The organism is Robertmurraya sp. FSL W8-0741, assembly GCF_038004005.1.
Classification (GTDB): Bacteria; Bacillota; Bacilli; order Bacillales; family Cytobacillaceae; genus Robertmurraya; species Robertmurraya siralis.
Genome location: NZ_JBBOQG010000001.1, coordinates 3,533,546 through 3,591,216 on the forward strand (window position 1 = coordinate 3,533,546; position 57,671 = coordinate 3,591,216).

The following is a 57,671-nucleotide window of genomic DNA, read 5'->3' on the forward strand; positions in this document are numbered from 1 at the left end:
ACTCTTCGTCGAATACATGGAGAATAGCGTATTTCCTTTTAAAGCACTCGTTTGGAATACTTCATAATACTCCCATTCTCTCTCCCTGTAACAGCTGTCAATGTATGGATGCAAATAAGAATTCCCGCCCAGTGCGATACTTAAATAAATATGTAGAATATTTTCGTCAAGCTCAAGATCTTGCGCTTGAAATAACACAACAAGTAACCTCCTTCTAATTTTATTTGTGTTGAACCATTCATCACGAATCAGAAAGATTCTAATGGATCTTTACAGATGCGACTATGATTTTTGTTATATTTCATTATGTTTTATTGAATTTTATAGAAAAAATCAATGAAACAGACACAATTTTGTCACAATTTTCTTTCGCAAAAAGAAACAGGAACGAGCGAAAATCGTTCCTGTTTCTAAAATTAGTTCCTTTCTAACAAGTTTCATAATCTTGATATCATTCTTTTTCATTACGTCTGTTTCCATAAATCTTCAGGATGTTCACCAAATGAATGTTCATTTCATCTGCTGTTTCTTGAAAATCACGACGGTACCACTCAATAACTAATCCTATTATGGCATTGGCTGAAAAGGAATATAAATAATCGCTAGGCTCTCCAAAATAGACAACATTTCTATCTTCAATGCAAATAGCTCTAATTTCGTCAAAAAACATGTAATAATACGCTGTCGAGACTTCTTTAGAAAAAATAATTCTATAAAAATCTTCATATTTTTTGATGTGATGAAAGATACGAACCGTTTTTGGATCTAACTTTTCCACCTCAAGAAACTCTGTATGACGATAGGGTTCGTGATAAGATTCCCTCAAATCGAACATAACTTCTTCAAACAATTCCTTAAATACATCCCCTATTTCTCGGTAATGAAAATAAAATGTACCTCGATTGATATTTGCTTCTCTACAGAGTTCAGTAACTTTTATTTGTGCTAAAGGTTTTTTCTTCAATAGATTCGTTAATACTAGATGTACGTTATGCTTTGTTTTTAAGATGCGCAAATCATGTTTATTCAAATAACCATCTCCCCGTTTTCGAACATATTTTATAATTTTGTTCAATATTGGTCAGTTTGTCTCTTATTGTATATTGAAATTGATTCCCATTTAATACTATGATTTTATTGAACAAATGTACAATAATTGATTACGGGGAGTTGTTGTACATTTCATTAATGTCAAGGGGGATTTTGATTATGAGATTGAAAGACAAAGTAGCTATTATTACAGGTGCAGCTTCAGGGATGGGCAAAGCAATTGCTGAATTGTATGCAAAAGAAGGTGCCAAAGTCGTTGTTTCAGACTATAATTTTGAAGGGGCTCAGGCAGTAGCAGAAGCCATTAACAATGACGGGGGCGTTGCCATTGCAAATCGCACTAATGTTGCAGAATTAGCCGATCTTGAAAATCTATTCATTGAAACAAAAGAAGCATTTGGGAAGCTTGACATCTTAGTGAATAATGCAGGCATTATGGATGGAATGGAGCCGGTCGGAGAGGTTACGGATGAGAAATGGGAGCGCGTCTTTGCGGTGAACACAACTGGTGTCATGCGAGCAATGCGAATTGCAACAAACATCTTTTTAGAGCAAGGTCATGGCGTCATCGTCAATAATATTTCAGCAGGCGGACTCCGCGGTGCTCGTGCCGGTGCAGCCTATACTGCATCCAAACATGCTGTAACCGGATTAACCAAAAACACTGCCTACATGTATGCGCAATCTGGCATCCGCTGTAACGGCATCGCTCCTGGCGGGGTCGAAACGAACATCGGTTCAACAATGACCAACATTTCAGAGTTTGGCATGGGACGCCAAATGACCGGTAGTGGAACAATGCCACGTGTTGGACAACCAATGGAGATTGCGCAGCTTGCCCTCTTCCTAGGCTCAGACGAATCAAGCTTCGTAAACGGACAAGTTATTGCCGCTGACGCAGGCTGGACAGCATACTAATGATGAACAATCCACCCCTGAAAATGACTTCAAGGGTGGATTTATAATACGCAATATACCCATACTATTAATAAATTAATTAATTGCTGATATATCTTTCAAAGTTTCTTCCACTCATCCTCATCAATAAAGCTCTGCATTTCGCAGAAATCCTTTCGATCAGTAGTGCCCTCCTCCGTTTTGACGCATGGCTCTAGTTTTTTAACATTTCTAGGTGAAAATATGCTTTTTATAAACAGAATAATGCTCTTTTCAAATTTTTTTCATTAGAAACAAGTAAACGATTGAATTTGCTGTAAACTTATTCCGAAGTAAACCCAGTTAAATCCAGTCCAACGCCAACCTGCGACAGAGTTTCGACCAACAAAGATTGGGAAAAACCAAAATTGCTGAAAACCTCTTAGCCATACGTAAGTAAACCTAAATAAACAACCCCTTATGCCACCCGGATCAACAGCAAATGCTTCTATTTGTTGTGTTTGTGCAGGAACAAATGATGGCGGTGGTGATGTTGGTGGTCCTCCTGCTTGACTTTGACCAGGAGAGCTAAATGGTGGTTGGAATCCAGGTGGTCCAGAAGGTATCCCTATTGAAGGAAATAATTGGCCAAACAGTCTTTCATTAACGTCTTCGTTATAATAGTAAGGATTCTGGTGATGATGTGAAGATAAATCAGCTTCCCCATTATAAGGAGGATGATACATATTTACTTGACTTGGATACATAAAATACACTCCTAACTTTAGTTAGTTCACACCATCCTATTCTTTGGTCATTAACCTAGTTACTTGTTTTCTAGGAAATGTGTCTTTACCCAAAAAAATAGCTTGTCTCGGATTAACTTTACAAAAATTGAGACAATAAACCACTTTGTCCTTCAAAGTTCTGCTGAACAGTAATCTCATCTCTAATGCAAATCCCTACTACCCAATCCTTTTTTCGAACTTCACTTTAAATTAATTGGAGACAATCAATAAAAATCCCCGAAACAGCTAGTATAAAAACGAATATCTGTACAAATGTTATTACTGTAATCAAATTCATATTTAAAGGAGTTTTTATTTATGAAAATCATTCAACGCATCGCACTGACATTAATTATTATCGGAGCGATTAACTGGGGCCTCATTGGATTTTTTCAATTTGACCTAGTAGCAGCTATATTTGGTGGTCAAGAAGCATTTTTGTCCAGATTAATTTACGGTCTTGTTGGATTGAGTGGATTAATTTGCTTAAGTCTTTTATTTTCGCCGATGAATGAAGAAGTTGAGCGAAACGATGATAGACGACAAACAAATAGAAATCCTAATTATGCAACTGAGTTTGGCGAAGATGCAGATTTATCGAAATTGAAGGATGATGAATAAACTGCTCTAAATGAGGTGAGTGGACAATTGCCCATTCTTTTACACTTTTTATCATAATATTGAATGATAATTATTAGAATTACGGTAATAATATAAATCGGTGTTAATACACCAAGTTAACTTCGATGTGGAGGGGTTTTATTTTGAATATTCGTGAAGGTATGATCCCAACTGTATTAGGTGCCGCAGTTACTGCTACTGGTTACGCTTTAAAACAAAAACGCGGTTCTAATAAAATGATCGCAAATACCGTATTCGGTTTTGGTTTAGCCCACATTGTACTAGGAACAATCGACCTGGTTGAACATCGTCGTTAGCAAGGAGGAGAGCATGTAACGTGCTCTCCTTTCTCATTATTAAATTTTATTGGGAAACCGTATAAAGTAGATTACATCATTTCCATATATCCCCTATCGTGCGGTGTTGGATTTTTTTACCACACACCCCTGTTTCTTCATCCTTTATACTCCGAAAAACGCCATCATTTCAATGAAAAAGCGTACACAGCCTTTTAGTCAGCAGGAGGCTTGAAATGATCTAAAAGTTTCCTCCCCTTCACAGTTTCATTGTTTAAAAAAAGAAACAGATCTTCTTTTGATAATGGATAACTGATGAAATATCCTTGTACTTCATCGGAATTCATTTTTATAATTGCTGCTAACTCTTCCTTTGTCTCAATTCCTTCACAAACTACCTTGATGTTTAAATCATGTGCGAGATTGATCATTGCAGCCGTAATTGCCGCATTCTCCTTTGCACCCGGTAAACCTGTTATAAATGAACGGTCAATTTTAAGTACATCAACTGATAATCTTTTCAAATAGGAGATTGACGAATTGCCTGTGCCAAAGTCATCAATTGATAAACATACGCCTTGGGCACGTAAACTTTTTAAAACATTTGATATTTCTTGGTCATCATTTATAAGCATACTCTCAGTCACTTCAAGTTCCAAAGAACTAGGAGGCAACTGATATTGTTGGAGCATGGAACTTATCGTTTGGTCAAAGTGTGAATGGTATAATTGCCTCACTGAAACATTGACAGAGACTTTTAAATGTTTCATCCCAGACAAATGAAGATGTTTCAAAGTTCGCAAAGACTCCGAAAGTACCCACTCTCCCAAAGGGACGATGTCCCCAGTTTCCTCTGCTATCTTGATAAATTCGCTTGGATTCACTAAACCTAATTCGGGGTTATCCCATCTTATTAAAGATTCAAATGTAGAAGTTCTCCCTGTTTGAACATCCATTCTAGGTTGATACATCAGATAAAAGGCTTTATTCTTAAGAGAACTTTCTAAGCTAGTCTGCAAAATAAACTTTCTTTTTTCTTTTTCGCTTAAATTTGACTCAAAAATTTTAAAATGATCCTTACCACTTGATTTTACAAAATACATTGCTTTATCCGCTTTGCTAATCAGATCATTTATTTCCGTGCCGTGAGTAGGAAATGCACTAATTCCGATGCTCGCTGTCGTACGAAACAATTTATTACCAATGATAAAACCTGCTTTAAAGGAATCCATAATCCCTTTTGCAATTTTTGTAGTAATTTCTAGATCTGGGATATTAGGGATGATGACAACAAACTCATCTCCCCCCACTCGAGCAAGGGTATCTTCAGCTCGAATGCTAGTAAGTATCCGTTTCCCCGCTTCTATAATTAGTTCATCTCCATAAACATGACCTAAATTATCATTAACAAATTTCAAACGATCGAGGTCAATATATAAAATACCCATCATAAGAGAATTATTTTTCGCTTCTTCAAGATGTAATGTCATTAGCTCCAAAAGTCTTCTTCGATTTGGTAATCCTGTTAAATGATCCTGATAAGCTAACTTTTCAATAGTTTTGACATGTTCTTTTTGTTCCGTTACATCTTTAGCGATGCAAAAGACACCTTCTACTTCCGACTTCACAGTGATTGGCATGACGGTTATATCTAAATCAACAAAGTGTCCTTGCTTATGAATGACTTGGAGTTGAACCCTTTTAGGTTCTCCCAGCAATACTTGCACAAATAAACGCTTTGCTGCTTCCGTGTACTCTGGTGAAACGACGTTGATGGCATTTTGGTGTACAATCTCTTCTTTGGTGTAACCAAATGTGCTTAAACCCATCTCATTAATTGATAAAACATTGCCCTCCAGATCAAGTAAAACAACCGTGTCTAAATTATTTTCAAAAAGGGATTTATATTGAATTTCTGAACGTTCTAATCGATCTTCCTCATTGAGTCTTTTTGTCATGTCTTGCATCGTTCCAACAACCATGGTGGCTTGACCTTTATCATCTAGCATGGATTGTGATACGGTATATACCGTGCTTATTGTACCGTCTTTTCTAAGAACCCGGAACACATTCGTAATAGAGCGCCCCTTTAGTTCCTGTTCCTTACTAATTAACAGTACCTCCCGGTCATCGGGATGAACTTTTGATAGCAATAATTCAAAACTTGCTTCCTCATGCTCTGGAATTTCAAGCAGTTCGTAAATGGGGGTGCTCCAAATAAGCTCATCACGAAGAATATCGTATTCCCAATAAAAAATTCCGGCCGTTTTCTGCGCCTGAGTTAGAGCCTTTTCACGTTTCTCCAATTCAATTAGCATAAAATGTTTCTCAGTTCTATTTATTACATTTCCAATAATAACATTTATACCATTAAACACTTCTAGTGAAGGATACAACTCTAAATATAGCTCAGTCCCATCTTTTCTTCGAGCCTTTATTTGGTAATTGGCTACAACATCTTTTCCTTTAAGTCTATCTTTCATGTTTTTAGAAACTATATCGTGAAATTCAACTTCTATGAGATCATTTAGAGCAATTTTCCCTTCATAAAATTCTTCTCTGGAATAGCCAAATAACTCTGCAAAGGCAGGACTAATATACAAGAACCCTTTATCACTTATAATATAAGCAGCTATAGTAGATTTTTCCAAGGTCAGTTTATATTTCTGTATTTCCATTTGGGAAGCAATGTATTTCTGACGTTCTTTCCTTATGTAATTCAAAAATAATAATAATAGTGGTATCAATAAAATCAATAGGATTCCATTAAGGATAAAAGAGGGAACTTGAAGGGGATCGAAAAATCTGTGAATAATAAGTTGGTCTAAAAGAATAAATAATACAACCAATAAGACAAAAAAAGTTACTAACCCTAATGAATAAAATACGGTATATCTCACCTGCCAACCTCCACATTTTTACGAAATAAATCGATCCAAAAAACTCTCGTTTCAAGTAATTATTCATTTATTATTACCAGCATATCGATTCCTTATGAGTTTCTCAAAACCTGTTTCTTTGGATATCATGAAACATCGAGTGATTACATTAAAATAAACAGCCAATCATAAATGATCTCTTGAAGGGATGAATTACAAAGAAAATCACTTTGAAAACAGGCAATATATACTAAAGTTAAAATAATCAGAAATCAGGATATACATGTTGGAAAGTATGCGAAAGCTGACTTCAGTTTCTTTTTCATATATTGACATTGTTAATATAACGATTTCTGGCTCATTTCGTATGAAACCTTAATTTCACACGAAATGAGCCAAAAATCAACACCGAAACATAACGAAGAAAAAGCTGAGATCAAAAAGTCATTTTAAACAACTTTTTGACACAGCTTTCATCTCACCACTTCTACCAACTTAATTTCGAATTAAGTAATCAAAGGCACCTAATGCTGCCGTTGCACCGGAACCCATTGAAATAATGATTTGTTTATAGGCACTGTCGGTACAGTCTCCTGCTGCAAAGACGCCAGGTACCGTCGTTGAACCGCGCTTGTCGACGATAATTTCACCGAGACGATTGCGCTCAATGATGCCGTCCAACCATTCTGTATTCGGTACAAGACCGATTTGAACGAAGACTCCTTCTAATTCAATATGGTGAATTTCTTCTGTTGCCCGATCCTTATACGAAATCCCATTTACTTTGTCAGTACCTGTAATTTCTGTCGTTTGAGCGTTCTTGATCACCGTTACGTTTGCTAAACTGGTTAATCGCTCTTGAAGGACGGAGTCCGCCTTTAGTTCTGGAGCAAATTCAATCACTGTGACATGCTTCACAATACCGGCCAAATCAATGGCAGCTTCAATTCCAGAATTACCGCCACCGATAACGGCTACACGTTTTCCTTCGAATAATGGACCGTCACAGTGAGGGCAGTAGGCTACCCCTTTATTTTTGAACTCTAACTCGCCCGGAACGCCAACATTGCGCCAACGCGCACCTGTTGAAAGTATGACCGTTTTACTCTTTAACACGGCCCCATTTTCAAGTTCAACCTCAACTAGATCCTTTTTCTCTAAACGCTTTGCACGCTGGAGGTTCATAACATCAATATTTTCATACTGTTTTACATGCTCCTCAAGGCTTGCTGCAAGCTTAGGACCCTCTGTGTACTTAACGCTAATGAAGTTTTCAATTCCGAGTGTATCCATAATTTGACCGCCGAAACGCTCCGCGACAATCCCCGTACGAATCCCTTTACGTGCTGCATATACAGCGGCACTAGCACCAGCAGGTCCCCCTCCAACGACAAGGACATCATAGGGTTCCTTGTCAGTAAGTTCTGAAGCATCTGGATCACTGCCTATTTTCGCCAAAATTTCCTCCAGGGTCATACGCCCGCTGCCAAACGGTTCACCATTAAGGAAAACCGTAGGAACAGCCATAATGTCTTTTTTCTCCACTTCTTCCTTAAAAGCAGCACCATCAATCATGGTGTGACTGATTCCAGGATGAAGAATGCTCATCACGTTCAGAGCCTGAACAACATCAGGACAGTTATGGCAAGTCAAGCTTATATAGGATTCAAAGTGAAACTCACCTTCAATCTTCTTCACTTGCTCGATGACTTTCGGATCCACTTTTGGAGCACGTCCACTTACTTGAAGAAGAGCGAGAACGAGTGAAGTGAATTCATGTCCAAGGGGAACTCCGGCAAATGTAATGCCTGTATCCTCCCCGATGCGATTCACACTGAAGCTAGGTGTTCGCTCTAAAGTTGTCTTCTCTACTTTAATGTGGGAAGACATTGATGATATTTCATCTACTAAAGCAAGCATATCGTGGGATACTTGGTCATCTCCAGCACTCACTTTAAGAAGAATGTCACCCTCCATCATCTGAAGATATTGAGCTAACTGTGCTTTAATATCTGCTTCTAATAACATGATATTACTCCTTAAATTTTCCCTACAAGATCAAGACTTGGCTTCAGTGTTTCTCCGCCTTCTTGCCATTTTGCCGGGCAAACTTCGCCTGGATTGTTGCGTACATATTGTGCCGCTTTAATTTTGTTTACCAATGTGCTTGCATCACGTCCGATGCCGTCAGCGTTGATCTCAACAGCTTGAACAATGCCATCTGGATCAATGATGAAAGTGCCGCGTTGAGCAAGTCCTGCTTCTTCATCCAAAACTTCAAAGTTACGAGTGAGTTTTTGTGAAGGGTCACCAATCATAATATACTCAATTTTGCTAATTGCTTCTGAATGATCATGCCAAGCTTTATGTGTGAAATGAGTATCTGTAGAAACGGAGTATACTTCAACTCCAAGTTCCTTTAATGTAGCATATTCATTTTGCAGATCTTCAAGCTCAGTTGGGCAAACAAATGTGAAATCCGCAGGGTAAAAACAAACGACACTCCATTTCCCTTTGAAATTTTCATCACTTACAGTGATAAAATCTCCATTGTGATACGCTTGTGCTGTGAATGGTAATACTTCTTTTCCGATTAAAGACATTTTAAAAATTCCTCCCAAAAATTTATGTAATAAAATTTTATAAAATTTTATTTATAATAAATATTATATAATAGTTATTACATGTCAAGATCACGTGTGTTATTTCACAATATCGTCACAAATATTACACTTTTTTACGTTGAAAGTAAAGTAGATAGTTCCCCTTAAAGTAAGGTTCCGCTCCCTTAGAATTGTTGCACAATTTTCTCAAATATATTCAAGCACCAAATTCCATATTGGTCTCCACACTTGAAAAGTCCCCCCCATCTTTTTTCCTCCAACGATTCTCCCGCCATCAGTTGATTTTCTTCCCATTTGTGATAGTCCGCAAAAGCTATTGGGCCAATTAATTTAAAAAACGATTCTTAGACCTAATATTCAATAATATGATAATATTAATTTTAAGAAAATTTAAAAAGGCGAGGGAGAGGAATTCATGACAAAAGAAGTAAGTCATTCTTATTATAAAGAATTAATAGATTTACAAGATGTAAAAGAGGTAGAAGCTCAAATTCAAAGCTTACTTGACATCCCCATTACATCTGTTACTGACCTAGAAAAGTGGTTAAAAGAAGAACGAAAGTTCATGATAAAAATCGAAGAGGCGATGACAGGTCACCAAGTCGATTTTTATAGGAATACAGAGGATGAGAGCATTAAGTCAATCTATCTGCACGATCAGCAGGTCGTCCAACCACTCTTAATGAAATATGAAGCTAAACTAAATGAAAAATTATGTGAGTCGCCCTATTTTCATCAATTAGATGAAACTCGTTATGGTCTCATGCGACGTGTTCGTGAGTCTAAAATTAAACTGTTCAGAGAAGAAAATATTCCATTAAAAGTGAAAGAACAAGAGCTTTCTACCAAGTACAGTGAAATTATGGGAGGATTAACAGTTGAATGGGAAGGAGAGGAAAAACCTTTTCCATTTATCCAAGCCCAGCTTGATCATCTAGATCGAGCCGTGCGAGAAAAAGCTTATAAAAAGATGGGAACTGCCTTTCGTCAAATTAAGCCTGAAATGGACGCCCTCATGGATGAACTCATTCAATTACGCCATCAAATCGCTTTAAATTCTGGCTTTGAAAATTATCGAGATTATATGTTTGTCGCTAAAAATCGGGAGTATAGTGTCCAAGATTGTTATGAATTTCATGAAAATGTAGAGAAACATATTATCCCAGCTTGGAATCGACTCGCAGCTATTTTTAAATCCAAGCTCGGTGTCGATACATATCGCCCATGGGACAATTCGGCTAAATTGATGAAGAAGCCACCGTATTCCGAAGTGTCTGCGCTTATGGATGGTGTCACGGAAATGTTAGGAAAAACTGACCCCTATTTTGCAGACCGATTCAATCACATGAGAGAGAACGGGTTGCTAGATCTTGGAGAGCGGAAAGGAAAAAGCCCAGGCGGTTTCTGCACCTTCTTACCCGTTTCAGGGGATACCTTTGTTTTTGCGAACTTCAGTCCTTCCTTTTTCTCTTTGATCGCATTAATTCATGAAATGGGCCATGCGGTAAATGGCTACCTTGAGTTTTCTGAACACGGTCCTATTGAACGCTACCAACTCCGCTCGGAAGTTGCTGAATTGTATTCTCATGGAATGGAGTTATTGTTACTGGATAAGCTGGATCGTTTTTATCCAGATGAGGAAGATTTCAAAAGTGCGCAGCGGGAAGAGCTGAGAAGGGCATTTACGATGTTATTCGGCCCATTGTCAGGGGATCTTTTCCAGCATTGGATGTATACAAATCCTAACCACACTGCCAAGGAGCGGGATGAAAAATACTACGAAATCTCGAAACGCTATGGTTTAAATCCTGTTGATACTTCTGGACTTGAGGAAGAAGTTGGGATGAGCTGGGCAGGAACCATTCATTATTTCCAATACCCTTTCTATAATATTGAATACTCCATGTCAATGCTTGGTGCACTCCAATTACTTGAAAATTATCGGAGCAATCCAGAGCGGACTGTTGAAGCTTTTAAAAAAGGGGCAGGTGCTGATTATAATCAATCCATCGCAGCAATTTATGAAGAAACAGGCGTCAGTTTTGATTTTTCTGAACCAGCCGTTAAACGGATGGGTGAATTCTTAGAAAAAATTATCCAAGATATTGATTAATAGAGGTTAAGCACAGGAAGCCGACAAAGGCACAACTAGTTGATATTATCTAGTTGTGCTGTGTTGCTTTACTTGGCAAAATATTTGTCTGTTTACATTCTACTCTCTGTTCAACTAATGTAAAGTTACTTCGATAAATTCCACAAGCGCAGTCACAATTCGTTTTACGGATTAACGGGTGCTTAAATCTTTCAATGCAAATACAAACTATTCAATTAAGTCATTTATTCCAATAAGCTTTAGCTTCATCTTCAAGTACCTTTAATCTTTTGTAATAATCAGGGAACTCATTAAGATGTGCCAAAGCAATTTTTCCAGTAATAATTGGATCATCGCCTGTAACATTGGTCTGGCTCGATATTTTCCCATGTTCTAGCTCTGTATTTACTCCCATCCAAAACTCATCTAAATCAAACTTGCTTTTATTAAAATCAATACCTAAAAGTACAGCGATTGCTGCTGCTTCATCTTTGGAAAATGATTTTACCCGAGTTGTATAGCGATTATTTCTATAACAGTTTGGACTTGCAGTGGTTGGATATAGATATGGCATAGCATAGTGGTAACGGTTAATGAAGCGGTTCAAATTCGGACTATTATAGTTGTACAAAACATATCTCTCCTAATAAAGATAGTTATCAACAATATACGTTAGTTCCCTTTTTTTGAGCATGTCTAGCTGTGTAAAGTACATTTTTTGAAAAGCTCTCTTATCTATAAGGTATTTTACTAACGGGGACGACAACCTAACTCTCTTATTAACATAACTTTTTGAATAACTTTGAAAATATTAGACTACAATCTATTATTTACTACATTTTAGAGCATGATTACTTTTCTGTTGTATTATTTATGATGTACATTGAAAGCAAAGTAAAATTTTAATTTGCCAAAAGAAACGAATTTTGTTTTAGGAGCAGTTATCGTAGCTATGGTTAATCTTTCGTGAAATTTTATTATCAGATTTATAGAGATTATGAAAGAACCAGGGTAAATGCAATTTCTCGAATATAAAGAAAAAAAAAGCACTTACCGAAAAGTGTTCAACACTCGTTTATAGGGTCTTATATTGCTCCATTGTTTCTCAAATTTGAAATTATTTGCGGATTGTCATTTTCAACTTTCTACTTAATTCAACAAAAAGAGATGGTTTCCTTCAATATAAACATTTATGAGTTTTTACTCTCGTGCCAGGCATTCCAACATAATCATATTCGTATTGAAATTTTGAAATGGGTTAGCAAATCCAAAATTTCGTCTCAATGTGCGTACCAGGATGAAAAACAAAAAAAGGCTGAAACCCTTGATATATCAAGAATTCCAGCCTTTTGATTATGATGACCTGTGAGGGACTTGAACCCCCGACCCCCACCCTGTCAAGGTGATGCTCTCCCAGCTGAGCTAACAGATCATTTGATGAAGTATAGATATTATTATACTTGTCTAAAATAATTTGTCAATATGGTTTATTTCAACAAAAAGAGAACACACATTCTCCTTCCCCTTGCATAAAGAACATAAGTTCGCATATAATAAAAACATAAAGTCGCATTTAGCACTTAAACAGAAAGTGGTGTTTCTCCATGAGTAAGTTACTAACAAAATCTCTAGAAGAGCAAATTCCTGTTGAAATGATTTATATTTCCTCTTCGAATCAAATTACGCAGCGGAAAATAATTGTGAAAGAAATCAACGGTTCGATGGTTCGAGCATATTGCTTTATGCGTAGGCAAACAAGGTTATTTAAAATTGAGCAGATTTTATCATTAATGCCAGTTAGAACCTTTCATAAAGAAATCAGTTAAGACAAAAAAGGAAGCTCTCCCATGAGAACTTCCTTTTTGGTTTATTCGCTAACTGTTTCTGGTTTTGCAGTACCTTTGCCTTTAAAAAAATTGTAAGGCAGCAAGAATAAGGAAGATGACAAGTCCAATCATATCTGTCATGCCCTCTGGATAAATCAGCAAAATTCTACCGGCAATGACGTGACTAAGTCATTTAAAAATGTATTTCTAAATCTCCTATGGTACAATCTTCTGTAAATACGATGTAACTCACCAATTAGCCTAAAACATAAATGCAAGGAGGGATTAGCAATGGAATTTTCAAAAGGGCGCATTACGGAATTTTCGTTTGCAAGCAAGGAATTAACTGAAACCATTCCCATACTGGTTTATTTGCCAGCTTCATTCTCCCCTTTGTATAAGTACACATTAGTCATTGCTCAAGATGGAAGAGATTATTTTCAACTCGGTCGAATCGGAAGAACTACCGATCAATTGATTAATGCTGGAGAGATTGAGAATATCATAATTGTCGGAATCCCATACAAAGACGTGAAGGATCGCCGAGCAAAATATCATCCGCAAGGAACCCAACATCAAGCATACATACGCTTTCTTGCTAAAGAGCTTGTTCCCTTTCTCGATCAGCAATTTCCAACTTATCAAATGGGCTTAGGAAGAGCTATAATTGGAGATTCGTTAGCAGCTACTGTTTCATTAAAAGCAGCATTGCAATTTCCTCATACCTTCGGCAAAGTGATTTTGCAATCACCTTTTGTAAGTGAAGAAGTAATCGATGATGTTGCAGCGTTTGAACAGCCCCATTTGCTTTCAATCTACCATGTAATTGGAAAGCAGGAAACAGAGGTAAAAACAACGGCTGACAAAATTGAAGATTTCCTTACACCCAACCGGGAGCTAAATGTTGTAATTGACAGTAAAGCATTTCCCTATTTTTATGAAGAATTCGACGGAAATCATACATGGACATTTTGGCAGCCTGATCTTAGACGTGCCTTAAAAAAGATGTTTCCGAAATAGAATCACGCTTCATTTTACTTTTCAAAATGATCAAATAGAGAAATGAAATCCATTATTTGCTATAATAGAAATACAAGCGTTTACAAAAATTGGACACAAACCTTTATTTATTTGTTCCTTTCATATGCAGAAATAAAAATTTAAACATTTTGGAGGTTATACAATGAAATACGGAATTGTTATTTTTCCATCCAAAGCCTTACAAGACAAAGCAAATTCATTTCGAAAAAGATATGACCCACACTATGCCCTAATTCCCCCACATATCACATTAAAGAGTACTTTTGAAGTGAATGATGTGGATATTAAGGATATCGCTGACCAATTGCATCAAACTGCTCAACGATTTGCACCTTTTCAGATTAAAGTAACGAAGTTTAGTTCCTTCCAACCTGTTAATAATGTCATTTATATGAAGATTATTCCTGAGCCGGAAATCGTCGATTTACATGAAGCTGTAAATGCAGTTATTGCCGATAGCCCATCTGAATATTCATTTGTCCCCCACATCACAGTTGGACAAGACCTGTCAAATGATGAGCATTCAGATGTTTATAGTTCACTAAGACTCCAAGAGATCAATCATGAAGAAACAATTGATCGATTCCACTTGCTTTACCAGCTTGACAATGGTTCTTGGACCGTATATGAAACATTTCGTTTAAGAAAGGAATAGAGAAACTTGAATTTGATAACCGTTACTACTAATGAACAACTAGAAGAAGTCTATCGCGTTCGAAAAATTGTGTTTGTTGATGAACAGCATGTACCTTTAGAAGAAGAAATCGATAATCTTGAAGCAGTGTCGACACATTTTCTTTTACAAGACGAAGGTCAGTCGGTCGGTGCAGGACGTTTTCGCGTTGTTGACGACTATGGCAAAGTTGAAAGAATTTGTGTCTTAAAGCATAAGCGTAAAAGTGGTGCAGGACGAGCAATTATGGAGGGCATCGAAGCGTTCGCCAAAAAAGAAGGCATTAGGAAGCTAAAGTTGAATGCTCAAACCCATGCTATTCCTTTTTATGAAGGCTTAGGCTATGAAGTTGCTTCAGAGGAATTTCTCGATGCTGGAATTCCTCACAAAACAATGGTTAAGCAGTTATAAAGGAGCAATTTTAAAAAACGAGACTCTACTCAACGTGCGGCCTGGTGGACCCAAACGGATTACTTCATAAAGCAGAGTGAAAAAATTGCTGTTGTTTGTTATGGGAGGGCTAGAGCTTAGAAACATGAGAAAAGTGGCTCTTTCCCAGCTTAGCACCCGTCAAAAAAGGGAGTTCCATGAAGCTGAAATAAATACCATTTTATTTGGCCTTATTAACCGATAGGCTTTGTTTTGTCACAGAAAATGCTGACTAGATAATTATGATTTCCCGCTTGCTTTAACCATTCTTAAAAAGATATGTTCTTATTCAAGAAGAAACGGGCACGTCTCTTGGTGCCCTTGCCACAATGAAAGTTTTTACAAAGCTATTTTTAAAGTAAGAACAAATATTTAACCGCCCCATTCCCCATACTAAGAAATAATTACTACTGGGGAATGGGGGTTAATGATGGACGGTTATTTGCAAATTCTGATTGAATTGATTTTTGGATATATAGCTTTATTTGCTTTAACAAAGATTATGGGGAAAACACAAATTACACAGATTACACCGTTCGATTTTATCTCCGCCTTAATTTTAGGGGAATTAGTTGGAAATGCTATTTATGATAATGACATTAAATTTCAAAAAGTCATCTATGCTGTTGTCATTTGGGGCATTCTTATTTTTATAACTGAAATCTTAACACAAAAAAAGAAAGGGCTGCGCAAGCTTTTAGAAGGGAAACCATCAATTGTTATTCGCAAAGGGAAAATTGATTACGGTATGCTGAAAAAAGCACATTTGGATATTAACCAGCTTCAGCACCTCCTTCGATCAAGAGGAATCTTTTCGGTTCGAGAATGTGAGTATGCCATTTTAGAAACAGACGGTTCCATTAGCGTTTTAAGAAAATCTAGCTATGAACCAGTAACGATACGTGATCTTAACCTTCCTCGTTCACCTGTTAAGCTGCCGGTTACCTTAATACTGGATGGAGAAATTGAAGCCGATAATCTACTGTTTATTAAATGGAATGAAGAGATGCTTTTTAATGAAATGAAAAAATTCGGCATCGATTCTGAAAAGGATGTTCTCTATGCTGAATGGAGAGAAGGGGAAGAATTATTTATTCAAACGTATTAGCTTCTCCTAAACGACTTCATTAAAATAACGGCCCTTTCCCGTAATTTCACTATAGATCTCTTCAATCCTATATTCTCGCGTCAGCTCCTGAACTGGGGAGCTTTTTTTATTGAATTTTCGCTCATCCTGCGGCAATTTCGCCAATCTTCCTCCATCTGTCATGCCTGCAGCCCGCCTTGTCCTTTCGACTGGGAAAATTTGAAACGGTTCATACCTGTTTTTTAACTCTCTATCGCCGTAATGATGATATTGATTGTTTGTTGTCGGAGGAATATAGCCCATGCTAACCACCTCTTTTAAAAATTTTAAATGAACAAAAACTCTTTAGAATATATATACGATTTGGTATGATAAATCTTGTCTGTATTTATAAAGAAACATCCATTTTACATTAGACAAGAGAGCAGTTAAGGGGAACATGATGAAAACAGCCGTATTAGAAAACCATGTACTCAACATAGAGCAACTAAATAGAGAACATTTTCAATCGATTCATGATGAAGGAAGAAAAGGGAAGCTTTTTTGTTCGGTTTGTGGAGAGCCTGTTCGCTTCTACATAGGCATTGAACAGCAGCCTCACTTTTTTCATATGACAAAAAAGGCTAATTGTCAGGAGCTTGAATTTGACGTGGAGCAGTCCTCTAAGGAAGACGTAGAATACTTGGAACGAAACGGCTTCAAGATCCCAGTTTCGCGTACCATTACAACAGTGAAACATCGCACTGAATTCAAACCTCCACAATCAGTGAAACAAGCACCACCATTTATAAGTACAAACAAGTTGGAGACGACGGCTTACAGTCCCTATATACAAGCCTTGAAAGAATCCGGTTTTTCCTTAGATGCGAATCAATTGGAAGCTGTCACTCAGACTGAAGGTCCTTTGCTCGTCCTAGCGGGAGCAGGCAGTGGAAAAACGCGGGTGCTGACGGCACGGACGGCTTATATGATTCAAGAGAAAAACGTCGATCCCCGCTCCATTATGCTCGTCACCTTTACAGCTAAAGCAGCTCAAGAAATGAAAGAGCGATTACATCAATATCCTGAGATGAAACAGCAGCATATTCAACAGTTATTAGCCGGTACTTTTCATAGTATTTTTTACCGAATTTTATCCTTCCATGAGCGGAATAAATGGAATTCTGAAAAATTATTAAAAAAAGAGTGGCAAAAAGAACAAATTATCAAATTAGGTGGCAAAGAGTTAGATTTGGATGAGAAGGAGTTTGCCTATGATTTGGCACTGCAACAAATTGGCTTATGGAAAAATTCATTGATCCTGCCTTCTCAAATTAAGCCTGAAACTCCTTGGGAGGAAAAGGTTGCTTATCTCTTTCAATATTATGAAAAAGCAAAGCAAGAAAAAGGGTTATTTGACTTTGATGACATGCTCCTTGGCTGCTACCAGCTTTTTCAAGAGAACCCTTCCCTACTTGAAAATTACCAAAAGCGATTCCGCTATTTTCTTATTGATGAGTTTCAAGATATCAATAAAGTTCAGTACGAATTGATTCGTATGCTGTCAGCTTCAAGTCATATTTGCGCAGTCGGGGATGATGATCAATCTATATATTCATTTCGAGGTAGTGACCCACAATACCTGCTGGAATTTGAAAAAGATTTTCCAAATACAAAATTAGTTATTTTAAATGAAAATTATCGTTCGAGCCATGAAATTGTGACGACCGCTAATACAATTATTAAAAAGAATCAGGAGCGTAGAACAAAGGAAATGCACGCACAATTTTCTACTGGACTCCCGCCCATACTGTTCTTCCCCTATGATGAAGAAGAGGAAGCAACCATGATCGTTCAAGATATACAGGAGAAACTTGAAAAAGGCTATGAACCTTCTGACTTTGCAATTTTATTTCGGACAAATACAAGCAGTAGAGCCATTTTTGAGCGGTTAGCCAATTCCAGTCTCCCTTTTAAAATTGATCAAGATGTTGAACCCTTTTATGAACGCTTTATCGTTAAAGGCATGCTTTCATTTCTAAGACTTTCGTTGAATGAAGAGGATCAAGAAGCCATACGCTCGATCCTTCCCGTACTATTTGTGAAAAATAACGTCCTACAGGATTTAAAGGCTGACAGTATTCTTAATGATCGTTCATTACTTGAATGTGTCAGTCAATTTAAAACCGGCTTTGCTTTTCAAGAGAAAAAGCTAAAAAAGTTAGTTCCTGTCATTCGTTCATTGCACCGGCTCTCACCAGTAACAGCGATGGATATTCTAGAAAAAGAATTAGGGTACGGAGACTTTATAAAGAAAAGAGGAAACGAGGGCAACAAGCTTGATAAAGGCTCTGACGATATTCGAGATTTAAAAGTGGCAGCGCGAGGTTTCAAAACGATTCTTGAATTTTTAGATCATGTTAGTCATATGACGGCGATGAATAAAGAAATAAAAAAGCTTAGTAAAACGCTTGATCATGCTTTAACATTAAGTACCATTCACCGTTCAAAAGGATTGGAATATAAAATTGTGTACGTAGTAAGTACCGTTGATGGCAGCTTACCACACGATTTTGCACTAGATTCTTACCGCAATGGTGACGTTTCTCCATTAGAGGAAGAAAGAAGATTGCTCTATGTTGCCATTACAAGGGCAATGGAGCAATTGTACTTATCGATTCCGGAAAAACGACGTGGCAAAAATGCCCATCCTTCTCGCTTTTTAAGTCCTGTAAAATAAAAAAGAACTGCAAATTTTCGAAGCCATTCGGTGTTAGAAAATATCATTCGTAATCCAGAAACTCGATTAGCTGACTATGATGATGGCTCATTAACGGAAAACACCCATGCAACTTATCCAGTTCAAGCTATTGACAATATTGTCGCTCCGAGCATCGCCGGCCATCCGAATGCAATCGTCTTTTTAACTGCTGATGCATTTGGGGTGCTGCCGCCAATCGCAAAATTAACAAAAGAACAAGCAATGTATCATTTTCTAAGCGGCTATACTTCTAAACTGGCTGGAACTGAACGCGGAGTTACATCTCCTGAAGCGACGTTCTCTACCTGCTTTCGTTTCCTATTTCTTCCATTACCAGCCACTCGTTATGCAGAAATGCTCGGCGAAAAAATCGATGAGCATAACGCTCAAGTATATCTTGTTAACACAGGCTGGACTGCGGAGAATATGGCGTAGCAGCAGAATGAAGCTAAGCTATACAAGGGCTATCGTTCACGCAGCCCTTGAAGGGGAGTTAAACAAGGTTGAAAATGGTAAAGGTAAAAGACCATTTCTTTGGCTTAAATATCCCTCTTCACGTTCCTAGCGAACCAGATGAATTAACGAAGGTGAATTCCGGAAAAAGCGTGATTAATTCCGGAATTTTTCTGCTTAATTCCGGAAAAAGCGGATGTATTTCCGGAAAAATTGCATTAATTCCGGAATTTCACCCTACAATTCCGGAAAACACAACAAAAGCGCTAGCGCCTCCGGTTGACTTATCGTAGAGAGGGGACCTGAAGTTTGTTAGGCTCTGGCTGCTTGCGCTAGACGTAGATGCACTCATTAAAAGCGTTATACACAACTACGAAATCTATAATATCCGCAAAAATAATAAAAGAAGCGCCTTCGGAATCATTATAGTTCAAATGGTTCCTACAAGAATTAATCGTAACCAATAACTCAGCACTTTTATCTTAAGGAATTTGAGATTTATTCGGAAATCGGCTGCTTTACTTAAATAAATGAAAGAGCATCCCAAACGGCTGCTCTTTCATAATTTTCTCGAGGAAGGGCAAAAAACTTCACCATTTTCACAAAATTTGTTTAAAAATCTCCCATTCATTAGTAAACCCCTGCGATCGTCGCCTATGCATCCTCCATTTACATAAGAAGTACGCAATTTTAACTAATTTACTTAGAGACTCAATTTATCATCATCCAAAGAGTGCTCTTCAAGAATTGTGGTAGCTTTTTCAACTGAAACTTGCCCATGAAATTTTTCACATTTGCCTTTCAAAGGGGCTCCAAAAAAAGATGCCCCTTCATTAAACCTATTTTTTATTAAGCATTTTCGAAATGGTGTTGAAATCAAGCTGCTTCCCGTCACTAACAATCGACTTGACGATTTTATCTTCCGTTTCCTTATTAACAGGTTTGTTGGCAATTTGTGATACCCGTCTGATCACGTTGCGCACCGTTCTTTCATCCTTGAAATTTGCCCCTTGTAATGAATTGGCCAAATCAAAGACATCCTTCATATTAACGCCTGTCTTCTTCTCGATATTTTTAAAGAATTGATTATCCATTTTGTGAAACTACGCCTCCTTTTTAAGCTACTTACATTTTATGAATGTAGCTCCTGAAGGGTGATATGAAAAGCTAAAGAAAGGCGTTTTTCATAGTTTTATAGATTTCACAATAATCGATAAATACGATTGTTACTTCATGATCCAACCTCCATCGACTAGAATGTCGCTTCCCGTCATATAAGATGCCTCTTCTGAAGCAGCAAAAACAATGACATTCGCAATTTCCGAAGCTTCCCCCATTCTCCCTAAAGCGGTATTTTCTTCAATCATTTTTACAAATTTTTCATATTGCAAACCCTTTTCTGGTAATGGCGCATCAACAATTCCAGGAGATACAGAATTGACACGAATGCCGTACGGTGCCAACTCTAAAGCTAATGATTTTGTAAAATTAATGACTCCCGCTTTCGCAGCGCTATAATGAGGAATTAGTGCTCCTGATTGATGTCCAGATATTGAAGCAACGTTAACGATGGCACGCCCCTGCCTCCTATTTTCTTCTTTTGACTGTAAAACCATTAAATTGCCCAGCACTTTCGAAACAAGGAAGATACTTCGTAAATTTGCACTTTGAATATCGTCCCATTCCCCCTCTAAGGTTTCTAGCGCTTTCGAACATTGGTAACTGCCTGCATTGTTTACTAGAATATGTAGATCACCAAAATGTATACGGATATAGTCGGAAAGCTCCTGAACATCTTCCTCATCAGTCACATCCGCTTGAAAAATTTCTGCCATGGGAATTTTTTTAGTCTTATTAATCTCGGTTGCAACCGCTTCTAATTTTAACTTCTGCCTTCCCACTAACACCACCTTTGCCCCTTCTTGTGCAAGCCTAATTGCCACCTCTTTGCCAATCCCACTGCCTGCCCCTGTAATTAAGGCGATCCTTTGAGCAAACCTCATTTCATCTACATCCCTTCCACACATTTTTCTCATTTTACATTGTGCAGTAAAACCCTGAAAATTCATAATATTCAATTCTATAATCATAAAGAAAAATGCCGTTCTTTGCAAAACGGCATTTCTTTCATGCAATTAATAGAAGCTGGCGCCTACAATAATTAATAGGATAAACAACACAACGATTAATACGAAGGTTGATCCGCCATAGCCAGCGCCTCCATATCCGTAGCCACCATATCCTCCAAAGCCACATCCGAAGCCCATCTATGTCACCTCACTTTATACGGTCTCACTAGTAACATATGTACGGGTTCAAAAAAGTGTATAGGCTGTTTAATAGATTCCGCAAATGAATCATACTCATCCTTTTGGTTTAAAAAGCAAGGCGCCGATAAAAGCAAAAACAATCGCAGCTGAAATTCCTGAACTGGTTACCTCAAACATCCCTGTCAAAACTCCCACTAGGCCATGCTTCTCTGCCTCTTGTAATGCCCCGTGTACAAGGGTATTCCCAAAATTTGTAATCGGAACAGTCGCACCAGCTCCAGCAAAATCTGCCAACGGTTCATATAACCCAATGCCGTCGAGTATTGCCCCCATTACGACGAGCAAGCTGAGTGTATGGCCTGGTGTTAATTTAGCAACATCAAATAATAATTGCCCAAATACACATATTAAACCACCTACTACAAACGCCCAAAAAAACATTGGCAACAACAAGAAAACCTCCTTATTATTCGTTCATTTCAATTGAAACCGCATGTGCAATACATGGAATGCTCTCATTTTGTTGGTATGTTAACGGAGAAAGCAAGGCACCAGTTGCTACAACAAGTACTTTTTTATATGTCCCTTTTTGCATTTCATTGAGAATATGACCATACAATACTGTAGCTGAACAGCCTGCACCACTTGCTCCCGCTTGAACCGGTTGATCATCCTTATAAATCATCAATCCACAATCTTGGAATTTTTCCCATTCAATATTCAAACCATTTTTCTTTAAAAGTTCAAAGGTGATTTCTCTACCAATTTTCGCCAAATCTCCCGTAAGAATTAAGTCATAATAAGAGGGATCTAAACTTAAATCATTAAAGTGTGCTGTAATTGTATCAGCTGCGGCAGGTGCCATTGCTCCCCCCATATTGTAGGGATCTGTCATACCTAGATCAATGACCTTTCCAATCGTAGCAGAAGTGGTCACAGGCAACCCTTTTTCATTTTCGTTTTTCTTGAGCAACGCGGCTCCTGCCCCGGTCACTGTCCACTGGGCAGTTGGCGGCTTTTGTCCACCATATTCTGTAGGATAACGAAATTGCTTCTCTGTTGCAGCATTGTGGCTTGAAGCTCCCGTTACCACATAATCTGCGCCATTGTAATTAAGAATAAAAGAGGCTAAGGCAAGTCCCTCCATTGAAGTGGAGCATGCGCCAAAAATACCAATATACGGTAATTGAATGGTTCTTGCAGCCATGCTTGAAGGAGTAATTTGATTGATCAAATCGCCTGCAATAAAGAATTGTACATCGTTTTTAGTTTTATTTCCTTTTTGAATCGCCGTTTGCGCCGCTTCCTCCATTAAGACGCGTTGCGCTTTCTCGTACGAATCCTCTCCCATCCATAAATCATCATGTATGATGTCAAAATCAGCAATTAATTTCCCGCTTGCCTCAAAAGGACCTACTGATACACCGGTTGAAACGATGACTGGTTTATTTGGAAATATCCATGACTGCTTTCCCTTGCGCATGATTATATAACCCCCCATTTGATGAGAAGGACTTTTATTAGAGCAACAACAAAAGCAGAAAAAACTCCGAATAAAATAACAGAACCTGCTAGCTTAAACATATTTCCTCCAACACCTAATACAAAGCCTTCTGTTCGATGTTCAATTGCAGCCGAGATAACAGCATTCCCAAAACCCGTAACAGGAACCGCACTGCCAGCTCCAGCGAATTGGCCAATATGATCATAAACCCCAAATCCAGTTAAGAGCATGGAGATAAAAACCATCGTTGCCACAGTTGGATTGCCCGCCGTTTGTTCAGTAAAATTAAAGAAATAAATATAAAAATAGGTGATTGCTTGACCAACTATGCAGAAAAGCCCTCCAACAAAAAACGCCTTAATGCAATTTTTCAATACGGGTCTTTTCACTTCATGTTTTTGTTCCAGGGATTGATATTGTTTTTGTTCTTTTGTTTTCCCCCCCATGACTGAGGCCTCCTTCAAGTTAGTTCTTTCTTTAGTTTTATTATTTCCTGAAGCCTTTTCTCCGCTTTTTCAGTAGAATAATTTGGATCCTTTAAATTTTCTTCTAACTCTACTGCTTCGAGAAAAATTTTGTAATCACTTGAAACAATAAAATTTTCTTCTGGATATTTTTCCTTGAGCAGCTTCTTGATTTTTTTCTCAATTTTCTTCATGTGAAATCGTTGCATATGTCTTACCTTATAAGCAACAAGAATATCCTCTTTTCCCTTTAATACAGAAACATCGTAAAGCTCCTTAAAGCTTTCAACATCTTGCTCAATTGCTCCGATCAAATCCAATTCCTTTTTCGTGTTTTTCTCAAGTGAAAGTGGTGCTGGATTTGTCGTTTTCAGCAAAGCAATCCCGTTTCCCTTCGGTTCATCATCGTTACAAGCACATAATAAAGTAACGATGACTAAAAAATATGTAATCAGTATTTTCCTCATTAATTCCCATCCCCTACACCAGCTAATATTGTTTTTATTTTCCACGACTTTGCCCTAATTTATGAATATTAGTTCCCTTCCAATATTTAGAAAATACGATGATCATTTTAAGTACAAATTAACAAATACTAGAATAAAAAGGGGAAAAAAATCGCCCTTTTAAATAAAATATAAGGTGACCGGACGATTTTTTTTGAGATGTGGATTGCTCAATGAAAGTACCATGTACGAAGGCAAAGGGAAATCGCCAAGCCCATTGATACCTTCTTCGAGGAAATGAAAACGACGCAAAAAGGCCCTTGAATGTGAAGAGAAAGCCACTATCCACGCTCGACGCAAAATCGAAGCAGAAAGTGGCTCAGTCACATCAAGGGCAATTAATCGTTCCATAAATTTTCTCTTTCTGGAACCCGATAAGGGATAATCAAGCTCGAAAAAGATAGCGTAAGCTCACAACACCCTCAGAGTATCCATTCAAAAGAAAAACGAACCGTTTTCTCACTTCCTTTATTTTAGTGGCTTTTCAGAAGCCCTGAGTCTTGACTTGTGAATTATCTTATTTTTTTCTTTCCACAGCCACAACCCTTTTTTTTCTTCGTCATTTTCGGTTGTTTTTTTACTTTATGGTTAGCGTTAGTGCTTTGTAATCTCATGCTTCTCTCTCCCATCTGTTATATTTCAGCAACAAGACCTGGAGCCCAGTAAGGATGATATGTGAGTATCATTATGATAATGTATGCAATTTATAAAAAGCATGTATATGTGCATTACCCAGATTAGCTTAAAAAGTTAAGTAGCTATCATAATAATCGTTGTATTATCGTTTCAATAATTGCTGCAATCCCTGCAACCGCCAAAATTAGAAGAAAAGGAAAAGCAAAAAGCGGCCATTTTAAATAAAAAAGACATAATCCGGCGGCAGACCAAATGCCCGTACACCAATAACAGCTTAACAATTCACCAATAAAATTTTTGATTAACCCCTTTTTAGGGACTAAATAAACTTCCTCATTCCCGTTTTCATTTACCTCTATCTCTTCTTCAAAGAAGGGATTTCTGATAAATTCGCTAATTTTGTCAAAAACAATTAAACGAGTTAGGCGAAAGCTAGCCAATGAAATAACAATTAATTCCATCCAAGAAATAAACATATTCTTCATCCTTCAATATATATTTTCCCGCCCATTTTTAGGAAATAAGGCGATTGTCCGTTACCCAAATACCTCCACTACAATATGTTATTAATGTAATATTACTTCTCAGAATATAAGGAGGAATAACGAATGGGTTGTGGAAAAAAAGATGACGAAAAAAACGTTAGACACGACAACTGTGTATGCGAAGTTGTCCGTGCTATAAAAGACATCCAAGATGCAGCGGATGCTACTTGTGAGTGCCCAAGCAACTGCTTCCAAGAACCACTTGGCTCTTTAATTAAACCGGGTAAAAGACAAAGAGCAGATACTCGCGTATTCGTACTAAAAACAGCTGATGGATCTCCATTTCATGCATTTTTCAGACACGATGAATGTGCATGTGTATCCATTTTTTTCAGAGTTGAAGAAATCTTTGATAACTGCTGTGCTACGTTACGTGTCATTAAACCGGTTCATAACGGTGAAGCAGTGGATTTAACTCATGATTGCTGCATCGACTTAAGTAAAATTTGCCAAGTAGAAGGCTTTAGAGCAACTAATGATTGTGTAACAGTTGACTTAAGCTGCTTCTGCGCTATCCAATGTATTGCTGATGTTGACTTAAATATTTGTGAAGACTAATAAAAAGAAGTCATGTGAATTAGGGTTGAAATTGCCGACCTATTAGGAGAAGTGTCTAGACATTGGCTAGACACTTCTTCTGATTAAAGCAGTCAGACAAATGGTAAATTGGACTTGCTTCCGCATTTCATAAAATGGACTATAGACCGATCATTCTAACCTCTATTAAATCTTTCGTAGGAATGGTTACTTCTGTCTTATCAAAAAGCTTCACAATCACCTCCTGCTCCTTTTTCTCCTTCAATATACCTCGAAGCACTTTATCCTCTGTTTGAAATAAACACGGTACCGGAGGTAATTGGCGTGGAAAATGAGTAAGATAATCTAGCTTTTCTTCTATATTCATTTCCCTAAAGGGCTTCACTCTTTTAAAAGAAAATCCATGTTCATGCCCTTTTGCCTTACCTTCGTAACCTTCGATCGCTTCTTGTACTTCCTTTGCAGATTGTGTTATTTCATCATTACTTGCTGGTGCTCCGAAAATAGGCTCCTCTTCTTCAAGAATATACCCTTTATTTTTTCTTTTCTTTTCTCCTGCTTCCGTCATTCTTATCTCATCTTTCTGTCTTTGAAGCGATTGCTGATTCTTTTCAGCTTGCTTTAAAGAAAATGTTTCCTGCATTTTTCCTTTTATAGGTTTATTATCCTGTCGCTGAATAAAAAGCAAGGGATCACGCTTTTTCTGGTTTTTGCTCAATTTATCACACCTCCAAATTCAATTGATTCACCTTATATGTATGCCGTTGCTTCGATTTCGTTTCCAAGAAGAGAATACTTTATCATGATAAAATGGCTTTTTAGACACACCCTCGTGTTTTCGGTCAAATAGGAGCAGCATGAAACAATATTGTTGATAAAGTAAGCCAATCGATATATAACAAAGACAAAAAAGAAAGACTGTAAACAAATCGAGTTTGTTTACAGTCAGAATTCGCCCTAATTGGCGAGCGCTCAATACTTTTTATAATATATGATAACCTGAATCTACATGAAGATTTTCTCCAGTCATACCACGGGACAAATTGCTAAAGAGGAATAAAGCCGCATCTCCAACCTCTTCAGGTGTTGTCGTTCTTCTTAATGGAGAACGTTCTTCAATTTCTTTTAAAATTGAATTGAAATCACTGACTCCTTTTGCTGAAAGAGTACGGATAGGACCTGCTGAAATCGAATTTACCCGAATGCCTTGTGGTCCAAGATCATTCGCTAAATATTTTACACTTGCATCCAGGGATGCTTTTGCTACACCCATCACATTGTAATTTTGCACAACCCGTTCTCCGCCTAAATAAGTCAGAGTAACAATGCTTCCACCTTCTGTCATGTATTCCCTTGCTGCTTTCGAAACAGCAGTTAAAGAATAGGAACTGACATTATGCGCTAACAAGAAGCCATCACGAGTGGTGTTCATATATTCCCCCTGCAGTTCTTCCTTATTGGCAAAAGCAATACAATGCGCGATTCCATGGATCGTCCCAACCTCCGAATGAATTGTTGCAAAACATTTTGCAATATCTTCATCAACAGTGACATCACAAGGTAAAATGAGAGAATGATTTCCCTCTAATGTCGCAACTAGTTCTCTTACACTTTTCTCAAGTCTTTCTCCTACATATGTAAAGATCAATCGCGCCCCAGCAGCGTGCAATGAACGAGCGATTCCCCAAGCAATACTGCGTTTATTTGCTACACCCATCACTACTATATTCTTTCCTTCTAACGAAAGAGACATTTTAGTTACCTCCTGTTTCATTAATACAAGTTATTAGAACCTGATACTAATTCTAACTGATTTCTTCGAAAAAGAAAAGCAGCAATACAATTTCTAGTACTGCTGCACCAATTTTAATATCATTGACAAAATTCTAATTCTCGTTTTAATTCGTCAACATATTCCTTTGTTCCTGTCACAATTAAACGGTCATTCACTTGCAATTCTGTATCTCCATGTGGAACGAGCGAATCCTTGCCCCGGAAAATCCGCACGAAAATGATGTCGCCGGTAAACGGGAATCTTCTTACAGTCATGCCATCAAATTGATCATTTAGTAAGCGGATCTCGTAAAGGGATGTTTCTTGATTTGTTAAAATATTCATCACCCTCGGTGATTCAATTAAAGCTCGAAGCAGTGCTTTTGAAGAGTTAAAGACTGAATATACTTCAACCCCTTTTTCTCTTAGCCCTTCTTCTAAATCAGGACTTTCAATCCGGACAATCACCCGTTCGATCCCTTTTTCTTTCACTGCAATAGCAAGAGTTGCATTGATTTCATCACTCCCTGTTGAAACAACAACAATATCAGCAGAAAAGACTTCTGTACTTTCTAATGCTGATATAGAGAAATCGGTAATTCCCTTTACCTCAAACAATGAGTTGGCTATTTGAGCGTCTGATTTTTCCTGTTTCGTATGGTAAATGACAGTCTCATATAAAGACGACTTTAATTCTCTTGAAATCGGAAGTGTCAATTGATTCGCTCCCACAAAAGCTATTTTCAGCTTTTTCTCTGAAACAGTTTCTTTCGGAAGGAGATTTTTAAAGATAATCGGGGTGATGACACATGAAATAACAGCAACCAATATCAACGTTCCGCTTAATTCTGACGTAATCACACCCATTCTTTCTCCTATCGTTGCTGCAGCAATGACAAGAGACAATGTCGATGTCAATAAAAAGCCGGCAGCTAAAACTGTCTTTGTGTCATACCATATTTTTAATACGGCGACTGGGAGCAATTTTGAAATTAGCAATGCAAGCAATAGAAGCGGGATCAGCATAAGCATTTTCGGATCGCCAAATAGCTGCCATATATCCAAGTCAACCCCAACCATGACGAAGAAAATAGGAATGAGAAAACCATATCCGAATGAGTCGAGCTTATGCACTAACTCCTGATTTGGAGAAAGAAGCGATACTAAAACCCCAGCCAAAAAAGCCCCTAAAATATTTTCAGCCCCAACTGTTTCTGAAATGGCAACAAGCAAAATAATTAAAGTGAAGACAGCTCTTGTCCCAATTTGTATCGTTCCAGTGGACATTCCTTCAAGCAGTTTATTATTCTTAAACCTTTTCCCCACAAAGAATAACAATAAGCCAGCACCGAATAATACAAGCAATAACCATGTGTTCCCTTGTCCGCCATCATATAAAGAAACAAAGACAGCTAGAAGAACCATCGTGACTAAATCAGCAATTACAGCGATTAAGAGAATAATCTGCCCTATTCCTGTTTTCATCAAACGCGCTTCCTTAAGAGTAGGAACGACCACTCCCAAGGAAATGGTAGAAATGATCAAGGTCATCAGAAAAGCATTTTCAATCATTCCGGCAAGAACAAATAAATAAGAAAGCCCGTATGAGACTATAAAAATGCTTAGGAAAATAACTGAAGCAACAAAGAAACCATTAGGCTCGTCCTTTCCATTCGGAAGCCGTTCTTTTTTCTTCTTCCTGGAAAAAGCTGAGAAATCAATCTCCAACCCACTTAAAAACATTAAAAATATAAAACCAAGGGTGGATAGTGTTTCAAGCCACATATCGTCTTGAACAAGATTAAATCCACTTTTTCCAATTACTAACCCCATTAATATTTCGGCGACAACTACCGGTATAAATGCCAGTCTTAACCGGTGCAAAAACAACGGTGTTAAAAATGCTACGATAATTACTATTACTAATGATGCTACGGACGCACCATGCTCTTCCATTTTCACTCCCCCTAATACGAATAAAATATGAGCCCTCTTCATCTCCACTTCACCAGTTATTGTGAACGTTCAAACATTCAGTTGATACATGTATAAATGGTACTAAAGCTCTGACTTATGTTGCAACTATTTAGACAGTATAAAATAAAATCAGGTATTTCAGTGAAAGAGCAGCACATTATTTAAAGACAAATGATGTGCTTGTAAAATGATTCATGTGTACATTAATTATGATTATACTAATTAGTATCGATATTTTATTAAAGGGAGTCAGCACATGCAGATTGATATTATTGGAGATATTCATGGCTGTTTTCAAGAATTTAAAAACTTAACGCTGGAACTTGGTTATCAATGGTCAAATGGATTTCCGCTTCACCAGGCTGGAAGGAAGCTTGCTTTTGTAGGAGATTTAACAGATCGGGGCCCACAATCTTTAAAAGTGATTGAAGCTGTGTGGGAGCTTGTCATGAAAGAGAAGAGTGCCTTTTATACTCCGGGTAACCATTGCAATAAACTCTATCGCTATTTTCTGGGCAATAAAGTTCAAGTTACACATGGATTAGAAACAACCGTTGCGGAATATAAAGCGTTAGAGCAAAAAGAACAACAGAAAATTCGCGCAATGTTTATGCAGTTATATGAGGAAAATCCACTTTATCAAGTATTGGATAATGGTAAGCTGGTTATTGCACATGCGGGAATTCGCGCCGATTACATTGGCAAGCAGCATTCAAAAGTGAAGACTTTTGTGTTATACGGGGACATTACTGGTGAAAAATATCCAGACGGCTCTCCAGTTCGACGTGATTGGGCAAAGCTCTATCAAGGTGATGCAGCAATCGTTTATGGCCATACTCCAGTATCGAAGCCACGTGTCATAAATAATACGTACAATATTGATACTGGAGCTGTATTTGGTGGAAAATTGACCGCCCTAAGATATCCAGAGATGACATTCGTTTCTGTTTCTTCCTCAATGCCGTTTATTGCGGAAAAATTTAAGGAATTCAGCTAAACTAGCCCCTGCATATCTTTCGGAAGTGAAGTTTGAAAGAGTAAAGATTTTTGAGTTATTGGATGGATAAAAGCAAGACTTCGGCAATGCAAGGCCTGTCGGGTTATGGCTGCAACAGGGCCACCGTAAAGGTCATCGCCAAGCAATGGATGACCAATATGAGATAGATGAACTCTAATTTGATGAGTTCGACCTGTTTCTAACATCAGCCTTACATGGGCAAAACCCTCCATCTGCTGTAGGACCTCATAATGGGTGCAAGCATACTGCCCTTCTTTCTGTACTGTTCTCGCAATAATGCTCCCTTTTTTTCGCCCGATTGGCTCTTCAATCGTTCCCTTTTTATGCAAAAATACACCTGCTGCTAAGGCCTCATATGTTCTTTTGATGAGCCCTTGCCTTTGCTGCGTACTTAATAAATGATGGATATGGCGATGCTTCGCCACCAAAACAAGACCGGATGTATCCCGATCTAGTCTCGTCACAATATGAACCGTTGCGTCATGATTCTTTTTTTCGTAATAGCCGATAATTCCGTTTGCAAGGCTTCCTGATGGATGCTCTCTTGAAGGAATAGTAGCTATTCCTGCTTCTTTGTTTAAAATAAGAACATAGTCATCTTCATAGAGAATATCCAACAGAAGTTCTTCCCCCTTAAGAGAATCGCTTCGATTTTCAAGAGGAAACTCAACCACTAAAAGATCACCGGTTTGCAGCGGTCTGCGGACGGTTACCTCATGATTGTTTACACAAATGCGACCGCCTGCAAATTTAATATCTGTTAAGGCTGATTTGGATATAGATTGTTCTTTTAAAAAATCTCTTACAAGTTTTCCTTGGTTATCGATGTCAATTTCCCATTGAAGTTGAAACCTAGACACTGTCATTACTCCTATCCCATCAGGCAAACGCTATATCCAGCAATAGCATTTCCTTATTCTGAAATAAATGAGTCGCGCACTCTTTTCCAAAACGGAAACGGTCTGAATCTCGCAAAGCGAATTTTCTCGTCGGCAACTCGGAATTGAATCGATTTTACATCTTTATGGAGCAATGTTAAATGATCCACTGTTATCTGAAAATCCGCTCCGTTAACAGGCTTTAACATGCATGTATGGTGAGCAGGCAAAACAAGTGGAGACCCGACAGTACGAAAAACCCGATTATTAATCGAAGCCATTTCCGCAAGCTGTATGGCTTGAATTGATGGGTGTAAAATCGCGCCTCCCAACGCTTTATTGTAGGCAGTACTTCCCGATGGAGTGGACAAGCAAAGACCATCTCCGCGAAAACGTTCAAAATGCTGTCCTCGTATTTCTACATCCATCACTAACGTTGCATCGACACTTTTTACTGTCGATTCATTCAATGCTAAATAACGATTTTCTTTCCCACCATGCGAATATCGAATAATTACTTCAAGCAAAGGATATTCCACCACTTGAAATGGTGTTTTCGCAATGGCAATGACCAGTTTTTCGATTTCATCTGGAAGCCAATCGGCATAAAATCCTAGATGGCCGGTATGAACTCCAACAAATGCGGTCTTATGCAAACGACTTTTATAGCGATGAAAGGCATATAGCAAAGTCCCATCCCCACCGACAGAAATAACGATGTCAGGATTATCCTCGTCATAAACAAGCTTGAAATCAAGTAAATAGGATCTCATTTTGTGCATCAATGTATTTGATTTTGAATCCCCTTTTGAGGTAATGGCAAAGTTCATAATTACTGGCTCCTCTTTCTGTAGGCTTATTCTTAAGAGCGTTCACAACAAGCTTTCGTCAATTATTTTGTTCAATTGCTTTCATCGTTTCCCATCCTGCTTCAGTTCTTTCTTTCTAGTAAAGAAAGCTTGTGCTTCCTGAATTTCTCCACGAATTAGGGACATTTCTTCATCCAATCGAAAAGCAGCCTCAGCTGCTCTTTGTAACCGGAGAAGAATGTCATCTGGAAATTGACCTTTATACTTATAATTTAAAGAATGTTCGATTGTCGCCCAAAAATTCATGGCTAGTGTTCTAATTTGAATTTCAACAAGAATCTTCTTTTCGCCTGAAATCATTTGAACTGGATAACGAATGACAACATGATAAGAACGATAACCGCTTGCTTTTTTATGAGAAATATAATTTCGCTCCTCTACAATTTCAAAATCATTTCGTTTCCGCAGCAGTTCAACAACCAACTCAATATCATCAACAAACTGACACATCATTCTTAACCCGGCTATATCCTGCATTTCCGTATCCAATTTATCTAATGGGATTCCCTTCTGGTTCGCCTTATCAAGAATACTGGCAATGGGCTTTACTCTTCCTGTTACAAATTCAATTGGTGAATGATTTGAATTTAAGTCGAATTGTCCCCGCATACCCTTTAATTTAATTTTTAATTCGTCAACCGCTTGCTTATAAGGTGCTAAAAACTGATCCCAATGCTTCACTGTACGTCTCACCTCATCCGATATTTTCTTTCTCCGGAGTGATGGATTGGTCACTCCTTTCTCTAATTGACGGATGGAAGAATAGAAACTTAAAAAAGCGCTTCTACCTTCGTGACCATTGTTTCACCATAATTGCCATTCCCTTTAATATTTTCAATAAGATATTCCAATTCATCAACAAAAGATGGCAGCTCACATTGACCGGCATCATTTTTCAAAAAGACCGGCAATCCCTCTGCCAAACTATCTTTTAATAAATTCCATAGCTCTTCTTTCATCACTAAATATGTATATTGCTCATTTTTTTCAAGCAAATAGATGAAGGAAACATCATCGGAATCGACGAGCATTTGACCTAAAGGCTTGAAATCCGCAATCTTAATTTCTTTTTCAACAATTAAATGAAGCTCTTTTTCTTTTGTAATGGTTGCACTGACCACATTCATTTTTTCTCTCATATTTTCAACTCCTATACAATCATATTCTATCACAAACGAACATTTATCACATAATCGATCAGTTCCAAAGCAACGAGGAAAAGTGGTATTCTTAACATAACCCCGATTAGAAAGGTGAAGTTAATGTCACAAAATATAGAAATTGAATTTAAAAATCTTTTAACAGAAACAGAATTTATCCGTTTAAGAAACTTCTTTCACATAGACGAATCCATGTTTACAAGCCAAGATAACCATTATTTTGATACTCAGCAATTTTTATTAAAAGAAAAAGGCTGCGCACTTAGAGTTCGCTTTAAAAATGACAAATACGAGTTAACGTTAAAAGAACCCCATTCAGAAGGTTTGCTGGAAACCAATCAAGCCCTCAATGTAAAGGAAGCGGAGGAAATTTTGGATAGACATTATGTCATTGCCGGTCCAGTGCAGGAAAGATTACGTTCTTTAAATATCCCTCTCGAACAATTAACACTTTTTGGCACACTCACCACTAAGAGAGCGGAGACGAAATTTCAGAACGGTATCATTGTTTTAGATTATAGTACCTATTTAAATCAAAGCGATTATGAGTTAGAATATGAAGTAGATGATTATCAATTGGGCAAGGAAAACTTTGAAAAACTACTGAAGCAGCTAGAAATTCCTCAAAGACCTACTGATAATAAGATTCGCCGCTTTTACCAAGCAAAGTATATCGATTACAACGGAAATCCTTGAGGTGAATGATTATGATGAACGTGGAACAGTTAAAGATTATGCTTCAGCTTCAAGCACTGCAAAACTTTAATAATTCGCCATCCTCTTCTGGAAATTCAATTTTCCAAGAAATGATGAATGATTTTTTTGCAAATAGCCAAGAAAAGTTATTGAATGATGAATCTACTAACAATAATGAAAACTCTTTTATACCATTGCCAATGACAGCTTCACTTCCGCCAATTCAGCTCACGAAGCTTGTGCAATCAACATCTGAAAAAACAAACTATGATGAGCTGATTGAAGAGGCCGCCAACAAATATAATCTTCCAGTTGAATTAATTAAATCAGTTATTAAACAGGAATCTAACTTTAATGCCAATGCAGTGAGTTCAGCCGGTGCGTCCGGTCTAATGCAATTAATGCCAGGAACAGCAAAACAACTTGGCGTTTCAAACATTTTTGATCCGAGGGAAAATATCCTGGGCGGCAGCAAATATTTACGGCAAATGCTTGATAAATACAATAACAATATTGAGCTCGCATTAGCAGCTTATAATGCCGGTCCTGGAAATGTTGATAAGTACGGCGGCATTCCCCCATTTAAAGAAACGCAAAACTACGTAAAGAGAATCACAAGTCAATTTTTAGCATAAAATAACGACCACCTGTTATCACTCGTAGTTTTAGGCTGCATGCAAATGCAGCCTTTTTTATTTAGGCTTTGTTTATCTGCCGTGATGATTTTGGCTCATTTCGTATAAAGCTAGAGCTTCACACGAAATGAGCCAAAAATCGCGTTATCAACGAAGTTGTTTATTTGAAAAAAATGGACAAGAAATCAATAAGAAATGCTTACGATTTCCACAACTGGAGCAGAAGGTGCTTACTCCCAGGGGATTGCTGTTACAATCAAAAGGCATGCTTTGCTGAATACTTTAGTGATTCAACCGAAAATTTGAAAGAATCGCTTTCCTCCCTCTTTCTGCCAACCGGCCTCCGCAGGATCTTTGGCTTTGGCTTTGGCATTAAGCGTAAAATCAACAATTTTATCGCTACTCACGCTACCTTTTTCTACAAACTTACCAGCCTTGATTTCAAGGCTATTTTTTTGAACCTTGATTTATCATAAATCCTTAAACGATTTCTTTCTCTTTCCATTATCGCTTTAAGCCAATTGTTTGAGATATGACAAACTCATTGATAAAATAAAGTAAGCTTGTAAAATGAATAGTGCAATTGACACCTATCTTTTCTCATTGCCTTATGTTATTGAACATTTGCTCTTAACAAACTGCAACTAGGAAAGTAGAATTATACAAAATTAATTTTGGCATTCCATGGCATTGATTGCTGTTTTCGGAAGTCGTCTTCATTCTATATTATCAGGCGTTTAAGCCAAAATTAAAAGGAGTTTTTCAATATGGAACATATGCCTACACCGTTCGAAGCAATTGGAGAAGAAAAATTAGCTCAACTCATTGATGCATTTTATCGCAGAGTGGAGCAGCATCCAGAATTGGCACCCATTTTTCCTGCTGATCTTTCTGAAACAGCACGAAAACAAAAACAATTTATGACACAATTTTTAGGTGGGCCACCTATATATACAGAGGAGCATGGGCATCCTATGCTGCGAGCAAGGCATATGCCATTTCAAATTACGGAATCAAGAGCAAAGGCTTGGTTAGCTTGTATGAAAGAAGCCATGGACGAAGTCGGACTTGATGGTATGATTCGTGAAGCGTTTTTCTCTAGACTTGTGTTAACTGCACAGCATATGATTAACAGCCCTGAAAAGGAAGACATGAAAGGTGAAGACTTGTGAACGAAAAAACTTTTACATCATCCAATTCTCATCATTGTCATGGCGCCGAAAAGAAACCAATTGAAATCTATATGTTCATTGACCCATTATGTCCTGAATGCTGGGCTCTTGAACCCATTCTAAAAAAATTACAAATTGAGTACGGACGTTATTTTTCAATAAAGCATGTCTTAAGCGGTCGCCTTGCCATGCTCAACTTAAATAAAAAACAGCATTATGAAAACATTGCAGAGCTTTGGGAAAAAACTGCCACAAGAACAGGAATGTCTTGCGATGGTTCATTATGGTTTGAGAATCCAATCTCCTCTCCCCATATCGTCTCGGTTGCCATTAAGGCAGCTGAGCTACAAGGAAGAAGAGCTGGAATTCGTTTCTTAAGAAAAGTGCAGGAGTGTCTTTTTTTAGAGAAACAAAATATTTCTGAGCTTGATGTACTGGAGGAATGCGCCGAGGAAGCAGGTTTAGATGTGGAGGAATTTATTTCCGATATTCATTCAGACAGTGCAGCAAAAGCTTTTCAATGTGATTTAAAAATCACCTCAGAAATGGAAGTACAAGAAATTCCCACCCTTGTTTTCTTTAACGAAAATATTGAAGAGGAAGGTATTAAGATCACGGGAGTATACCCTTATCAAGTATATGAACAAATATTGCTTGAAATGCTTCCATGTTCGCCAGAAAAATCGTATCCACCGCCAATTGAAGATTTCCTGAAATATTTCAAGCTAGTCGCATCAAAGGAAATTGCTGTCGTTTACAGCATGTCGATTCAAGAAGTGGAAAAGGAAATGAAAAAATTAAAACTTAAGCAATTAGTTGAGAAACTCCCAGCAAAATACGGTGTTTTTTGGCGGTATGTTTCAAAATAAAGAAAGATTATTTAAAGGAAAAGACCGTGTAAACTTAATGTTTACACGGTCTTTTCCTATATAAAACGAACAAAGGGGATGGGAGAAATTTTTCACGGTCAAACAAGGGGTATGTTTGCTTGTGATTAACTTCACGATATAAATATAACACGCATTCGCCTATTCAACAATAAGATTGTGTCTCATTTCACAATATTGTCAAAAACTAAGTATATATTTTCATTTTAACGAATATGTTTTAGTAAACGGGAGAATTCCACTCCCATTAAAGATACTCTTAGTACCCAAATTCTCGCTTAAAATCAATTACATATGTAGGGGAGTTTCACTGTGAAAAAAGTACAAGTTTCACTTATGCTTTTATTTATTCTAATTGCCTTCTTTTTTAATATTCTCGGACTTATGGATTTAGTCTCCATCTTTATTACTGCCCCAATCTTGTTTATTTCCTTATTAATTTTTATTATTTATTTAAATGAACGTAACCGTTTTCGGGGCTTTTAGTTAAAAATTTGTTCTGTATCACGTAATTCTCGTGTAGCTCAGAAACAAGCATCTCATTCATCGGTCTTCGCGCCTTTTACCGGCTCTAAGTTACATCAGAATTTTTTCATTCAAAAAGGAGATGGCTGCACTTCGGCCATCCCCTTTTCTTATTATCCCAATAAATTTTCCATTTCATTCAGCTTTTCTTCAAACACCTTCAAAGCTTCTTCAATCGGCTCTGAGCTTGTCATGTCAACTCCAGCCTTCTTTAAGACTTCAATCGGATAGTCTGAGCTTCCAGACTTCAAGAACTCAATATAGCGTTCGACGGCTGGTTGTCCCTCTTCTAATATTTGCTTGCTTAAAGCAGTTGCAGCACTAAAGCCTGTTGCATATTGATATACATAATAATTGTAATAAAAATGTGGAATTCTTGACCACTCTAAACCAATCTCCTCATCAATTACCATGTTTTCACTGCCGAAATACTTAACATTTAAATTATAGTATTCCTGTGTCAACAGCTCTGCTGTTAAAGGCTCATTATTTTGTGCTTTTTGATGAATTAAATGTTCAAATTCGGCAAACATCGTTTGACGGAAAACAGTACCTCTAAAGCCTTCTAAATAATGATTTAATAAATATAATCTCTTTTGCTCATCATCGATCGTTTTTAACAAATAGTCATTCAAAAGATTTTCATTACAAGTAGATGCTACCTCGGCAACAAAGATGGAGTAATCTCCGTATGGAAAAGGCTGTGTCTTGCGAGTATAATAGCTATGAACAGAATGACCAAACTCATGAGCTAGTGTAAAAAGATTATTTACATTATCCTGCCAATTCATTAGAATGTAAGGATTTGTCCCGTACGTACCAGATGAATAGGCGCCACTGCGCTTCCCTTTATTTTCATGGACATCGACCCATCGATTTTCAAAACCTTCTTTAAGAACATTTAAATAATCCTCACCAAGTGGCGCAAGCCCTTTTAAAATTAACTCCTGAGCTTCCTCATAAGGAATTTCCATTTTTACTTCTTTTACTAATGGGGTAAATAAGTCATACATATGAAGCTCTTCAAGGCCGAGCACCCTTTTTCTCAGCTTCACATACCGATGAAGAAGTGGAAGATACTTATTTACTGTGTTAACAAGGTTTTCATACACCGCTTCAGGGATATTATTCGCCGCTAAAGCAGCATGTCTTGCTGAATTATAGTTACGGATTTTCGCATTAAAATTATCCTTTTTTACCTGTCCACTCAATGTGCTTGAAAACGTATTTTTGAACTTCCCATATGTTCCGTATACAGCTTTAAAAGCATCCTCGCGAACACGGCGATCTGTACTTTCAAGAAAACGGATATAGCGTCCATGCGTGACTTCGACTTCTTCACCATTTTCATCCTTAATGCTTGGAAATTCTAAATCAGCATTATTAAGCATTCCAAATGTATTGCTGGAAGCATCCATTACTTCAGAAGCCTCAGCTAAAAGGCTTTCCTGTTCCGCAGACAATACATGAGGGCGCTGTAAATTAATTTCATCCAATGCGTGTTCGTACAGCTTAAGCTCCTCTTTTTCCTCTAAAAAAGCTTGTAGCTTACCTTCCTCAATTGAAAGAAGCTCCGGAACAATGTAAGCTAGTGCACTTGCAACCTGTGAATATAATGCCTTAATACGTCCATCTAATCCTTGATAAAATGAGTTTGTCGTATCTTGGTCGTAACGCATATGGGCATATGTATACAGTTTGCTGATTCGCTCCAAAATATGATCTTGCTTTTGCAATGCTTCATATAATGTATTCGCACTTTCAGCCAACTTTCCTTGGTAGGCAGCAATCCCTGGGATCAATTCGGAAACTTCCTGGAATTCTTTCTCCCATGCCTCATCTGTTGCAAAAATATCTTCTAGTCTCCACGTATCTTCAATTTTTATTTCACTTCGTGCTGGAAGCCTCTTAACAGCAGTTTCATTCGACATAGTTCATCCTCCATTCGACAATTATTTCGCAATTCGAAAAATATTTTTTCCTCTTTATTCTATCTCAAGAAGGGGATTTTAACAAATTATAACCGCTCTCCCCATGTTAGTTATACTTGTTTGCGTTCTTGCAAAACCCCCTGTGGAAAATAATATCCTCTTGTATCCATTCCTCCATATTGTTCGCCATTTTCATCGATTTATTGATAATAAAATGATGCTTTTTCACTTTCTGTAATACGTTATTAAGCGCAAGTTGTTCCAAGTACTCTTCAATTGCAAAGGGGAGTATATTTCGCTTGATACTTGGTAAACTTCTTCTTTTTATTCTTTCTTTCTGGATTTCATGTAATACTGTCGTGTATACGTCATGAAAATAAATATTTCTTCCCTGCTCATATCCGTGAAAGTGTTTAAGAAAAATGAAGGCTTGCCAAATAAATGAAGGCGTTTCAAGGGCACAACTGTACTTAAGGGGAATTCCAACAAACGGGGGGAGATAATAAGGGTTAATCGCACTGGAGTAGAACTCTGCAAAAAAATTAGTTGTTTCTTTTGAACGTTTTCCTAAGAGCTTCATTTTATAGCGATACCTCTCTCTCAACCAATCTTTTATTGGTGGTAAATTCGAAATATTCGGTTCGAGAAAATCGTCCATTCTTTTTTCCATTAGCTGTGTTATTGAAAAGTGACAGTAAGCATTTCTTATAGAGGGAGTTAATAAGTTATCAAGTTGAATATATTGATTGGTTTGTGGGCAAAAAGCTGGAAGATAAATTTGGTGAAGATTGTTTTCTTTTAAAAATAAATAGTGAAATGAAGTCAATGATACTTTATGGGAATGTTTACGCTGAATATTTTTACCACCCAAAATCCAAAGAGGCACAATCGCTAATTTTTGATAACCTTTTGTTCTTCTCCGAAACACTTCCTCAGAAATGGGTGCACATTGAAATTCAATACAATACTGACGCTGTCCATATGTAAAGGCCAAATCTGCCCTCTGTTTTATTTCTGGATAATAGCGTTCCATTTCAACTTCAAAACCTTGCGACTTAATCCATTCATGCAATTTTAATTTTCCTGATAAATGATAATCCGATTCCCGTTCATATTCTGACAAACATTTTGAATCTTTAAGATGGGAAAAGTGATAAATACGCTTCTCCCCTAGCCTTAAAATAAGCTCCTCTCCACATGTTTGGCAATAAAACACCTCTTTTCTCCTTAATGTTTCAAGATAGTTTTTATTCATTGTTTCTGCTAATGATACTACTTGACCAGAATGAAGCTTCGCTGTCAGCACGTAACTTTCCTCTCCTTTCCCCTATAATTTTCTCTTTTTATTCAAGAAATCCTTTTCCTAAAATTGTCTATTATATGGCGATGTTGATTCATTTACAATATATCGGCAAAAATCGTATTATATCAGCGTTCTTTCAAATATATCAGCGAAAAATAAAATTTATCGGCGAAACGTAAAAATACGAACCAAAAAAAGAATCCTAAAACTTTAGGATTCCTTCTATAAAAACGGGGATAGCAGTCTTGATAACGATTCCATCAAACGATAGCCAAGATGACGGTTCTTGAATTCCTCTAAATTCAGTAAGCTCGCATCTTGCAGATCAAGTTCATATTGCTGCGCTAAATTTTTCGTGCTTCTCGTATGATAGAGAAAGGCATTCACTTCAAAGTTTAAATGGAAACTTCTCATATCCATATTTGAAGTCCCAATTGATGCGATCGAATCGTCAACGATCATTAGTTTGCTATGCATGAATCCCTTTTCATATTCATAGATTTTTACCCCTGCTTCTAAAAGCGCCGGAAAATAAGAGCGTGAAGCATGAAAAACAATGCGTTTATCCGGCTTATTTGGTACTAATAATCTCACATCAATGCCACTTAATGCCGCAATTTTTATAGCGCTAAAAATATCCTCATCAGGAATGAAATATGGAGATGCAATCCAAACTGATTTTTTTGCTGAAGTGATCATGGAAAAGAAAATATTTTTTATAACACTCCATTCATTGTCAGGACCACCTGCAATAAGCTGTACTCCACCATGATCATTCTCAATTAAAAGGGGTGATAAATATTCAGCAGTTAATAGGCTCTTCCCCGTCATGTAATACCAGTCTTGCAGAAAAATAAGCTGTAAAGAACGAACAGCCTCTCCCCTTACCCATAAATGGGTATCTCGCCAATGGCCAAAATGCCTGCTCCGTCCTAAATATTCATCACCGATGTTCAGACCCCCAACAAAGCCAATGCTTCCATCAATGACAATGATCTTTCTATGATTGCGAAAGTTAAACTTATCATTTAGAAACGGTATGTGAACGGGTCCGAATGGAATCATCTCTATCCCCGCTGCGCGCATTTCTTTTATATAGCTTTTGGAAAGCATCCAGGAACCGACAGCATCATAAAGAAAGCGGACCTTCACTCCTTCACGAACCTTTGAAATTAATATATCTTTTAGCTTCGAACCGATTTGATCATGACGGACAATATAATATTCAAGATGTATATGGTGAGTGGCTTTTTTTAAAGCATGAATAATTTCTTTGAAAGTTTCTTCACCATTGGTTAATATTCTTGTTTCTGTCCGAAAGGAAATAGGACTATTGCCTAACTTTTGAGCAAGAAAGAATAGTTTCCTTTCATCTGGCGCCATTTCCTCTACTCTTTCAACGATGGAATAATCAATGTCTCCTTCAATTTTTAAAAAAGTCTGTTTGTCCAATAAATATTTTTTCCTAAACATTTTCTCCTTGCTGTGGTTTCTGCCAAATAGTAGATAAAAAATAAATCCAAGCAACGGAAAGCTACCTAACACCACTAACCACGTTAAAGTTTGGCTTGGGTGGCGATTTTCCAAAAAAATGACAAAACCAATAAAAACGACAGAAAGAGTGATGATAATACTAGTGTAGCCTAGCAATCCGCCTTCAATATGTTCGGAAAAAAAATAATACAGCACAGATAGGATAGCTAGAAAAAAAAGGATTCTTACTGTATTTTTCAAATGCCTTCACCTCCGCTAACTCCATCCTTCATATTTTTGCCTTTATCAATACAGTCGGACATTGGATAAAAAAAGGCGAAGGAGTAAACAGGTAAAAAAATACCGATCTCATGACTGAAATCGGCAACTGTTAATTGAAATACTTTCTTAATTCTGCAAAAACATTTTCAGCTATGATAAGCTTCCCATATTCTTCAACTCGATGGAATGTCACTTGCGTTTCCACTCCATATTCAAGAAGAATGCTCAAGCAATCATCAACCTCATCCTCTTCAAACTCATCCTCATGAAATTCAATAAATAAATAATATTTCCCTTCAAAAGAATATAGTTTTGTATTTAAGGCGTCGAGAATATTACGATTTGCTAAAGCGATCAAATCTTCAAAATCATTGAAGGCGATTAAAAATTCTAATGATTCTTCTAAATCCCCATCAAGCTCAACATTTTTTGTCGTAAAATGTTGATCAAGCAGTTCTTCAATTCTGTCATCCACAGGAAGGTCCTTATACTTATCCTCTGGTATTGGAAGTTCAAATTTCTGCCCATCTTTAGATACTTGAGCCTTCGTCACAAGAACTTCAAGCCCTTTATCCAATGCTTGTACTTGAATCCAAAGCGGGCCTTCAATCATGAATTCTTCCTCTTGATGGATTTCATCCATCATTTCCCAGAATAATTCTTCACTTCGCTCCCTGTTATACCAAATTTCTTCCCGATCAAAACCTCGTTCTTCTATATCAACGTATGAAATGTAAAACTTTACTGTATGATCATTAATTCGTTCTATTTCCATCAAGTAACCTCTCCCTTCTTGCATTATTGGAAGGGAATATATACCCCCATGCAGAACATGTTACCCTTTATCCTTCATTTTAATCTTAAAAATGATATGTGACCTTGTACTTATATTTTATGATAAAAATAAGATAAAGGGAAATAAAATATGATGGAATTCTAAAAACCATTATATGCCTAGTTTTGTTCTAATAATCAATAAGAACCTCATTTGTTGTATCTTAACAAAAAAAAGGGATCCTCACAATCATTTAAGCTTATTCTTTACCATATGAATTAATTTCATAATGTACCATCGCTAATTAAAAAACGGACAATATCATGTTTAATAATCATTTATATCCGCTTTTACTCTTAAAATAATGTAAAAGTCAATGAATATTCGTTTTTTAACTTGAAGTGCGCAATTATGAAATGGACTGATATATAAGAAATTTCACAATTTCGTTTTATTTTGCCATTCTTTTATCTTTTTTGGGTGTTCGTGCCGTTAAGACTTATTATAACCTTTAAGGGAAAACAAAATAAGCCAACCGATGAAAATCTGAGCGGTTCCCCTGTGCTAGACAAAAGGTTGAGCCAAACCTATCATAAATAAGAAAAAAACCTTCGATCCATTGATCGAAGGTTACTTGTTAGTTAACAAGACGCCGAGCCTCTTGAAGTTGAAATGTCCGAACCTTTCTTGGTAGGAAACGGCGAATTTCATCCTCATTATAGCCTACTTGAAGACGCTTTTCGTCAATAATGATTGGACGTCTAAGCAGACCAGGATTATCCTTAATGAGCTCCAATAAATTTTGAAGTGGCATTGTTTCCAAATTCACATTCAATTTTTGGAATGTTTTTGATCGCGTTGAAATTATTTCATCTGTTCCATCCTCAGTCATACGAAGAATTTCTTTAATTTCTTCTATCGTCAAAGGTTCGGAAAAAACATTGCGCTCTTGATAAGGAATTTCATGCTCTTCAAGCCAAGCCTTTGCTTTTCGGCAAGATGTGCAACTAGGTGAAGTGTATAATGTAACCATTTTATTTCACACTCCTTCAATTTCGACAAAATCGAAAAATCTATATTAGATTCATTCTCATTTGAGTACTAAATTAAAATTACTATAAATAAGTAATTTCTATTGTTTTATTATACACCAATGTTGACTAAAAAGGTATAGTTTTTTGCGGAATACAGAGAATGTTTTTTTGGCAAAGCCTGTTTTATAGCACTCTTTATATAAGACGAATGAGTCGCAGAAAAGTTTCACTTTTTACCCAAAATCGTTAATTTTTTTTCACCCGAGATTTTAGTACGATTTCGTTTTTGATCTATAATTCTCAATTAAATTGATGAATTGAAAAAAATTATAAATCCTTTAACATGTCCTCTCTGTCACTATCCTCTTGAAACGTTAATACCTCCTCTACAGGTTGATAGGAAGAGCCGTAAATTTCTTGATCCTTGTAAGTGTGAATCTGGTCATACGTTTTACGCATCGCCTCATAAATCTTTTCTTCACTTTCACCGCTCGGAGTCCAATATAAGATTTCCATCTCATTTATTTCTTCTGTAGCAAGGGAGCGTCTTCGGTATCCAATCGATTGGGCATGTTGAAATCCTTCTCTTTTATAGAAACGCAATCGCTTCTCAGAATCACTGTCTTCATAATCAACAGGCTCAACTTCAAGTATAATCGGTTTTTCTTTACGCTTTAATTTTTCAAGCAGTTCATGTCCCAATCCTTGACCTCTCGCATCCTTTGACACGAATAAGTAGTCAATAAAGACAAAATAATCAAACTCAGCATACATCAAAACATGGTGCGGACCTTCATCCTTATGATAAACATCTGAGCGTTCCTGCAATAACGTCTCCATATGCTTCTTCGATTTCATTTCTTCAATCGGGAAATACTGATTGAGCTTTTCATACCAGTGCATGGTTCATCTCCTTTACTTCGTACAAATTGTTTCTTTTTAAACTTCCCTATTATTTTCCTATTAAACCAATTTTATTACGGTTATCTTATAATTTTCCCTTTTCTTCAATATGATCTTCTTTTACAATGAGGGTAGGGGATAATTATAGTTTGTATGAAAAATTTTTGAAACAAATATGGGGGGTTAACCATGCCAGGGTACATAATGGACTTAACAATTGTTGCTGTTCTCATTATTGGAATAACGGCGTTGATGGGAGTTCTCTTAAATGGAATCGGTACTAAAGTGTTCGGTGGTAAAAACAAATCGGAGTTCGTTGATAAATCTGAAAAAATTCAAACCGGCTGGAAAAGTGTCGGCGGATTTAAGAAATAATTGAATCACAAAAAATGGCAGGTGTTTACATGAACACCTGCCACCATTATTTATCTCGCTACCAGTCCCTGCCGCATCCCGAAAAAATTAACGCCCTGGAGTATAGTCCACATTCTTACTATAGGTATTACCAGCATTCCATAAAAGAAACTCATTGATACCATGATCATTTAAAGCCTTTATTTGTGCTTCAACCTCGGCCTTTCCATATTTTTTATAGTTTCCTTTACCCAACCAAGTGGCTGTAAAATCTTGAAGCCATGGTCTGGATATCGGAGGATTTTCAAGACTAGATAAAATATTGGATTCCAGCTTGGCATACTCAGAGACGAGCTTGTACGGCTCCAAATCAGGTTTGCTAATACCAAAATAAGAAGTCCAATGACTGGGATAAATCATCGAAGAGATGACATCAATATGCTCGCTTATTTTTGAGAAATTTTGTCCAATTCCTGGGGCTTCAGGCAATGTTGCCGTATATCCAAAAATATCGACTGAAACCTTAACCCCGTATGGTTCAAGTTGCTTTTTGGCATAGGCGATAAAATCGGTAACTGCTTGTACCCTTTTTTGCGTGTCATCTTCCTGTAATTTCTCATAATTGCCCATTGAATAATGCAATTTCTTATCTCTTGTTTCAAAACCCTCCGGAAAACGAACATAATCAAATTGAATTTCTTGGAAGCCCATCTTTGCAGCTTCTATTGCAATTTCAACATTATAATCCCAAACCTCTTGTAAAAACGGATTGACAAAGGATTCTCCACGCCCATTCACCCATACATTAGAACCACTCTTAAAAGATAGGCCAGGCTTTGCCGTTGCTAAAACTGTATCCTTAAAGACGACGATGCGGGCAATCGGATAAATTTTCTTTTCCTCCAATGTTTTTAACATTTGCGTTGGGTTTTTTATATAATTCTTTCCAATATTTTTATATGATGAAGAGTTATCAGGAATGTACGTAAGATTCCCCCAATCATCTTTTATATCAATGACCATCGAATTTAAATCAGTGTTCTCAATCAGTTTAATCAATTGCTTAAATTTTTCACTTCCAGCAGAATGCCCTGTAACATATATACCTCTTACAGCATCCGGATATTCGAACTGAAAACCGCTTTGATACTTAAAGCGCTTCATTTCGCTTGGTAAATCTTTCAGTAAAGAGATATGTTCACGCAGTGACTGTAACTTCGGTTGTTGCGCTTTTTTGTCGGGTGCAGCGAAAGCACTAGTTCCAAAAATAAAGGTAATTATAGTAAAAACAAAAACAGTACGAAGAAATTTCATAAATATCCCCTTTTCCCCGCTAACTTTGGATAAACAGGGCTCTTATACTATTTTAACGTTTCTTTGCCCTTAAATCTATCTGACTTTTTTCGATTAACATTTTGTAAAGAACCCGATAATCCCCATTAAATAGCTTTCTTACTGATGTACAAAACCAAAAGATATTCGACTAAAAAGAAAAAGGAGTCAAATTAAATCCCTTTCGCCCCAATGATTAGCAACTAAAAAAACATTGTGGAGAGAATTAACTATGACTCGATTTCCTTTTATTATTTTGCATATTGAGCTTTATACTGTTCCCATTCCTTAAGCGAACATTGAACAAAATGTCCAGGCTTTATTTCACGGAATTGGACATCGTCACCTTCAGTATATTGATGAACGCTTGGATTATATGTTTTTCGTTTACGATTGCGCTCATAATTTGGATCTGGCAACGGAATTGCTGACAATAAAGATTGTGTATATGGATGAATCGGGTTTTGATAAAGTTCGTCGGCTGGAGCTAGCTCGACTAATTTTCCAAAATACATAACACCGATTCGATCGCTTATATATTTGACCATGGAAAGATCATGGGCAATGAATAAATAGGTAAGTCCTTTTTCTTTTTGCAGCTTTTTCATTAAATTAACGACCTGTGCTTGAATTGAGACATCGAGTGCAGAAATTGGTTCGTCTGCAATAATAAATTCAGGTTCTACAGCAAGGGCACGAGCAATTCCGATACGCTGCCTCTGACCGCCTGAAAATTCATGGGGATAACGATTCGCATGTTCTTTATTCAAACCAACAGTTTCTAATAATTCCACAACTCGTCTCTTGCGCTCTTCTTTTGATTTAGCTAGGCCATGAATATCAATACCTTCCGCAATGATATCAGACACTTTCATCCTCGGGTTTAAAGATGCTTGTGGATCTTGGAAAATCATCTGCATTTTTCGATTGAATTCTTTTAATTCAGCCTTTGATTTTTTTCCATGAACATTGACGCCATCAAAGATCACTTCTCCATCTGTCGCATCGTAAAGGCGGATAATCGTTCTTCCTGTAGTTGACTTTCCACAACCAGATTCTCCCACTAGTCCTAACGTTTCACCACGATAAATATCAAAAGAGATGTCATTCACCGCTCTTACCTCATTAGCTTTGCCAATGTTGAAATACTGCTTTAAATTTTTAATTTCTACTAATTTTTCAGTCGTCGCCATTTTAGTTACCCTCCTTCATTTCAAGGAATTCACGTTGACGCCTTTTCACCGCTGGAGGCGGCTCTACTTTTGGAGCGTCTGGATGCAGCAGCCATGTCGCCGCATAGTGCGTATCAGATACCTTGAACATAGGCGGTTGCTTTTCTAAGTCGATTTTCATGGCGTAAGCATTACGCGGTGCAAATGCATCTCCTTTTGGTGGATGGAGCAAATCAGGTGGAGTACCCGGAATGGCATACAGTTCTTCATCATCCGAATCAAGTGTTGGCATGGAACTAATTAAGCCCCAAGTATACGGATGTTGAGGATTATAAAAAATCTCATCAACTGTTCCGATTTCAACAATTTTTCCGCCGTACATAACTGCCACACGATCTGCAACATTTGCTACAACACCGAGATCATGGGTAATGAAAATAATCGATGTATCAATTTTCTTCTGTAAATCCTTCATCAATTCCAAAATTTGTGCTTGGATCGTAACATCTAACGCTGTTGTCGGCTCGTCCGCGATCAGTACCTTCGGATTACAAGCAAGAGCAATCGCAATAACAACACGCTGACGCATTCCACCTGAGAATTGATGCGGGTATTGCTCAAAACGCACTTCTGGATTGGGGATCCCAACCAGATCAAGGATTTCAATCGCCCGCTTTTTCGCTGCCGACTTACTAAGCTTTTGATGCTTGATAATCGGCTCAATAATTTGTTTTCCAATTTTCATCGTTGGGTTTAAAGATGTCATCGGATCCTGAAAAATCATGGAAATTTCTTTTCCGCGTATCTTCTGCATTGCCTTATCAGAAAGCTTTGCGAGATCCTTTCCACCAAAAAGAATTTCTCCCGTTTTTATTTCAGAGTTGGATTCTGGCAATAAACGCATGAGCGCTTTTGTTGTAACTGATTTACCGGATCCAGACTCACCAACAATTGCTAATGTTTCACCCTTCAACAGATCAAAATTCACTCCACGAATAGCTTGTACCTCTCCACCGAATGTGTGAAATGAAATGTGCAAATCCTTAACCTCTAAAATCTTTTCCATTTTCTTTTCACCTACCTTTTCTAATCGCGCATTTTCGGATCTAACGCATCTCGAAGTCCATCTGCAACCATATTAAAACAAATCATAATTAAGCTGATTACGGTCGCTGGAATAATCATTTGATATGGATAAAGCTGCAATACTTTAAATCCTTCATCAATCAATGTACCTAATGAGGCATCAGGCGGCTGTAATCCTAGTCCGATAAAGCTTAAGAAAGCTTCAAAGAAAATTGCACTAGGAATGGTAAACATTGTGTTAATGATAATAACACCAGCTAAGTTCGGAACTAAATGCTTGCTAATAATTTTCCCATTTGAAAGCCCTAATGTTCTTGCAGCTAGAACATATTCCTGATTTTTCAGTTTAAGCACCTGAGCCCGGATAACCCTTGCCATCGTAATCCAGCCTGTAATCGTCAGCGCCAACGTAATGGATAAAATCCCTGGATCTAAAAGAATCGTCATTAAAATTACAACGACTAAATTCGGGATCCCAGATAAAATCTCGATGACACGTTGCATAATATTATCTGTTCTTCCTCCAACAAATCCGGAAATAGCACCATAAATGACCCCGATAATCATATCAATTGCAGCGGCTAAAAAGGCAATGTAAAGTGAAACTTGTGTCCCTTTCCATAAACGGGTAAAAAGATCACGTCCTAAGCTATCGGTACCAAACCAATAATATTCCTCAACATTTTTTTGTTCATAAGCATTATAAACGTCACCATTTTTTCTAGTTAAATTACCATCAAACGGCAACCAACTTACATTTTCTAAAACTGGGATACGTGGCGGCAAATTATTATGCTGTAAATTTTGTTCCTCATAAGTGTGACCTGTTAAATGAGGTCCAACCAATGCCATAATCGTCAATATCGCGATAATCACCAAACTAACGATGGCGCCTTTATTTTTCTTCACTCTAAGCCATGCATCCTGCCAATAGTTTAAGCTTGGTTTAGAAATTTCTTCGCTTTTCGCAGAGTCCAATTGAGCGGGTGAAAACATTTCTTTTGCAATTTTTTCTTGCTCCATTATTTTTTCCCTCCCGCTAAACGAATTCGTGGATCAATGACACCGTATAAAAGATCAACGATTAAAATAACTAAAACAAATAATCCCGCAAATAAGAGCGTTGTTCCCATAATAACAGGATAGTCATTCACTTGGATAGATTTAACAAATTGTTCTCCAATTCCTGGAATACCAAAGATTTTTTCGATGACTAATGAACCAGTCATTAAACTAACAACAAGTGGTCCTAGCACCGTAATAACTGGAATAAGAGCATTTCTCAATGCATGCTTGAAAGCTATCTCAAACCAGCTTGCCCCTTTTGCTTTTGCAAGGGTAATATAATCAGATTCCATTACTTCAATCATTTCCGTTCTCACAAAACGCGAAGCTGTTGCAAGAGGGAACATTGCTAGCGCAATAGTTGGAAGCACCATATATTCTGGACCGCGCCAAAATGCTACTGGGAACCAACCTAGTTTCACGCCGATATAATATTGAAGCAATCCGGCAAATACAAATGACGGAATGGATTTACCAAGTACAGCAATAAAGGTCGAAGTATAATCTACCCATGTATTTTGCTTTAGAGCAGCTACAACTCCTAAAATGACCCCAAAAAATGTGCCAAACAGTATTGCTAACCCCCCTAGTGTTGCTGAAGGACCAAGGCTTTTAATGATAATGTCAGTTACCCCAACGTTATTAAATTGAAATGAAACACCTAAATCTCCTTTTAATAAGTTCATCATATAATTTGCATATTGCACTGGCACTGGGTCATCGAGACCGTACTTATCAATCATAATGCTCAGCTGTGTGTCTGATAATTTATCTGCATTTGAAAAAGGCGTACCCGGGATAATCTTCATGAGGAAAAAAGTAAACGAGGCAATTAAAAATAGAGTTACCACCATATAAATGATACGCTGAGTCAGATATTTCGCCATTTCTTACGCACCCCCTAATTTTTCTAAATCTCAAAAAAGTTAGACTGTTTTTTTGCAAAGGGAAAAGAGAGTATATTGAGAAACAATATACTCTCTTCTTATAACAATGTTAGTAATTGTCATAATTTTCCTATTATTTTACAGAAGTCCACTTAAAGCTATACTCAGGTCCTACTAAATGGTAAGTAAAGTTTTCTACTTTCTCATTTACAAGTAGGTTAGAAGAACGTTGATAAAGCGGTGCAATGGCTGCATCCTCTTCAAGCAAAATTCTTTCTGCCTCAGCAAGCGCTTCATAGCGTTCCACCGGCTTCTGAGCTAAAGTAGTTTGAGCCTCTTCAATAAGTTGGTCATACTTCTTATTTGAATAATCCATCTTATTGTTTCCTCCGCCTGTTAACCATAAGTCAGAGAACGTCATTGGGTCTAAATAGTCAGGTCCCCAACCATGCATTTGCAGATCGTAATCCTGCTTATTCTGGCGGTCAATACGTACGCTGAATGGCACGCTTTCTACGTTAATTTTCATTCCAGGAAGATTTGTTTCTAATTGATTTTTCACATATTCAGCCGATTTCTTTGCCGTTTCTGTATCATCAGTTAAATATCTTAACTCAACAGAATCAGTACCAAGCTCAGCTAAACCAGCTTCCCAAGCTTTTTTCGCTTCATCTAAGTTATATGGCAACAATTCATTTCCGTTAATGGCACGGAAATCTTCGCCAGTCTCATCATTCTTAACAAATTCATTAGGAACAGCATAGTTTGCCACGATAGAACCGTTGTTTAATACGCTATTAACGAAGTCTTCCTTATTAATAGCTTGTGCAATTGCCTTGCGAATATTGACGTTTTTCAAAGCATCGCTCTCTTTTTGGTTCATTTTCAACCAGAAGATCGTTGGTTCTAACCACTTAACTAATCTTGGGTCTCCCTCATACTGAGGAACTACGTCTGAAGATAATTTAGAAGTAATATCAACTTCTCCTGTCTCAAATGCATTTGCTGCAGATTGAGATTCTTTTAATACATTCCATGTAACCTTTTCTAATTTAACAGTATCTGCATCCCAATAGTCTGCATTTTTCACATATGACCATTCAGAATCAGTGCTTCCATCCCAATCTGCTAAAACAAATGGACCATTGTATAGGATAGAATCAGAATTTACACCATAGTTTTCGCCTTGTTCTTCAACAAACTTTTGGTTTTGTGGATAGAACGTTGGGAACGTCATTAATGATTTGAAAAAAGGAACCGGTCTCTCAAGAGTGACTTCAAGAGTTTTATCATCGATTGCCTTTACACCTAGAGTATTGAGATCATACTCTTTCTTTTCAGCTGCAGCAGCAGTTATTTCGGCTGCACCTTTAATTTTTCCATCCATCATATATGGACCATACTCGGAAGCAGTTTCAGGATCAATCGCACGCTGCCAAGCATAAACAAAATCGTGTGCCGTTACAGGTTCACCGTTAGACCATTTAGCATCTCTTAGTTTAAAAGTGTACACTGTTCCGTCTTCACTTATTTCTGGCTCACCTTCTGCCATTCCTTCAACAACTTCTTGATTTCCATCTAAACGATATAAACCTTCATTAACGTTGTTTAATGTGGTAAAGCTTATTGTATCTGTTGACTTTACACTATCCATGTTCGGAATAGCTTGCGCTTCCAACATTTTTATTTCTTGTGCGGCTGTTTCGTCAGCACCCTTTTTGTTATCATCTTTACCAGCATTATCTCCGCCGCCACCGCAAGCAGCTAAAAATGTGCTAAGTACGAGCATTAGAGATAAAAGTAGAAAAAATTTCGACTTTTTCACTAGTAGACCTCCCCTTTTTTATTTTCAGAAAAATGGTTACAATGACTATTATACAGATAATAAAGTTTTTGTAAATTATTTTCTTGAAAAAATTTTATTTTACAGAAATGTCAGTAATTTATCCTTTTTATAATTTCAGAATTATAAAAAAACACCTATATATCAATATTTATACACTAAACGTGATAATTACTGCATTTATATTAATTTTATCTTATTATAGATTTGAATAATTTTTTTATACGGAGTTGATATTTTGAAAAAACAATTATCCCAAATAGCTTGGTTATTTTCCATTTCTAACTTTTTAATATTTCTTCTTTCCTTTCTGGTTTATCGTGAAATTTCTTTGTTGCTCTATATTAATATTTCATTTTATATTGGGGCATTATTCATATTTATTTCTTTACTATTTTTAACCATTAAAAGCGGTTTTTTTGACCAAATGACAAGATCGTTTCGCCTTGTTTTTGCAGGCAAAAATAGCAATAAGAAGGAAATAGAAAAAATGGTGTTGCCATCACAAATGATTTCAATAAATACACTTCCCTTTTTAATTAACGGCCTTTTAATTATTGCTTTTATGCTTCTCGCATTAGCAAACTATTCACGATAGCATTTTGCAGGTCTGTCCCCAGCCCTTCTCAATGTTTTAAGTCAAATAGAAAAATGGTATAATTTATTAATCGAGAATAGGAGGAAATAGGAATGGAAACGATTTTTTCAGGTATACAGCCAAGCGGAACCATTACACTTGGAAACTATATTGGCGCCATGAAGCAATTTGTTGAATTGCAAAATGAATATAATTGTTATTTCTGCATCGTTGATGAGCATGCTATTACTGTGCCACAGGATCCGATTCAACTTAGAAAAAATATTAGAAGCCTTGCTGCACTTTATTTAGCAGTTGGAATCGATCCTGAAAAAGCGACGCTCTTTATTCAATCTGAGGTGCCCGCCCATGCCCAAGCAGGATGGATGCTTCAATGTGTGACTTATATTGGCGAATTGGAAAGAATGACTCAATTTAAGGACAAATCACAAGGGAAGGATGCTGTCGTTGCCGGATTACTGACATATCCCCCATTAATGGTGGGAGATATTTTGTTGTATCAAACAAATTTAGTCCCTGTTGGAGAAGATCAAAAGCAGCATTTGGAACTGACAAGGGACATTGCAGAGAGATTCAATAAAAAATACAACGATATTTTTACGATCCCTGAAGTACGCATTCCTAAGGAAGGTGCAAGGGTCATGTCTCTTCAAGATCCATTAAAAAAGATGAGTAAATCGGACCCGAATCAGAAGGCATTTATTTCTTTATTAGACGAGCCAAAACAAATTGAAAAAAAGATTAAAAGTGCTGTTACAGATTCGGAAGGTATTGTTAAATTCGATCGAGAAAAAAAGCCCGGAATTTCTAATTTACTAACGATTTATTCAATTTTTTCAAATAAATCTATTCCAGAACTGGAAAACGAATATGAAGGCAAAGGTTATGGAGATTTCAAAGGCGATTTAGCGAAGGTATTAATTGAAGCGCTCGAACCTATCCAAAAGAAATACTATCAATTACTGGACTCTCCTCAGCTAGATGAAATTTTAGATCGAGGAGCAGAAAAAGCAAATACCGTTGCAAGTAAAATGGTTAAAAAAATGGAAAACGCTATGGGGCTTGGAAGAAAGAAAAGAAGATAATTGATTCAATATAACTAACCGCTTGTCCCGTTCGACAAGCGGCTTGCTCTTAACACCTACAACCTAATTTACCCTTGAGCCATGCTCCATCTCCCACAATTTCTCAAAGAAAGGCTGTCCCTTAATTAAATTCTCACAAAATTGTTCATGCTTGGCTGACCAGCCATATTGAATCTCTTCATATAATTGCTGCCACACCTCTTCAAAAGGCAATTGTTGTATTTCACCGTAGCGTTCTGGACTCCACTCCGTATACCAATAGCGAATCTCAGCAACATTATCACAAGCACGAAGCTGATCAAGAGCCATAAACAACAATTGTTTTAATTGTCTTTCTTTCCTTGTTAAACCATTCATCAATTCTGGTGCAGGAGATAAAATATGAAATTCCTTTAAGGAAGACGAATCATTAAAGGAATAGTCAATCGGTTCATGACTTTCAATCATTTCATAGACCAATTGCTCCTGTCTCGGAATCAACCTGCTTTTACGTATCGGAATGTTGTAGCCAATCGTATCAACGACGATAATATCCATACCATCTGTAGCAATGAAACAATAATCAAGTTGAACTCTTTCATGATTCTTTCGTAAATACGCCTTTTGATAAATGTCATCCAACAACTGCTGTGGCAGTTCAGATAAATCATTTTCTATGTATTTAAACAAAACCGTACTGACTTTCAATAATGGCACTTGATCGAGCAACTCCACACCATCATCCTTGCGCCATTCATGGAAGTGACATACATTATATCCATTCTCTTCACCTTCAAACCAATTGACCCAAACATCATGGAGATATAACATGAATCTACCCCTCACTCCTTCAATCATACTTCCTCCACATCTAGATGTGAAATACTTTATGCGCAAATAAAGTTATCTGTTTGTCACTCAGTATGGGCAGTGAAGAGTCAATTTATTCCCAAAATCCCACCTTAAGCCAATTTTTCTTTCTTAATAAGGATTTGTATATGTCGGTGCTGATGGTTGGCTATGATCAAAGAAAAGATCCGCAAACCTTCGCGGATCTTTTCTTTCATATTCGTTATTCAGCTTTAATTGGCTCTTCTTGTGTAACGGAAATTTCATGTCTTTTTGTAGGTAATACCCCTTCTTCAATCGTGTAGTTATGAACACGGTTGTTAACTGGAACAAGAATTGCACGATATAATGTTGGGAATACCGGAACTTCATCTACCATAAATTGTTGCCATTCGTTGTACACTTCTTTACGGTACTCTACATCAAAGGCTTCCTGAGAAACCCCTTTTGCCAAGATTTCATCATTCTTGTCACTTGCATAACGGGAGAAGTTATAGATTGCATCGCGTCCATATAAACCACGTGGGTCAACATCAATACCAACGCCCCATGCACCTTGGAAGATATCAACATTCGGATCATCGTCACCTTCTTTACCTACTCTCTCATAGAAAGAGTTGAACTCTTGCAGGCGACCATCTAATAATTCAACTTTTAAACCGACAGCTTCCCATGCTTGGATATAATACTGAGCAAGCGGTTCAGCCGTGTCTCCACCAGACATTGTTGCAAAGTTAATCACTAACGGATCTCCATTTTTATCTTCACGAATTCCATCGCCATCGACATCTACATAACCGGCTTCATCAAGCAATTGCTTTGCTTTTTCCGGATCATACGCCACCCCAGGATTCGTTTCATCATGGAATTCAGGGTGGGACGGAGGAATTAATGTTGTCGCATTCCAACGAAGGCCATGATAGAACTTGTTACCAACTGTGTTATTATCAACCGCATGCCACATTGCTTTACGAAGATTGACGTCAGCCATTTTTGCATTTGGATCAGGTTTTACGGTTGCTGTTTCCTTATCCCATGTACCAAGTTTAAAACCAATATATGTGTAGGCACGGTCGATCTTTCCTAACCATTCAACATTAGATAAATTTGCATTGTTAGGGAATTGATCCACATCAAATTCACTTACAGTGTCAACCTCACCCTTTTGTAGAGCTTGAGCAACAACATTCGGATTGATAACTTTAACTGTAACTTGGTCTAGCTTTGGTTCGCCACGCCAGTAATCCGGGTTTTTCTTCATAACCACTGCTTCACCAGGAGTGATGCTCTCAACGATGAAAGCACCGAAACCGATTGGTTTTTGACGCACTTCCGCTGATGCTGACATATCAGCTACTGCCATGTCTCCAAAAATATGTTTTGCAAGTGGATATGTCCAAATACTTCCCGTTACTAATGACGGTGTTGATTCTTTATATGTGATTTGCAACGTTTTTTCGTCTAATACTTCAATACCAGTAATCGTATCAGCTTCTCCTGCACGGTAAGCCTCTACTCCAACAATATTCGTGAAATCTGAACCGTAACGAGGACCGTCATAGTCAGGATCGGAAATCACTTCATGAGCAAATAACCAATCTTCAGCCGTTACAGGTTTACCATCATGCCAGTTCACATTATCTCGAATTTGGAACTTGATTGTAACACCCTTATCAGCCACTTCAGCAGCCTCATCAGCCGGCAAAGTTGCAAGGACATCTGCAGAAACTTCATCTAATGGCTCATAAGTTGCCGCCCCATCATTTGTGTACACATAGTTCTCATCCCAAGTTAATAACGATTCATCAAACCATGAAAGAATTTCTCCATCTGGATTTCCAGAGTAGAAATTCCAGTTTAATGTTCCTTCAAACGCAGTGTCAGAAACGAGACCAAAGGTAAGATTTCCACCTTCCATCGCATCCCCTTCATTTGTTTTAACCTGTTTGAAATCATCGATAGAATATAGTCCATCTTCTTTTTTGGTATCTTCTGACGTCTTGTCTGCGTCGTCTGATTTTTTAGCAGAATCATCTTTTCCGCCAGAACAAGCTGCTAATGCAAGCACCAATACAAGCATAAGCGCCAACAGAAGCTTACTAAATTTTGCTTTCTTCATTTTATTGCCTCCCTTTTATCCTCTTCTTTGTCTTGCGTCAGTCGCACGCTTCAGCGCTTGACCAACATTGTTTA

General features: G+C 37.4%; 59 protein-coding genes, 1 tRNA gene and 1 pseudogene (2 of these 61 running past the window's edge). 21 read left to right on the plus strand and 40 right to left on the minus strand.

Translation table 11 applies throughout. The annotated features are described in order from the left end of the window. Positions 1-198, minus strand: the start of a protein-coding gene (locus tag NST02_RS17060; protein ID WP_137742709.1) for a hypothetical protein. Its footprint begins 1,371 nt before the window's first position; the window shows 198 of its 1,569 coding nt (coding positions 1-198); it begins with the start codon at positions 196-198; its stop codon lies beyond the left edge, outside the window. A gap of 253 nt (positions 199-451) precedes the next feature. Next, complete coding sequence (locus NST02_RS17065; RefSeq protein ID WP_095311197.1) at positions 452-1,030, minus strand: TetR/AcrR family transcriptional regulator; 579 nt, start codon at positions 1,028-1,030, stop codon at positions 452-454. Positions 1,031-1,209: 179 nt separating this feature from the next. Here NST02_RS17065 and NST02_RS17070 point away from each other — a divergent pair, with 179 nt between their 5' ends. After that, positions 1,210-1,968 carry an SDR family oxidoreductase gene (locus tag NST02_RS17070; RefSeq protein ID WP_137742708.1) on the plus strand — a complete coding sequence of 253 codons (759 nt, stop codon included), beginning with the start codon at positions 1,210-1,212 and terminating at the stop codon, positions 1,966-1,968. A gap of 266 nt (positions 1,969-2,234) precedes the next feature. On the opposite strand, the gene NST02_RS17075 is transcribed toward NST02_RS17070, so the two are convergent. After that, the gene (locus tag NST02_RS17075) at positions 2,235-2,672 is read right to left on the minus strand and encodes a hypothetical protein (RefSeq protein ID WP_408014787.1); all 438 of its coding nucleotides are present in this window, start codon (positions 2,670-2,672) and stop codon (positions 2,235-2,237) included. Between the two features lie 360 nt (positions 2,673-3,032). Here NST02_RS17075 and NST02_RS17080 point away from each other — a divergent pair, with 360 nt between their 5' ends. Both NST02_RS17080 and NST02_RS17085 read left to right on the plus strand, forming a co-directional pair. Beyond that, the gene (locus NST02_RS17080; protein ID WP_095311203.1) at positions 3,033-3,335 is read left to right on the plus strand and encodes a DUF378 domain-containing protein; all 303 of its coding nucleotides are present in this window, start codon (positions 3,033-3,035) and stop codon (positions 3,333-3,335) included. Between the two features lie 143 nt (positions 3,336-3,478). Next, entirely contained in the window at positions 3,479-3,652 is a 174-nt protein-coding gene (locus tag NST02_RS17085; protein ID WP_095311205.1) for an asparagine synthase, read from the plus strand. Positions 3,653-3,846: 194 nt separating this feature from the next. Here NST02_RS17085 and NST02_RS17090 read toward each other — a convergent pair whose 3' ends face one another. The 3 genes from NST02_RS17090 to ahpC all read right to left on the minus strand — a co-directional run bounded on the left by NST02_RS17090 (position 3,847) and on the right by ahpC (position 9,113). Next, positions 3,847-6,531, minus strand: coding sequence for a sensor domain-containing protein (locus NST02_RS17090; protein WP_095311208.1), 2,685 nt, complete (start codon positions 6,529-6,531; stop codon positions 3,847-3,849). Positions 6,532-7,005: 474 nt separating this feature from the next. Then, positions 7,006-8,538, minus strand: coding sequence for an alkyl hydroperoxide reductase subunit F (gene ahpF / locus NST02_RS17095; RefSeq protein WP_137742707.1), 1,533 nt, complete (start codon positions 8,536-8,538; stop codon positions 7,006-7,008). Positions 8,539-8,549: 11 nt separating this feature from the next. Beyond that, positions 8,550-9,113 carry an alkyl hydroperoxide reductase subunit C gene (ahpC, locus tag NST02_RS17100; RefSeq protein ID WP_137742706.1) on the minus strand — a complete coding sequence of 188 codons (564 nt, stop codon included), beginning with the start codon at positions 9,111-9,113 and terminating at the stop codon, positions 8,550-8,552. Between the two features lie 436 nt (positions 9,114-9,549). Here ahpC and NST02_RS17105 point away from each other — a divergent pair, with 436 nt between their 5' ends. After that, positions 9,550-11,247 carry a M3 family oligoendopeptidase gene (locus tag NST02_RS17105; protein ID WP_095310134.1) on the plus strand — a complete coding sequence of 566 codons (1,698 nt, stop codon included), beginning with the start codon at positions 9,550-9,552 and terminating at the stop codon, positions 11,245-11,247. 220 nt (positions 11,248-11,467) lie between these two features. Here NST02_RS17105 and NST02_RS17110 read toward each other — a convergent pair whose 3' ends face one another. Together NST02_RS17110 and NST02_RS17115 are read right to left on the minus strand one after the other, a co-directional pair. After that, on the minus strand, positions 11,468-11,857 hold the full coding sequence (locus tag NST02_RS17110; protein WP_170943576.1) for a DUF5661 family protein: 390 nt from the start codon (positions 11,855-11,857) through the stop codon (positions 11,468-11,470). A 728-nt stretch (positions 11,858-12,585) separates the two neighbouring features. Then, positions 12,586-12,658: transfer RNA gene (locus NST02_RS17115), tRNA-Val, on the minus strand. A gap of 172 nt (positions 12,659-12,830) precedes the next feature. Here NST02_RS17115 and NST02_RS17120 point away from each other — a divergent pair. The 5 genes from NST02_RS17120 to NST02_RS17140 all read left to right on the plus strand — a co-directional run bounded on the left by NST02_RS17120 (position 12,831) and on the right by NST02_RS17140 (position 16,303). Further along, positions 12,831-13,052, plus strand: coding sequence for a hypothetical protein (locus tag NST02_RS17120; RefSeq protein ID WP_095310132.1), 222 nt, complete (start codon positions 12,831-12,833; stop codon positions 13,050-13,052). 291 nt (positions 13,053-13,343) lie between these two features. Beyond that, a complete protein-coding gene (locus tag NST02_RS17125) occupies positions 13,344-14,072 on the plus strand; it encodes an alpha/beta hydrolase (protein ID WP_340949315.1) in 729 nt (242 codons plus the stop codon). Between the two features lie 163 nt (positions 14,073-14,235). Beyond that, complete coding sequence (locus NST02_RS17130; RefSeq protein WP_095310128.1) at positions 14,236-14,748, plus strand: YjcG family protein; 513 nt, start codon at positions 14,236-14,238, stop codon at positions 14,746-14,748. Between the two features lie 6 nt (positions 14,749-14,754). Further along, positions 14,755-15,177, plus strand: coding sequence for a GNAT family N-acetyltransferase (locus NST02_RS17135; RefSeq protein ID WP_095310126.1), 423 nt, complete (start codon positions 14,755-14,757; stop codon positions 15,175-15,177). Positions 15,178-15,625: 448 nt separating this feature from the next. Next, complete coding sequence (locus NST02_RS17140; RefSeq protein ID WP_095310124.1) at positions 15,626-16,303, plus strand: DUF421 domain-containing protein; 678 nt, start codon at positions 15,626-15,628, stop codon at positions 16,301-16,303. Between the two features lie 6 nt (positions 16,304-16,309). Here NST02_RS17140 and NST02_RS17145 read toward each other — a convergent pair whose 3' ends face one another. Further along, positions 16,310-16,585, minus strand: coding sequence for a hypothetical protein (locus tag NST02_RS17145; protein WP_095310122.1), 276 nt, complete (start codon positions 16,583-16,585; stop codon positions 16,310-16,312). Positions 16,586-16,724: 139 nt separating this feature from the next. Between NST02_RS17145 and NST02_RS17150 the strand changes: the two genes are divergently transcribed. Both NST02_RS17150 and NST02_RS17155 read left to right on the plus strand, forming a co-directional pair. Beyond that, the gene (locus tag NST02_RS17150; RefSeq protein ID WP_340950019.1) at positions 16,725-19,001 is read left to right on the plus strand and encodes an ATP-dependent helicase; all 2,277 of its coding nucleotides are present in this window, start codon (positions 16,725-16,727) and stop codon (positions 18,999-19,001) included. A gap of 18 nt (positions 19,002-19,019) precedes the next feature. Continuing rightward, positions 19,020-19,603, plus strand: a pseudogene (locus NST02_RS17155) (phosphoenolpyruvate carboxykinase (ATP)); the annotation flags it as partial. Positions 19,604-20,314: 711 nt separating this feature from the next. Here NST02_RS17155 and NST02_RS17160 read toward each other — a convergent pair. The 9 genes from NST02_RS17160 to NST02_RS17200 form a co-directional block, all read right to left on the minus strand. Continuing rightward, entirely contained in the window at positions 20,315-20,569 is a 255-nt protein-coding gene (locus NST02_RS17160; protein WP_095310119.1) for a stage VI sporulation protein F, read from the minus strand. 132 nt (positions 20,570-20,701) lie between these two features. Next, a complete protein-coding gene (locus NST02_RS17165) occupies positions 20,702-21,478 on the minus strand; it encodes an SDR family NAD(P)-dependent oxidoreductase (protein ID WP_137742703.1) in 777 nt (258 codons plus the stop codon). A gap of 132 nt (positions 21,479-21,610) precedes the next feature. Then, positions 21,611-21,742 carry a YjcZ family sporulation protein gene (locus NST02_RS17170; RefSeq protein WP_095310115.1) on the minus strand — a complete coding sequence of 44 codons (132 nt, stop codon included), beginning with the start codon at positions 21,740-21,742 and terminating at the stop codon, positions 21,611-21,613. Between the two features lie 96 nt (positions 21,743-21,838). Then, on the minus strand, positions 21,839-22,195 hold the full coding sequence (gene spoVAE, locus NST02_RS17175; RefSeq protein WP_095310113.1) for a stage V sporulation protein AE: 357 nt from the start codon (positions 22,193-22,195) through the stop codon (positions 21,839-21,841). 16 nt (positions 22,196-22,211) lie between these two features. After that, positions 22,212-23,228 (minus strand): stage V sporulation protein AD, encoded by a 1,017-nt coding sequence (gene spoVAD / locus NST02_RS17180; RefSeq protein WP_137742702.1) that lies wholly within the window; start codon positions 23,226-23,228, stop codon positions 22,212-22,214. Positions 23,229-23,230: 2 nt separating this feature from the next. After that, entirely contained in the window at positions 23,231-23,695 is a 465-nt protein-coding gene (gene spoVAC / locus NST02_RS17185; RefSeq protein WP_095310109.1) for a stage V sporulation protein AC, read from the minus strand. Between the two features lie 14 nt (positions 23,696-23,709). Beyond that, complete coding sequence (locus NST02_RS17190; RefSeq protein ID WP_095310107.1) at positions 23,710-24,180, minus strand: YhcN/YlaJ family sporulation lipoprotein; 471 nt, start codon at positions 24,178-24,180, stop codon at positions 23,710-23,712. 159 nt (positions 24,181-24,339) lie between these two features. Then, complete coding sequence (locus NST02_RS17195; RefSeq protein ID WP_137742701.1) at positions 24,340-24,570, minus strand: hypothetical protein; 231 nt, start codon at positions 24,568-24,570, stop codon at positions 24,340-24,342. Positions 24,571-24,980: 410 nt separating this feature from the next. Beyond that, on the minus strand, positions 24,981-25,331 hold the full coding sequence (locus NST02_RS17200) for a DUF1360 domain-containing protein (protein ID WP_095310103.1): 351 nt from the start codon (positions 25,329-25,331) through the stop codon (positions 24,981-24,983). A 132-nt stretch (positions 25,332-25,463) separates the two neighbouring features. On the opposite strand from NST02_RS17200, the gene NST02_RS17205 reads away from it, so the two are divergent. Then, complete coding sequence (locus NST02_RS17205; protein WP_095310101.1) at positions 25,464-25,958, plus strand: CotY/CotZ family spore coat protein; 495 nt, start codon at positions 25,464-25,466, stop codon at positions 25,956-25,958. Between the two features lie 139 nt (positions 25,959-26,097). Here NST02_RS17205 and NST02_RS17210 read toward each other — a convergent pair whose 3' ends face one another. From NST02_RS17210 to NST02_RS17220, 3 genes are all read right to left on the minus strand, one after another. Then, complete coding sequence (locus NST02_RS17210; protein WP_170211178.1) at positions 26,098-26,655, minus strand: CotO family spore coat protein; 558 nt, start codon at positions 26,653-26,655, stop codon at positions 26,098-26,100. Between the two features lie 264 nt (positions 26,656-26,919). Beyond that, positions 26,920-27,690 carry an enoyl-ACP reductase FabI gene (gene fabI / locus NST02_RS17215; protein WP_095310096.1) on the minus strand — a complete coding sequence of 257 codons (771 nt, stop codon included), beginning with the start codon at positions 27,688-27,690 and terminating at the stop codon, positions 26,920-26,922. A 119-nt stretch (positions 27,691-27,809) separates the two neighbouring features. After that, positions 27,810-29,666 (minus strand): monovalent cation:proton antiporter family protein, encoded by a 1,857-nt coding sequence (locus NST02_RS17220; protein WP_137742700.1) that lies wholly within the window; start codon positions 29,664-29,666, stop codon positions 27,810-27,812. Positions 29,667-29,943: 277 nt separating this feature from the next. On the opposite strand from NST02_RS17220, the gene prpE reads away from it, so the two are divergent. Next, positions 29,944-30,684: a bis(5'-nucleosyl)-tetraphosphatase PrpE gene (gene prpE, locus NST02_RS17225; protein ID WP_095310092.1), complete on the plus strand. Its 741-nt coding sequence runs from the start codon at positions 29,944-29,946 to the stop codon at positions 30,682-30,684. On the opposite strand, the gene NST02_RS17230 is transcribed toward prpE, so the two are convergent. From NST02_RS17230 to NST02_RS17245, 4 genes are all read right to left on the minus strand, one after another. Continuing rightward, entirely contained in the window at positions 30,681-31,565 is an 885-nt protein-coding gene (locus tag NST02_RS17230) for an RluA family pseudouridine synthase (RefSeq protein ID WP_137742699.1), read from the minus strand. The two genes, prpE and NST02_RS17230, sit on opposite strands and share 4 nt — an antisense overlap. Before the next feature lie 53 nt (positions 31,566-31,618). Further along, positions 31,619-32,413 (minus strand): NAD kinase, encoded by a 795-nt coding sequence (locus NST02_RS17235; protein WP_095310088.1) that lies wholly within the window; start codon positions 32,411-32,413, stop codon positions 31,619-31,621. Positions 32,414-32,494: 81 nt separating this feature from the next. Further along, complete coding sequence (locus NST02_RS17240; protein WP_095310086.1) at positions 32,495-33,133, minus strand: GTP pyrophosphokinase; 639 nt, start codon at positions 33,131-33,133, stop codon at positions 32,495-32,497. A gap of 89 nt (positions 33,134-33,222) precedes the next feature. Beyond that, positions 33,223-33,591, minus strand: a complete 369-nt coding sequence (locus NST02_RS17245; RefSeq protein WP_095310084.1) for a UPF0738 family protein — start codon at positions 33,589-33,591, stop codon at positions 33,223-33,225. Between the two features lie 123 nt (positions 33,592-33,714). On the opposite strand from NST02_RS17245, the gene NST02_RS17250 reads away from it, so the two are divergent. The 5 genes from NST02_RS17250 (at position 33,715) to NST02_RS17270 (ending at position 37,488) form a co-directional block, all read left to right on the plus strand. Next, positions 33,715-34,308, plus strand: coding sequence for a CYTH domain-containing protein (locus NST02_RS17250; RefSeq protein ID WP_095310082.1), 594 nt, complete (start codon positions 33,715-33,717; stop codon positions 34,306-34,308). A 14-nt stretch (positions 34,309-34,322) separates the two neighbouring features. Next, positions 34,323-34,943: a lytic transglycosylase domain-containing protein gene (locus NST02_RS17255; RefSeq protein WP_095310145.1), complete on the plus strand. Its 621-nt coding sequence runs from the start codon at positions 34,323-34,325 to the stop codon at positions 34,941-34,943. Between the two features lie 767 nt (positions 34,944-35,710). After that, positions 35,711-36,115 (plus strand): globin domain-containing protein, encoded by a 405-nt coding sequence (locus NST02_RS17260; protein ID WP_095310080.1) that lies wholly within the window; start codon positions 35,711-35,713, stop codon positions 36,113-36,115. Further along, positions 36,112-36,984 (plus strand): ClpXP adapter SpxH family protein, encoded by an 873-nt coding sequence (locus NST02_RS17265; RefSeq protein WP_095310078.1) that lies wholly within the window; start codon positions 36,112-36,114, stop codon positions 36,982-36,984. Before NST02_RS17260 ends, NST02_RS17265 begins: the two co-directional genes overlap by 4 nt. Before the next feature lie 330 nt (positions 36,985-37,314). Continuing rightward, complete coding sequence (locus tag NST02_RS17270) at positions 37,315-37,488, plus strand: hypothetical protein (protein ID WP_170211177.1); 174 nt, start codon at positions 37,315-37,317, stop codon at positions 37,486-37,488. 152 nt (positions 37,489-37,640) lie between these two features. On the opposite strand, the gene pepF is transcribed toward NST02_RS17270, so the two are convergent. The 6 genes from pepF to NST02_RS17300 form a co-directional block, all read right to left on the minus strand. Next, positions 37,641-39,458, minus strand: coding sequence for an oligoendopeptidase F (gene pepF / locus NST02_RS17275; protein WP_137742698.1), 1,818 nt, complete (start codon positions 39,456-39,458; stop codon positions 37,641-37,643). Between the two features lie 106 nt (positions 39,459-39,564). After that, on the minus strand, positions 39,565-40,764 hold the full coding sequence (locus tag NST02_RS17280) for a competence protein CoiA (protein WP_095310074.1): 1,200 nt from the start codon (positions 40,762-40,764) through the stop codon (positions 39,565-39,567). Positions 40,765-40,983: 219 nt separating this feature from the next. Next, entirely contained in the window at positions 40,984-42,495 is a 1,512-nt protein-coding gene (gene cls, locus NST02_RS17285) for a cardiolipin synthase (protein ID WP_137742697.1), read from the minus strand. A gap of 130 nt (positions 42,496-42,625) precedes the next feature. Then, positions 42,626-43,291 carry an adaptor protein MecA gene (gene mecA / locus NST02_RS17290; protein ID WP_095310070.1) on the minus strand — a complete coding sequence of 222 codons (666 nt, stop codon included), beginning with the start codon at positions 43,289-43,291 and terminating at the stop codon, positions 42,626-42,628. A gap of 637 nt (positions 43,292-43,928) precedes the next feature. Continuing rightward, positions 43,929-44,324: a transcriptional regulator SpxA gene (gene spxA, locus NST02_RS17295; protein ID WP_137742696.1), complete on the minus strand. Its 396-nt coding sequence runs from the start codon at positions 44,322-44,324 to the stop codon at positions 43,929-43,931. Between the two features lie 328 nt (positions 44,325-44,652). Next, complete coding sequence (locus tag NST02_RS17300; RefSeq protein ID WP_137742695.1) at positions 44,653-45,228, minus strand: GNAT family N-acetyltransferase; 576 nt, start codon at positions 45,226-45,228, stop codon at positions 44,653-44,655. 189 nt (positions 45,229-45,417) lie between these two features. Between NST02_RS17300 and NST02_RS17305 the strand changes: the two genes are divergently transcribed. Beyond that, on the plus strand, positions 45,418-45,603 hold the full coding sequence (locus NST02_RS17305) for a hypothetical protein (protein WP_095310064.1): 186 nt from the start codon (positions 45,418-45,420) through the stop codon (positions 45,601-45,603). Positions 45,604-45,690: 87 nt separating this feature from the next. On the opposite strand, the gene NST02_RS17310 is transcribed toward NST02_RS17305, so the two are convergent. The 6 genes from NST02_RS17310 to NST02_RS17335 form a co-directional block, all read right to left on the minus strand. Further along, entirely contained in the window at positions 45,691-46,896 is a 1,206-nt protein-coding gene (locus tag NST02_RS17310) for a putative glycoside hydrolase (protein ID WP_137742694.1), read from the minus strand. A 269-nt stretch (positions 46,897-47,165) separates the two neighbouring features. After that, complete coding sequence (locus NST02_RS17315; RefSeq protein WP_137742693.1) at positions 47,166-48,107, minus strand: ABC transporter ATP-binding protein; 942 nt, start codon at positions 48,105-48,107, stop codon at positions 47,166-47,168. A gap of 1 nt (position 48,108) precedes the next feature. Further along, positions 48,109-49,152, minus strand: coding sequence for an ABC transporter ATP-binding protein (locus NST02_RS17320; protein ID WP_137742692.1), 1,044 nt, complete (start codon positions 49,150-49,152; stop codon positions 48,109-48,111). Between the two features lie 20 nt (positions 49,153-49,172). Continuing rightward, entirely contained in the window at positions 49,173-50,195 is a 1,023-nt protein-coding gene (gene opp3C / locus NST02_RS17325) for an oligopeptide ABC transporter permease (protein WP_137742691.1), read from the minus strand. Next, a complete protein-coding gene (gene opp3b, locus NST02_RS17330; protein ID WP_137742690.1) occupies positions 50,195-51,124 on the minus strand; it encodes an oligopeptide ABC transporter permease in 930 nt (309 codons plus the stop codon). Before opp3b ends, opp3C begins: the two co-directional genes overlap by 1 nt. A 133-nt stretch (positions 51,125-51,257) precedes the next feature. Beyond that, positions 51,258-52,949 carry a peptide ABC transporter substrate-binding protein gene (locus NST02_RS17335; RefSeq protein ID WP_137742689.1) on the minus strand — a complete coding sequence of 564 codons (1,692 nt, stop codon included), beginning with the start codon at positions 52,947-52,949 and terminating at the stop codon, positions 51,258-51,260. A gap of 256 nt (positions 52,950-53,205) precedes the next feature. On the opposite strand from NST02_RS17335, the gene NST02_RS17340 reads away from it, so the two are divergent. Both NST02_RS17340 and trpS read left to right on the plus strand, forming a co-directional pair. Further along, positions 53,206-53,565, plus strand: coding sequence for a DUF3899 domain-containing protein (locus tag NST02_RS17340; RefSeq protein WP_170211176.1), 360 nt, complete (start codon positions 53,206-53,208; stop codon positions 53,563-53,565). Between the two features lie 92 nt (positions 53,566-53,657). Beyond that, the gene (gene trpS, locus NST02_RS17345) at positions 53,658-54,650 is read left to right on the plus strand and encodes a tryptophan--tRNA ligase (protein ID WP_137742687.1); all 993 of its coding nucleotides are present in this window, start codon (positions 53,658-53,660) and stop codon (positions 54,648-54,650) included. Positions 54,651-54,713: 63 nt separating this feature from the next. Here trpS and NST02_RS17350 read toward each other — a convergent pair whose 3' ends face one another. The 3 genes from NST02_RS17350 to NST02_RS17360 all read right to left on the minus strand — a co-directional run. Beyond that, positions 54,714-55,460 carry a YjbA family protein gene (locus NST02_RS17350; protein WP_137742686.1) on the minus strand — a complete coding sequence of 249 codons (747 nt, stop codon included), beginning with the start codon at positions 55,458-55,460 and terminating at the stop codon, positions 54,714-54,716. Between the two features lie 241 nt (positions 55,461-55,701). Further along, positions 55,702-57,597, minus strand: coding sequence for an oligopeptide ABC transporter substrate-binding protein (locus NST02_RS17355; protein WP_340949318.1), 1,896 nt, complete (start codon positions 57,595-57,597; stop codon positions 55,702-55,704). A 15-nt stretch (positions 57,598-57,612) separates the two neighbouring features. After that, positions 57,613-57,671, minus strand: the final stretch of a protein-coding gene (locus tag NST02_RS17360) for an ABC transporter permease (protein WP_212933989.1). The gene runs 847 nt beyond the window's last position; 59 of the gene's 906 nt are visible here — the last part of the coding sequence; its start codon lies beyond the right edge, outside the window — the gene reads right to left on this strand; it ends in the stop codon at positions 57,613-57,615.

Bases quoted from the DNA above. Each gene is read 5' to 3' on its own strand.
- NST02_RS17300 (WP_137742695.1), bottom strand. From the start codon at position 45,228: ATGCACTGGTATGAAAAGCTCAATCAGTATTTCCCGATTGAAGAAATG.
- NST02_RS17250 (WP_095310082.1), top strand. From the start codon at position 33,715: ATGTCACAAAATATAGAAATTGAATTTAAAAATCTTTTAACAGAAACA.
- fabI (WP_095310096.1), bottom strand. From the start codon at position 27,690: ATGTCTCTTTCGTTAGAAGGAAAGAATATAGTAGTGATGGGTGTAGCA.
- NST02_RS17080 (WP_095311203.1), top strand. From the start codon at position 3,033: ATGAAAATCATTCAACGCATCGCACTGACATTAATTATTATCGGAGCG.
- NST02_RS17315 (WP_137742693.1), bottom strand. From the start codon at position 48,107: ATGGCGACGACTGAAAAATTAGTAGAAATTAAAAATTTAAAGCAGTAT.
- spoVAD (WP_137742702.1), bottom strand. From the start codon at position 23,228: ATGCGCAAGGGAAAGCAGTCATGGATATTTCCAAATAAACCAGTCATC.
- NST02_RS17150 (WP_340950019.1), top strand. From the start codon at position 16,725: ATGAAAACAGCCGTATTAGAAAACCATGTACTCAACATAGAGCAACTA.
- NST02_RS17075 (WP_408014787.1), bottom strand. From the start codon at position 2,672: ATGTATCATCCTCCTTATAATGGGGAAGCTGATTTATCTTCACATCAT.
- opp3b (WP_137742690.1), bottom strand. From the start codon at position 51,124: ATGGCGAAATATCTGACTCAGCGTATCATTTATATGGTGGTAACTCTA.
- NST02_RS17070 (WP_137742708.1), top strand. From the start codon at position 1,210: ATGAGATTGAAAGACAAAGTAGCTATTATTACAGGTGCAGCTTCAGGG.
- NST02_RS17165 (WP_137742703.1), bottom strand. From the start codon at position 21,478: ATGAGGTTTGCTCAAAGGATCGCCTTAATTACAGGGGCAGGCAGTGGG.
- NST02_RS17145 (WP_095310122.1), bottom strand. From the start codon at position 16,585: ATGGGCTATATTCCTCCGACAACAAACAATCAATATCATCATTACGGC.
- ahpC (WP_137742706.1), bottom strand. From the start codon at position 9,113: ATGTCTTTAATCGGAAAAGAAGTATTACCATTCACAGCACAAGCGTAT.
- NST02_RS17170 (WP_095310115.1), bottom strand. From the start codon at position 21,742: ATGGGCTTCGGATGTGGCTTTGGAGGATATGGTGGCTACGGATATGGA.
- NST02_RS17195 (WP_137742701.1), bottom strand. From the start codon at position 24,570: ATGGAACGATTAATTGCCCTTGATGTGACTGAGCCACTTTCTGCTTCG.
- pepF (WP_137742698.1), bottom strand. From the start codon at position 39,458: ATGTCGAATGAAACTGCTGTTAAGAGGCTTCCAGCACGAAGTGAAATA.
- mecA (WP_095310070.1), bottom strand. From the start codon at position 43,291: ATGGAAATAGAACGAATTAATGATCATACAGTAAAGTTTTACATTTCA.
- ahpF (WP_137742707.1), bottom strand. From the start codon at position 8,538: ATGTTATTAGAAGCAGATATTAAAGCACAGTTAGCTCAATATCTTCAG.
- NST02_RS17220 (WP_137742700.1), bottom strand. From the start codon at position 29,666: ATGGAAGAGCATGGTGCGTCCGTAGCATCATTAGTAATAGTAATTATC.
- spxA (WP_137742696.1), bottom strand. From the start codon at position 44,324: ATGGTTACATTATACACTTCACCTAGTTGCACATCTTGCCGAAAAGCA.
- NST02_RS17130 (WP_095310128.1), top strand. From the start codon at position 14,236: ATGAAATACGGAATTGTTATTTTTCCATCCAAAGCCTTACAAGACAAA.
- NST02_RS17255 (WP_095310145.1), top strand. From the start codon at position 34,323: ATGAACGTGGAACAGTTAAAGATTATGCTTCAGCTTCAAGCACTGCAA.
- NST02_RS17125 (WP_340949315.1), top strand. From the start codon at position 13,344: ATGGAATTTTCAAAAGGGCGCATTACGGAATTTTCGTTTGCAAGCAAG.
- NST02_RS17310 (WP_137742694.1), bottom strand. From the start codon at position 46,896: ATGAAATTTCTTCGTACTGTTTTTGTTTTTACTATAATTACCTTTATT.
- NST02_RS17235 (WP_095310088.1), bottom strand. From the start codon at position 32,413: ATGAACTTTGCCATTACCTCAAAAGGGGATTCAAAATCAAATACATTG.
- prpE (WP_095310092.1), top strand. From the start codon at position 29,944: ATGCAGATTGATATTATTGGAGATATTCATGGCTGTTTTCAAGAATTT.
- NST02_RS17120 (WP_095310132.1), top strand. From the start codon at position 12,831: ATGAGTAAGTTACTAACAAAATCTCTAGAAGAGCAAATTCCTGTTGAA.
- opp3C (WP_137742691.1), bottom strand. From the start codon at position 50,195: ATGGAGCAAGAAAAAATTGCAAAAGAAATGTTTTCACCCGCTCAATTG.
- NST02_RS17260 (WP_095310080.1), top strand. From the start codon at position 35,711: ATGGAACATATGCCTACACCGTTCGAAGCAATTGGAGAAGAAAAATTA.
- NST02_RS17140 (WP_095310124.1), top strand. From the start codon at position 15,626: ATGGACGGTTATTTGCAAATTCTGATTGAATTGATTTTTGGATATATA.
- spoVAC (WP_095310109.1), bottom strand. From the start codon at position 23,695: ATGGGGGGGAAAACAAAAGAACAAAAACAATATCAATCCCTGGAACAA.
- NST02_RS17200 (WP_095310103.1), bottom strand. From the start codon at position 25,331: ATGTTTATTTCTTGGATGGAATTAATTGTTATTTCATTGGCTAGCTTT.
- trpS (WP_137742687.1), top strand. From the start codon at position 53,658: ATGGAAACGATTTTTTCAGGTATACAGCCAAGCGGAACCATTACACTT.
- NST02_RS17105 (WP_095310134.1), top strand. From the start codon at position 9,550: ATGACAAAAGAAGTAAGTCATTCTTATTATAAAGAATTAATAGATTTA.
- NST02_RS17355 (WP_340949318.1), bottom strand. From the start codon at position 57,597: ATGAAGAAAGCAAAATTTAGTAAGCTTCTGTTGGCGCTTATGCTTGTA.
- NST02_RS17305 (WP_095310064.1), top strand. From the start codon at position 45,418: ATGCCAGGGTACATAATGGACTTAACAATTGTTGCTGTTCTCATTATT.
- NST02_RS17190 (WP_095310107.1), bottom strand. From the start codon at position 24,180: ATGAGGAAAATACTGATTACATATTTTTTAGTCATCGTTACTTTATTA.
- NST02_RS17245 (WP_095310084.1), bottom strand. From the start codon at position 33,591: ATGAGAGAAAAAATGAATGTGGTCAGTGCAACCATTACAAAAGAAAAA.
- NST02_RS17160 (WP_095310119.1), bottom strand. From the start codon at position 20,569: ATGGATAATCAATTCTTTAAAAATATCGAGAAGAAGACAGGCGTTAAT.
- NST02_RS17350 (WP_137742686.1), bottom strand. From the start codon at position 55,460: ATGTTATATCTCCATGATGTTTGGGTCAATTGGTTTGAAGGTGAAGAG.
- NST02_RS17205 (WP_095310101.1), top strand. From the start codon at position 25,464: ATGGGTTGTGGAAAAAAAGATGACGAAAAAAACGTTAGACACGACAAC.
- NST02_RS17320 (WP_137742692.1), bottom strand. From the start codon at position 49,152: ATGGAAAAGATTTTAGAGGTTAAGGATTTGCACATTTCATTTCACACA.